Source organism: Prauserella flavalba, assembly GCF_003202235.1.
GTDB lineage: Bacteria > Actinomycetota > Actinomycetes > Mycobacteriales > Pseudonocardiaceae > Prauserella_A > Prauserella_A flavalba.
Genome location: NZ_MASU01000017.1, coordinates 1 through 55,947, shown reverse-complemented (window position 1 = coordinate 55,947; position 55,947 = coordinate 1). Strand labels below are relative to the sequence as shown.

Genomic DNA, 55,947 nt, shown 5'->3' with positions numbered 1-55,947 from the left:
CGACGAGGACGACGCCGCGGCGAGCGAGGACCGGCAGTCCCGGCGAGGCGGCTGACTCGCCGCTCACCCGCTGCTGATAAATTCGCTGCACCCGGTCACCCCCTGCCTGGCGGGTGTGGGTCACCGGGTGCGTTCGAGGACGAGGTAAGGAACGTTGATGCCGCTCCCGCATTGGACCTCGGACAACGTCTTGCCACCCGGCCGTCACCCCGCCGATCTCTCCGACCTCTACGAGCGGTTCGTGTGGGACGCCCCGCACCGCAACGAGCGCGAGGTGCTCTTCAGCGCCCTCAGTGGCTACCTCGGGGTCGTGACCCGCCTGATTCCGTCGGGGCGGGCCTGGGTCGGCGGCACCATCACCGTGCGCAGCGAGCAGTTGCCGCAGGACGTCGACGTCGTGCTGATCCCCGACGACTGGGGCAGCCTCAAGCGGCTCGGCGGCCCGGCCCGTGCGGCACTGTACGGGCAGCTCACCCTGCGTGGCGTGATCGCCGAGCAGCCCGCGATGTACCTGGAGCAGGTGCAGCCGGTCGGCGGGCTGCTCGACGGCTTTCTCTGTCACCCCGGCGACGAGGAGGCGTGGGAGCAGACGTGGTCACGCGGACCCGTCGACGGCATCGTCAAGGGCTTCGCGGAGGTGACCTGGTGAGCGTCTTCCGTAGCGTCGCCGAGAACATCCCCGGCGGCACGTGGCTCGACGACCTGGCGAGGGCGTCGGCGATGGCCGCGTACGCCAAGTTCGAGCGCACGTCCCGCTCGCCGCTGCTGCGGGTGTCGCTGCTCGGCTCCTCCCAGCTCGACGCGTACACCTTCTCCGACATCAGCAAGGCGTTGCAGGACGCGACGGCCAAGATCGGCCACATCGTACGCAACCCGCAGGGCGAGATCACCTACGTGCAGCCTGCCGACCGCGAGAAGGCGCCGCTGATCCAGCGCGGGCAGGCGGGCAACGCGATGTTCTTCGGTTTCCCGGAGACGGCCGCGCCCGACGCGCTCATCAACGACGGCATCGAGACGCTGTCGGAGCGGGCGGTCAAGGAGCTGTGCGACTTCCTGCCGGCCAACGGCTCCGACGACGGCGCGCTCGACGCGGTGCTGCTGCAGCGCGACACCGTGCGCAACGCCGTGAGCGACATCGTCAACGCGGTGATGAAGACGTCGAGCCTCGGGCTGTCGCTCACGCCGACCAGCGGCGACGAGCTGATGCGGAGCATGACGACCGAGCAGGCGCGGGTGCTGCAGAGCAGCCTGCGGGAGTCGCGTGAGGACGTCGGCTACGAGACGGTGACCGGCAGGCTCGATGGCGTGCGGACCCGGCGGCGCATCTTCTATCTGGAGCGCGACACCGGCAGCACCATCCAGGGCGCCGTGGCGCCGGACCTGCTGGACGAGATCAAGCTCAACCTCGATCGTCCGGTGACGGCGCGACTGCGCGTGGTCAGGACGACGACGATCGACGGGCGGCGCGGCCGTCCGGTGTACGAACTGCTGGAGATCCACTCGGAGACGAGCCTCTTCGACTGAGGCGGCCCGTCATCCGCCGTCCGCGGGGAGGACGCGGAACGAGCGGAACCGCGGCGTCAACGGCGTCATCGCCCGGTAGTCGCGTTGGTCGAGCGTGAACACGCGATCGGTGTGGTACCGGTGGGCGAGCACGACGCCGACCGCGTCTGCCAGGTCGAGGCGCAGGTCCTCGTACTTGGCCCTGACCTCCTGTGCCACGGTGAGGTCACCGTGCTTGAGCTCGGCGAGCCGGTACTGGCCGTCGGCCATCCGAGCGGCGAGGGCCTCCACCACCTGCATGGCAGCCGGAAAGCCGATGTCGCGGTGCACCAGGTGATCGAGCTCCGTGATCACCAGCGGAGAGATCGCGAGCGTCTCGTTCTCCATCACCGCCAGCGCCTTGGCGTGCTCTGGCTGGGAGGCGTCGAACGCCGCGTACAACGCCGAGGTGTCGGCAACGATGATCATCGGCGGGTCGAACGATCCTTGATGTGTTCGTAGACGGCGTCGTCCAGCTCGTCAGGGGTCTTCGGCCGGCCGCTCGTGAACACGGGAAGTGAACGAGCCTGCTTGGGCCGGGACGACGAGTCGAGCAGCAGCGCGATACCGCGCCTGATCAGTTCCGCCTTGCTGACGCCGGTAGCCGCCGCCTCGGCGTCCAGGCGGACCTCGAGATCGTCGGGCAGATACACGGTCGTCTTCACCATGCCATATATAGTACCACCCACAACGCCGTGACCAGCGGTTTCGAACGGCCCGCAGACATGAATACGACCCCGTGCCACCAGTCCCGATCTGGTGGCGCGGGGCCGTACTCACTCCTACTCGCTTCGTGGCCGACCGGTGCGGACTCACCCCGAGCAAGGAGCCACCCGCGCCACTGGGGCCACGATCACCTCATCGGTCACGCGATGAGGTGTGCGACACGGTAACAGGCCGCGCCGAGGCAGCTACAACCACCCCGGCACGGCCGGTTACCAATCGCTTACCCGCGGATCAGCGAGTGACCGGAGTGAAGTCCCTGCTGCCGATGAAGGTCGGCCGGGGCTTGCTGGCCGCGAACGGCTCCTGCAGCGCGTTCTCGACGCTGTTGAACACCAGGAAGATGTTCGAGCGCGGGTACGGGGTGATGTTGTTGCCCGAGCCGTGCATGATGTTCGAGTCGAAGAACAGCGCGGAGCCCGCGGGGCCCGTGAACTGGTCGATGCCGTACTCGGCGGCGAGCTTGGTGATGTCGTGCTCGCTCGGGACGCCGATCTCCTGCTCCTTCAGCGACGCCTTGTAGTGGTCGTCCGGCGTGGCGCCGACGCACTGCACGAACGTGCGCTGCGAGCCGGGCATGACCATCAGGCCCCCGTTGAAGGGGTAGTTGTCGGTGAGCGCGATCGAGCAGCTCACCGCGCGCGGCTTCGGCATCCCGTCCTCGGCGTGCCACGTCTCGAAGTCGGAGTGCCAGTAGAAGCCCGAGCCCTTGAACCCCGGCATGTAGTTCACGCGGCTCTGGTGGATGTAGACCTCCGAGCCCAGGATCTGCCTGGCCCGGTCGAGGATGCGCGGGTCGCGCACCAGTTCACTGATCAGCTCGCTGATCTTGTGCACCTCGAAGATCGACCGAACCTCGCCGGACTTCTTCTCGGTGATCACGCGCTCGTCGGCCTTGAGTTCGGAGTCCGACGAGAGCCGTACGAGTTCCTGCCAGTAACCCTGCACCTCGGCGGGCGACAGCAGGCCCTCGATGATCGTGTAGCCCTTCGCCTCGTGTGAGGCGAGTCCGGCCGCATCGAACGGCCCGTCTCCCTCGGCGCCCCACACGGTGGGATCAGCCCGTTCGAGCAGCTGTGCCTCACCGACCACACGGGTTGGATAACTGTCCTCAATCCGGCTCTCTGCGAGAGTCAAATTACTCGCCTCCTACGAGTGCCACTCTTTTGTTTGTTTTTCTGTGCCCCCTCGGGGTTCGCGATGCGGCGTGCCGGGGCCGCTGGGGACCCCGGCACGCCTATCGCGAAGTCGCGGCAGTCAGTCAGTCCTCTTCGACCACGAGCGGGTACACGCCGTTTTCGTCGTGAACCTCGCGGCCGGTCACCGGCGGGTTGAAGACGCAGACGGTGCGCATCTCGGTCTTCGGCCGGACCTGGTGCTTGTCGTGGTCGTTCAGCAGGTAGAGCGAACCGGGCTTGAGCTGGTGGGTCTCGCCGGTCGCCTTGTTCGTGATCTCACCTTCGCCCTCGACGACGAAGACGGCCTCGATGTGGTTGGCGTACCAGAAGTCGTTGACGGTACCCGCGTACAACGTGGTCTCGTGCACCGAGAAGCCGGCCTTGTCCTTGGCGAGCAGGATGCGCTTGCTCCGCCAGTTCGGCGTCTTGATGTCGGCGTCGGTGTCGGTGACCTCGTCGAGTGTGCGGACGATCAAAACGTACTCCCTTTCTCCGGTTGGAAAACTGACTCAACGCGACAGTACTGACTTCACCGAGTCCGTGATGATCTCCAGGCCCTGCTCGATCTCGGCGTCGGTGGTGGTCAGCGCGGGCAGCAGCTTGACGACCTCGCCGTCGGGACCGGACGTCTCCATGAGCAGGCCGCGGTCGAAGGCCGCCGCGCAGACCTTGCCCGCCACCTCGCCGGTGGGGAACTCGAGGCCCCTGGCGAGGCCGCGGCCCTTCGCGACCAGGTTCGCCTCGGGGTGGCTCTCCACCAGCTCGGTGAACACGGCGCCGACCCGCTCACCCTTGGCCTTGGTGGACTTCTCCAGCTCGTCGTCGCGCCAGTAGGTGCGCAGCGCCTCCGTGGCGGTGACGAACGCGGGGTTGATGCCGCGGAAGGTGCCGTTGTGCTCACCGGGCGACCACACGTCGAGGTCGGGCCGGATGAGCGTGATCGCGAGCGGAAGGCCGTACCCGCCGATCGACTTCGAGAGGCAGATCATGTCCGGCTCGATCCCGGCCTCCTCGAAGCTGAAGAACGGGCCCGTGCGACCGCAGCCCATCTGCACGTCGTCGAGGATCAGCAGGATGTTGTGCCGCTTGCAGAGCTCGGAGAGGCCCTGCAGCCACTCGAGCCGCGCGGCGTTGATGCCGCCCTCGCCCTGAACGGTCTCGACGATCACGGCGGCGGGCTCGTTCAGACCGCTGCCGGAGTCCTCGAGCAGGCGCTCGAAGTAGAGGAAGTCCGGGTAGGCGCCGTCGAAGTACCGGTCGTACGGCATCGGCGTGGCGTGGACCAACGGGATGCCGGCGCCGCCGCGCTTCATCGAGTTACCGGTCACCGACAGCGCGCCAAGGGTCATCCCGTGGAAGGCGTTGGTGAAGTTGATGACCGATTCCTTGCCCGTGACCTTGCGCGCGAGCTTCAGCGCGGCCTCGACCGCGTTGGCGCCACCGGGACCCGGGAAGATGACCTTGTAGTCCATCGAGCGCGGCTGGAGGATGACCTCGTTCAGGGCCTCGAGGAAGTCGCGCTTGGCAACGGTGAACATGTCGAGCGCATGGGTCACGCCGTCGCGCGAAATGTAGTCGATCAGTGCTTTCTTCAGCACCGGGTTGTTGTGCCCGTAGTTGAGCGCGCCGGCGCCGGCGAAGAAGTCAAGGTACGCTTTGCCGTCCTCCGCGTAGAGCCAACTGCCTTGCGCTCGATCGAACACGGTCGGCCAGCCACGGCTGTAGCTGCGCACCTCGGATTCGAGCGTTTCGAAGATGCTCACCTTGCTTCGTCTCCTGCTTTATCGGGCGAAAACAATTGTTGGGTTTTCGCTTTCTAGCGCCCAGTCTCGTCGTGGGCTCGCACGAGCGGACCGATGCGGAACAGGTCCTCCGGCTCGTGCTCATCGGGAAAATCACTCGCCGCGAACAACTCGGACCGCTCGAGAGGGGCGTTCCACCGCTTGGCGAAGGAACTGAACAGCCGGATCGACGCTTCGTTGTCGGGCGTGATCGTGGTGTCCAGGTAGCGCACACCGTCGTCGACGAGGCGGTTGAACAGCGCGTCGAGCAGCTTTCCTGCCAGGCCGCGGCCGCGCTGGGAGTCGTCGACCGCGACTTGCCACACTAACGCGGTGTCCGGCGCATCGGGCCTGCGATAGCCGATGACAAACCCCACAGTATTTCCATCGACCCTGGCGACAACGGAAGTCTCAGCGAAATCGCGGCACCACAACAGGTACGTGTACGACGAGTTGAGGTCAAGCTTTTGTGAATCACGCGCTATTCGCCACAGGGCGGCACCATCAGCTCGCGATGGCTTTTCGATCACCACGTGGCCCGCCGATTGATTATCGCCGTTGGCACGGATTGAGTGCTTTCCGGACATATTCAAGCAACGTAACAGAGTGCGTTACGCCGTTCAGCCCGAGATCGGTGCGGACCCTCCGCCTACCTGCAACGACACAGAAACACATGTGACAATGCCGACAGAAACGTACCGATCATGGTGTCGCATGTGCTATAAGCGCAGCAAATCCGGCCGCTGAGCTGTCAGCGGCTCTCCTCTAGCACGGTAGTGGCACACGCCGTCGCACGCGAGGGGTCAGCCGAGCGCGACTCTGCGTCACCCTCTGTTCCGGCCCGCTTCGGTTCGAAGTCGGGGATTCGCAAACCACCGGTTCGAAGATCGACCGGTTCCGATCCCCAGCGAAAGGTCCCTTCCGTGAATCGACGCCTGCGCGGCCTCGGTGTGCCGCTGGCCGCCGCGGTACTCGCCACCGCCGCCGTCACCACGATCACGACGCTCAGACCCGTCGAGACGGGCACCACCTCGCCCGCGAGCCCCGGCGAACACGGCCAAGCGGTCGTCGCCGCCCACCGCGGCTCCCCCGGCCTCGCCCCCGAGGAGACGCTCGCCTCCTACCAGCGGGCGCTGGCGGAGGGCACGGACGTCCTCGAGGGCGACGTGCAGCTCACGGCCGACGGCGAGCTCGTGCTGGTGCACGACGACACGCTGGCACGCACCACGGACGTGGAGACCGTGTTCCCCGAACGGGCGCAGGGCCTCGTCGGTGACTTCACGCTCGCCGAGATCAAGCGGCTCGACGCGGGTTCGTGGTTCGACCCGCGGTTCGCGGGCCAGCGCGTGCCGACCGTGCGGGAGCTGCTGAACCTCAATCGTGGCCGGGCCGGGCTGACGCTGGAGCTGAAGGCGCCGCAGAACAGCCCTGGTGTCGGTGCGAAGCTCGCCGAGGAGTTGCGGGCGGCCGGACTCGCCGACGGTGCGGTCCTGCGCTCCGGCGCCTACCGCGTCAAGGTCCACTCGCGCAACGAGACCGCACTGCGAGAGTTCCACGCGGTCGCGCCCAAGGTGCAGCTGGCGGTGCTGACCGGTGGCGAGATGCTCGACGACGCCGCGCTCGACGCGCTCGCGGGCTGGACGGTGGGCGTGTTCGCCCACCCGCGCGTGACCACCGCGGCCGATATCGACAGGGCACACGCGCGCGGGCTCAAGGTGTTCAGCGACCCCGTGGACAGTCCCGCGCAGATCGAGATGGCCCTGCATCAGCGGTACGACTGGGTGATCACGAACTACCCGGAGACGGCGCTGCGGGTGCGCGCAGGCAAGGACGCGTTCCCCGGACCCGGCGCCGTCCTCGTCGACCACGTCTTCCCGAACCCGAGCGGTGACGATGTGCAGCCGGAAACCGGCGAGCACGTCACCCTGCGCAACACCACGGCCCGGCCGGTCGACGTGAGCGGGCACTACGTGCGCGACGCGGCGAGCAACCTGCTGCGCATCGGCGAGGGCGTCACGATCCAGCCCGGCAGCCTGCTGCGGGTCTACCCCGGCCCTGGCACCGACCGCCCCGACGCCGTCTACAACGGCCTTTCCGCCGGGTTCCTGAACAACACCGGCGGCGACACGGTGACGCTGTACTCGCCGCGCCACCGGGTGCTCGACACCCACTCGTACATCGTCCCGTGACCGGGTGGGGTGCGGCGAGTCCGCACCCCACCCCGCTGTCGTCACGCCAGGCTGAACGACATGGACACCGTCTCCATCCGTCCGGTTTCGGACGACGACCTGCCCGCCGCCGCCGACCTTCGCTGGCGCTGGGTGCTGGAGAACCGGGGAACGCCCACCACGACCTACGACGGTTTCGTCCGTCATTTCGTGGGCTGGGCGCGGGAGAACGCCGCCACCCATCGCTGCCTGGTCGCCGTGCGCGCGGGTGAGGTCGTGGGCATGGCGTGGCTGGCGGTCCTGCCCCGCGTGCCGACGCCGCGTGCCCTGGAACGCGCGTCCGGCGACCTGCAGTGCGCCTATGTCGCGCCGCACGAGCGTGACAACGGCGTGGGCGGCAGGCTCATCGACGGGGTACTCACGCTCGCGCGGGAACTCGGGCTCGAACGCGTGACCGTGCACTCGAGCGCCAGGGCCGTCGCCGCGTACTCGCGACACGGCTTCGCGGTGTCACCTCGCCTGCTCCAGGCCGACCTCTCGCGCGAATAGGTCCGCGCCGACGGCACGTGCGACGATGGACCCATGCCCAAGAAGCTGCGCCTCACCGGCGACGCCGAGGCCGACAAGCTGCTCAGCAGCGACCCCTTCGCGCTGCTCACCGGTCTTCTCCTCGATCAGCAGTTCCCGATGGAGCATGCGTTCATGGGGCCGAAGAAGATCGCGGACCGCATGGACGGGTTCAGCCTCACCAAGATCGCCGAGACCCCGGTCGAGGAGTTCGTCGAGCTGTGCGTGCAGCCGCCGGCCATCCACCGCTATGGCGGATCGATGGCCCGCCGGGTCCACGCACTGGCGCACCACGTCCTCGAGCACTACGACGGCAATGCGGACCGGATCTGGAAGTCCGGCAAACCGGACGGCAAGGAAGTGCTCCGGCGGGTCAAGGCGCTGCCGGGCTACGGCGACCAGAAGGCCAGGATCTTCGTGGCACTGCTCGGCAAGCAGCTGGGCGTGACTCCGGAAGGCTGGCGCGAGGCGGCGGGCGCCTACGGCGAGGAAGGCTCTCGCCGGTCGATCGCCGACGTCACAAGCGCGGAAACCCTCGCCGAGGTGCGCGACTTCAAGAAGGCGGCCAAGGCCGCCGCGAAGAGCGCCGGCTAGCGGCTGTCGCCCGAGCGGCGGAACCGCTTGAGGCGGGCCGTCGACCGGCATCACAGCGGATTCCGGATCAGGTGCGCCCGGGTGGGCGGTGTCAGCTCACGCCGACGCGGTCACGTGCGCCGCTTCGGGAGCACTCGCTAGCTCGCGAACCGCTTGCGGTACTCGGTCGGGCTCAGCCCCGTTCGTCTGCGCAGCTGAGCCCGCAGGTTGGCCGCACTGCCGAGCCCGCTGCGGAAGGCCACGACGTCGAGCCGCCGTTCGCCGCGTTCGATGAGCCTGCACGCGAGGTCAACGCGTTCGGCCGTCAGCCAGCCGAGCGGTGTCGTGCCCAGTTCGGCGCGGAACCGCCGGTGCAGCGTTGCCTGGCTCATCGCCGCCCGCGCGGCGAGGTCGGCGACCGTCAGCGGCTGGTCCAGCCGCGCCTGCGCCCACGCGAGCACCGGTGCGAGCGACGCGGCAGGCACCTCGGGCACCGGCCGTTCGATGAACTGCTGCTGACCGCCGTCCCGGTGCCCGGCGAACACCAGCCGCCTGCTCACCGCGTTGGCGACCTCGGCGCCGTGGTCGCGCCGGATGACGTGCAGTCCGAGGTCGAGCGCGGCGGCGCTGCCCGCCGCCGTGAGTACGTCGCCCTCGTCGACGAAGAGCACGTCCGGCTGCAGCCGCACCGACGGGAACCGGGCGGCGAACACCTTGGCCCATCGCCAGTGCGTGGTGGCCCTGCGCCCGTCGAGCACACCCGCCGCCGCGAGTGTGAACGCGCCGGTGCAGAAGCTCATCAGCCGTGCGCCCCGGCCAGCCGCGGCACGCACGGCGTCGAGCACGGCGGGCGCGGGCTTCACCTCCGGGTCGGGCCGGTTCGGCACCAGCACGGTGTCCGCGGACTCCACCGCGTCGAGCCCGGCGACCTCGGACAGCGTGAACATGCCCAGGTGCATGCGCACGGAAGGCCGCGCCGAACAGAGCCCGAACTCGTACCAGGCCCGGCCGAACTCGGGCCTGCGCAACCCGAACAGTTCGGTCGCCACGCCCAGCTCGAACGGGTTCGAGCCGTCGTCGACGATCGCGACGACCCGGTGCGGTGCGTGCGAGGAATCAAGCGGCATGTGCGATTCCTAGCACCCTCGGGTTGATCTCTGCCGACCAGGATGGAGCCATGGCCCACGAACCGATCGAGCTGGCCGACGCGCTGTCAACGTTCGACCAGCTCTGGAGCCCGCGCATCCTGACGCAGGTGAACGACTACGACGTCCGCATCGCCAAGGTGGCGGGTGAGCACGTGTGGCACGCCCACGACGACACCGACGAGTTCTTCCTCGTCCTCGACGGAGAGCTGACGATCGCGCTGCGCGAGCCGTCCGGCGAGCGATCCGTCGTGCTGCCCAAGGGCGCGGTGTTCGTCGTTCCCCGCGGCACCGAGCACAAGCCGTCCTCGAAGGACGGCGCCTCACTGCTGCTGTTCGAGCCGACCGGCACCCTTTCCGTCGGCGACCGCCACGACGAGGTGCCCGGTCACGTCGACGCCACGACCGGCCACGCGCTCGGCGACCGCTGACGCCGTTCAGCGCAGCACGATGCCGCGCACGAACGCGGCCTGCCCGACGTGCTGGAGGTCGTCGCCGATCACACTGACGAGCCGGACGCCCAGCGTGACTGGTGGATCCCAGTTCTCGTCGACGACGACCTCCAGGTCATCGTCGGAGATCCCCTCGACGTAGCCGATCGTCTGCTCGTACACGGCGTCGTGGTAGTCGACGAGCAGCTGCGGCGAGTCGACCCGCACCTTCGCGACGTCGGCGCTCGAGTGCCCGTAGCCGATGTCACCCGCCGGGAACGGCAGCCCGAACCGGTCGGCCCAGCCCTTGGCGGTCCAGACCTGATCGAGCCCTGCCACGCCGGCGACGTGGTCGTCCTGCACCCGCGTGAGGTGCCACACGAGCCACGCGATGGAGTTCGCGTGCTTGTCGACGCGGTGGGCCAGCTGGTCGGCGTTCAGTCCGTCTACAGCGGCATGCACCTCCTCCTGGATGCGGCCGAAGGCGTCCTTCAGTAGTTCCACACTTCCCATGTCTCAATTGTGTTTGATCGGCGCGCTGGCTGCCGCACACTTCAGGACATGCCAGGCTCCGTCTCCAGCTCGCGGTTCGCCGCACTCGCCCGCTCGTCGCCGTGGCGGTGGCGAACCCTGCGATTCACCGCGCGGTGGCGGCGGCCGGAGAGGACGGACCCCGCCGTCCGCGCGTGGATCCGGCGCCCCGACGGGCTCCGGGTCGAGCGCCTTGACGGGACGCTGCTCAGCGCGGAGGTCCTGAAGCGGCCGTGGGGCACGATGACGACCGTCACCGCCGATGGCATCCGCATCGAGCAGGAACAGTTCGGCCCGCTCGACCCTCGCGCGGAGCAGCCCCGGCTCGACGCCGACGGGCTCGTGGTCCGCAGACCCGCCGAAGGCCCGCTCCGCTACGACGATCCGATGTACGTCGACTACCACTGGGTAGCCATGCTGGACCCCGTCGAGCTCGCCGACGCCGAGCGCGGGTTCGGCGATCCCACGCCGGATTCGGTCGAGATCACCGACGTCAGCGAGGTCTCGCACCACGGCAGGCGGGCGTGGCAGGCGACCCTGAGGCCCACCCCTGCCTACGACCCACGCTGCTCGTGCTGCCCATTGCTCTTCTCACAGGCGTCCGAGGACTGGGAGGCCGAGGCCGGCGGACCCACAGTGCGCGACCGGCAGCCGGACCTGCGCTACGCCGACGCGCACCTGGTGCGGCTGGACGTGGCGACAGGCGTGTGCGTGTACACCGAGGAGCTCGGCGGGTCCCGAGCGGGCAGCGGCCACGATGTCGCGATCGAGGCCGTCGACAAATTCATGTCGGACGAGCTGCTTGCGGCCAGGAACTGACCGGAATCAGGCATAGCGTGGTCGTATCGACAACGATCAGGAGTGATGATCATGGACTTCAAGCTCGAACTCGTGAGTGTTCCGGTGTCTGATGTGGACAAGGCAAAGGCTTTCTATGTAGAGAAGGTCGGTTTCAACGCCGATCACGATCACACCGTGAACGACGACATCCGCTTCGTGCAGCTGACGCCGCCCGGCTCCGCCTGCTCGATCGCCATCGGCAAGGGACTCTCGAAGATGCGGCCGGGCTCGGTCGAAGGCCTGCAGGTGGTGGTCTCCGACATCGAGGCGGCACGCGCCGAACTCGCGGGCCGGGGTGTCGACGTCAGCGACGTGCAGGACTTCCCGTGGGGCCGGTTCGTGTTCTTTTCGGACCCGGACGGCAACTCCTGGGCCGTGCAGCAGATTCCCGCTCGTTCCTGAACCTCCTTCCTCCTTGTGATCGACTAACGCACCGCCGGCCGGGGGAACAGCTCGACGAAACGTCGCGCGATCTCGTCGTCGCCCTCGACCGTGGCCTCTCCGTGACGCTGCGCCTCGGTGAGTTTCCGGCCCCCGAACACCACCGAACGCAGTGTCGCGGCACCGGTCTCGATAACGGCGTCGGGCTCGTCGGCCGACCCGCGCCCCATCGTGAGGTCCCCCTCGGCGACCTCGGCGTGGAACACATCGCCACTGACCCGCAGCTCCACCCCCAACCTCAGCTCGGCCGCGGCCTGCACGTCGAACGTCGTCCTCAGCGCGAGCACGAGCGCGTCCGGACTCAGTTCGGCGTCCGACGTCATCGGCGTGCGACTGCCCCAGCTGGCCAGCGCGAACAGGGCGGGCTCGAGCCCCTGCCCGCGCTCGGTCAGCTCATAGGCCCACGCACTCACCGGCGGCCCCAGCCTGCGCCGCCGCACGATCCCGGACTCCTCCAGCTCCCGCAGCCGGGTCGAGAGCACGTTCTGGCTGGCGTTCGGCAGCCCCTCGCGCAGGTCGGTGAACCGCTTCGGGCCGTTCAGCAGCTCCCGGACCACGAGCATGGCCCATCGTTCCCCGACCAGGTTCAGCGCGCGGGCGAGGCCGCACGGGTCGTCGTAGGTGCGCTTGCCTGACATGCCTCCGAACTTACACTTCACAATCAGGACTGGCTAGTGCTAATTTAGGACCACGAGAACGAGGAGGCATCATGACCACACCGCGAACCACCGAGATCGAGTCCCTGCCCCAGGGCGATGTCGCCCTGCTGGAGAGCGCGGTCGCCCAGCGGCTGCTGTCTTCGACGGAGCTCGCCAGGCTCGGTTACACGGCGAGAGACGGCACGCCCCGGGTACTGCCGATGTTGTTCCACTGGAACGGCGCCGAGGTGGTGATGTCGACGTTCGCGGGCGCGCACAAGATCGCGGCCCTGCGCGAGCGGCCCTCCGTGGCGATCACCATCGACACGGCGACGGCTCCTCCGGAGATCCTGCTGATCAGGGGTCGGGCCGAGGTGACCGATGTGGACGGTGTCGTCGAGGAGTACGCCCTGGCTCACCGGCGCTACTACGGTGAGGAGCAAGCGGCCGCGACGCTGGCCGAGGTCGACCGGCCGGGCACGCGCATGGCCAGGATCGCCGTCCGGCCGGACTGGGTCGGGGTACTGGACTTCCAGACCCGCGTTCCCGGCGTGCTGGCAGGTGCGTCGTGAGCACCACGTTCGTGCTGTTGCCGGGCGCCGGCAGCGACTCGTGGTACTGGCATCTGGTCGCGCCACGGCTGCGCGCGGAAGGGTACGAGGTGCTGACCCCGGACCTGCCGTGGACCGACGACACCGCGGGATTGGCGGAGTACACCGACGTGGTGGTCGAGGCGATCGGCGGTCGGCGGAACGTCGTGATCGTGGCGCAGTCGATGTCGGGTTTCGTCGCCCCCATGGTGTGCGAGCGGGTACCTGTCGGCCTGCTGGTCCTGGTCGCGGCCATGACCCCGAAGCCGGGCGAGTCGCCGGGGGAATGGTGGGGCGCCACCGGCCAGGAACGTGCACAGCGGGAACAGGCCGATCGCGACGGCAGGACCGTCGACTTCGACCCTCGTGAGCTGTTCTTCCACGACGTGCCCGCCGACGTCACCGCGCAGGCCTTCGAGCGGGGCGAGCGGAGCCCTTCCGACACGCCGTTCGAGAAACCGTGGCCGCTGGCGGCGTGGCCGGATGTGCCGACGAGGTTCCTCCTGTGCCGCGACGACCGGTTGTTCCCCGCGGACTTCCAGCGGCGCGTCGTCCGGGAACGGCTGGGAATCGTGCCCGATGAGATGGACGGCGGCCATCTGCCCGCACTGGCCCGGCCGCAGGAACTGACAAGGAGGTTGCTGGACTACGTGCGCTCCGGCTGAGCTGCCTGCAGGTTCGCGACCATCGCGTCGACCGTGGCGGGGGCCAGCATCTCGTCGGCGACGAGCCCGGCGAGGCCGACGAAGGCTCCGTTCTCGCCGAGCTGGGACGGTTCGATGTCGAGGTTACGCAGGGCGCTCGCATGGGCGTTGGCCTCGACCGTACGGCGCAGGGCCTCGAGAAACGGCGGCAGCACCCCGATCGCGCCACCCACGCGCACGTAACGCGGGTTGACGATGGTGACCATCGTGGCCACCACCGTGCCGACGAGGCGGCCGGCCTCGGCGGCGGCGCGAACGGCGTCGCCGCGGCCCTCGCCGACCCGGCGAACGACATCGGCCAGGGTGCGGACGCCGGTGGGGCGCAGGTCGCGGGTCAAGGCCTGGCCGCTCGCGCTGGCCGCGACGCACCCGCGTCGACCGCAGCTGCACCGCTGCTCGCTGCCCTCGATCCGCATGTGCCCGATCTCGCCCGCGGAGCCGCTTTCACCGCGGTGGATGCGGCCGGAGATGACCACGCCCGCGCCGATCCCGGTGCCGACCTTGACTCCGATCAGGGCCGAGTCCGGGCGGCCCATGGCGTAGTAGTCGCCGAGCGCAAGGGCGTTGGCGTCGTTCTCGAGCAGCACGGGCACACCGAACGCGTCGGCGAACGGTTCGCGCAGGGGCTTGCCGTTCCAGTCGGGCATGGTGGGCGGCGCGACCGTGACGCCGCGCTCGTGGTCGATCTGGCCCGGCACGGAGAGCGCCATGGCGCACAGGGTGTCGGCCCTACCTGTCCGGTTCAGGAGGTCGCGGCCGGCGTCGAGCAGCACGGGCACCACGTCCCGTGGGCTGTGACGCACGGGCAGGCGGTGGTCGTCGCGGGCGAAGACGGTGCCACGCAGGTCGGTGACGGCGAGCGTCGCGTGGCTCTGTCCGAGGTCGGCGACGAGCGCGGTGCGGCCGGTGTCGTTGACCTCCAGCACCTCGGCACGCCTACCGCCGCTGGACTCGCGGTGCCCTGTCGCGCGGACGAGGCCGAGACGGCGTAGCACGTCGAGCCGCTCGACCATCGTCACGCGCGAGAGGCCGACCCGTTCCTGGAGTTCCTGCCGGGTCAGCGGTCCCTCTGCGCGCAGGACGCCGAGAACGTGTCCCGGCGAGGTGGGACTCGTCTGCGTCGACTTGGTCACGAGCACGTTGACAATATCCCTCAAAGAACTTACGTTAACCAACCTGACAAAAGTCCGTAACATCGCGGGAGGCACGCATGCCGGCGACCGGCCTCGACCGCCGCGCCTTCCTGCGCGCCGCGGGCCTCGGCGCGCTCGCGCTGTCCGCTTCCGCCTGCACCGGGTTCGCCACCACCGGCAACGGCGGCATGATCTTCCTGTCGACGCAGTTCCGGCCGGTCGACGAAGCGGAGGCGTTCCGCTCGCTGCTTGCCAGGACGGTCTCGGGCGTCAGCTACGTGACCATCGAGGACGGCCCTTTCGCGGGGCAGGTCCGCAGCCAGATCGATGCGGGTTCCACGCAGATCGGCCTGCTCGGCGGGCTGCACGGCGACCTCGCCCCGCTCGCGGACGGCTATCTGGAAGACGTCACCGACGTACTCGCCGCGCTCGGCGACCGAGGCTGGCCCGCCGAGTACCTGGAGCTGGCCAAGGCCGGCACCGACCGCAGCTGGTACATCCCGTGGGCCAACGCGAGCTACGTGCTCGCCGCGCACGCCGACGCGCTCCAGCACCTGCCCTCGGGCGTCGACGCGAACGCGCTGACCTACGACGACTTCCTCGACTGGGCCATCGCCGCGCGGCGCGCCAACGGCAACCGGCCCATGCTCGGCCTGCCCGCAGGACCGGAAGGACTGCTCCACCGGTTCACACAGGGCTACCTCCTGCCCTCGTTCACCGGCGGGCAGATCACCACGTTCCGGTCGCGCGAGGCCGCCACGGCGTGGGAGTACCTCCGCGAACTGTGGGCCAACTGCAGCCCGACGAGCACCACCTACGACTTCATGCAGGAACCGCTGGAGACCGGCGAGGTAGGCATGGCGTGGGATCACGTGGTGCGGCTGGTCGACGCGCCGGAGCGGGACCCGCGGAACTGGCGGATGCTGCCCTCGCCCCGCGGTCCGCACGGGCTCGGCTACATGGCCGTGGTCGCCGGGCTCGCGATCCCGAAGGACAGCACCGACCCCGATCTGGCCCGGCGCACGATCGACGAGCTGAGCAAGCCGCACACGCAGGTGGGCCTCTTGCGTTCCAACAGCTTCTTCCCCGCCGTGGCGGCCGAGATCCCGCAGGACCTGCCGCCCGCGATCAAGCTGGAGGCCGATGCCGTGAAGCGGCAGCAGGAGGCCGCCGACAGCATCCTGTCCCTTCCGCCCGTCGGACTGGGCACCAGGGAGGGCGAGGTGAGCAAGGTCTTCCAGGACACCTTCCGGTCCATCGTGCTCGACCGGGCCGACATCCGCACCACGCTGGACGGTCAGGCCAGCGTGCTGCAGGGCATCCTCGACGACCTGAAGGTGCCGTGCTGGGCTCCCGATCCCGCCGCAGAGCGCTGCGAGGTGATGTAGGTGCGCCTGCGCTCGCCGTGGTTGCTGCTGCTGCCGTCGATCGTGCTGATGCTGGCGCTGTTTGGCTGGCCGCTCGTGCAGGGCGTCCTCTCGGCGTTCACCGACGACGGCGGTTTCACGTTCGCACACTGGGAACGCCTCTTCGGCGACCCGTACTTCCTGCGGGCGCTGCGCAACACGTTGCTGCTCATCGTGATCGTGGTGCCGGTCCAGGTGGTGCTCGCTGTCGGCATGGCCTTGCTGATGCAGGCGAGGCCGAGGTTCGCGAGCGGGCACTTCTACCTGTGGTGTGTTCCGCTGGCCATCTCGGAGCTGGCCGCGGGTCTCGTGTGGCTGTCCATCTTCGACAACCGGGGCTACCTGAACTCGCTGCTGGTCTCGCTCGGGCTTTCCGAGAACGGCGTGCAGTGGCTGAACTACGAGAACACCACCACGATGCTGCTCACCGTCGTGATCGCGGAGCTGTGGCGGGCGACGTCGCTGGTGTTCGTGATCGTCGTCGCCGGCGTGCAGATGATCCCGCGTGAGTACGACGAGGCCGCGCAGGTCTTCGGCGCCACCTTCTGGCAACGGCTGCGGCACGTCACCCTGCCGCTGCTCGGCCCGAGCCTGCAGGTGGCGCTGATCCTGCGCACGATCCTCGCGTTGCAGGCGTTCGCGGTTGCGCAGGCGCTCACCGGCCGCGACTTCCCGCTGCTCGTCGGCGAGACCTACGAATGGTACGTGGTGCTGCAGAACCCCGCGGTCGCCAGCGCGGTCGCGCTCGTGGTGCTGGTGATCTCGCTGGGCACCGCGGTGCTGTACCTGCGCACCGTCCGCCAGCCCGAGGGGGTGCGATGAGCACGGAGACGCGCCCGGCCGAGACCACCGAGCGGACGCTGCCGCCGGTCGACACGGCACCTTTACGACGGCGGCGAAGGCAGGCGGCGTGGGTGCAGGCCGCCTGCGTCGCGGTGACGCTGTTCATGGCGTTGCCGATCGTGCTGATCGGGCTGTCGGCGATCTCCTCCCGCGCCGCGCTCGCCGAGTTCCCGAAGCCGTTCCTGCCCAGCGAGTACTCGTTCGACACGCTGCTGGCGTTCTTCGAGGCGACCGGCACCGTCCCGGCACTGGGCAACTCCGTGCTCGCCGGGATCTACACCGTGTTCTGGTCGCTCGTCGTGGGTGCGCCGGCGGGCTACGCGCTCGCCCGCCACGCCTTCCGCGGCAAGGATGCCTACCAGGTGTTCATCCTGCTGGTGCGGGCGCTGCCGATCGTGGTGCTGTCGGTGCCGCTCGCGACGATGTTCCTGCGTCTCGACGTCTACGACACGGTGTTCGCCGTGACGCTCGTCCACACCACGCTCGCGCTGCCGACCACGGTCCTGATCACGGCGAGCATCTTCGTGTCGGTGCCCACCGATCTCGAGGAGGCCGCGCAGGTCTTCGGCTGCACGCGCTGGCAGGCCGCCCGCAAGGTCGTGGTCCCCCTCGCGCTGCCGGGGCTCGCCGCGTCGTCGATCTTCACGTTCGTCCTGTCGTGGAACGAGATCCTCGGCGCGACCGTCGTGACGCTCGGCCATCGAACGTTGCCCGCGCAGGTGCTCACCGCGCTCGACGAGGCCTCGACCGCCTACCGCTTCGCGGGCGGCTTCGCCCTGATCCTGCCCGCACTGGTGTTCATCGCCGTGATGCGGCGCTATCTCGTGAACATGTGGGGAACGACGCTGCGATGAGGGAGACCGATCATGGCTGAGGTCGTCCTGCGGGACCTGGTCAAGACCTACTCGGGCGCGACGGTGCGCGCGACCGACGAGGTCTCGCTGGAGGTCGCCGACGGCGAGTTCATGGTGCTGCTTGGCCCTTCCGGCTGTGGCAAGACGACGCTGCTGCGCATGGTCGCCGGGCTGGAGCTGCCGGACTCGGGGCAGATCGTCATCGGCGGCAAGGACGTCACCTACCTGGAGCCGAGGCGGCGCAACCTCTCGATGGTGTTCCAGTCCTATGCGGTGTTCCCCAACAAGAACGTCGCCGAGAACATCGGTTTCGGCCTGCGCGTGCGCGGCACGCCCGCGGCCGACGTACGCCGCAAGGTGGAGTGGGCGGCGCAGCTGCTGCAGCTGGGCCCCTACCTCGACCGCTACCCGGCCAAGCTCTCCGGTGGGCAGCGCCAGCGTGTCGCGGTGGCCCGCGCGATCGTGATGGACGCCGACGTGCTGCTGATGGACGAGCCGCTGTCCAACCTGGACGCCCTGCTGCGGCTCTCCTTCCGCGCCGAGCTGAAGAAGCTCGTCGGCGAGCTCGGCACCACCACCCTCTACGTCACCCACGACCAGGTGGAGGCGCTCTCGCTCGGCGACCGCGTGGCCGTCATGCGCGAGGGCAGGATCGCCCAGTGCGACGCCCCGACCTCGGTCTACGACGATCCCGCGAACGAGTTCGTCGGCGGCTTCCTCGGCAGCCCGCCCATGAACTTCCTGACCGGCACCGTCGAGCGGGACGGTGACGGCTCCAGGCTCGACCTCGGCGGACAGTCCCTCGCCGTGCCGCATGCGCTGTCCACGTTCACGGGCCGGACCCTGCGGCTCGGCGTGCGGCCGGAGGCCATCGAGGTCGCGGGCGGCGACGGCGCATTGCAGGGCGAGCTTCAGGTGCTGGAGCCACTCGGCTCCTCGGCGCTGCTGACCACCGAGATCTGCGGCCAGCCGGTGAAGGTGCAGGCACCGCCGACGTTCCGCGCCGAACCCGGCGGGAACCTGAGCCTGCGCATCCCGCCCGAAGCGTGCCGTTGGTACGACCCCGAAACGAGTCTGCTCCTGGAGGTCCGGTGATCACCGCCGCGGGCGACCGCGCCGTCCATTTCCACCCCGCGAGCCTGGCCGCTCGGGCCGCGCTCGTGCTGCGCGACAACGACACCGGCCGCCTCGTCACCGCCTCCCCCAAGCTGTACCCGCACATGTGGAGCTGGGACGCGGCGTTCATTTCGATGGGCCTGGCCTACCTCGACGTGCGCCGCGCGGTCGCCGAGCTGGACACGCTGCTGGCCGCGCAGTGGCGCGACGGGATGATCCCGCACATCGTGTTCACCCAGGACACCGACTACTTCCCCGGCCCCGACCGCTGGGGCACCGACGCGGCCCCGCAGCGCCCGCACGGCGTGCGCACCTCAGGGATCTGCCAGCCGCCCGTGCACGCGATCGCCGTGCGGCGCATCGTCGAGATCGCGCGGAAGACGTCGCAGGACGACGCTGAGGTGGCCGAGGCGTTCGCGGAGCGCGCATGGTCGTCGCTCTACCGCTGGCATCGCTGGATCGTGCGGCACCGGATCCCGGACGCCAGCGGGCTCGTCGCGATCGTGCACGGCTGGGAGTCCGGAATGGACAATTCGCCGCGCTGGGACGAGCCGTACGCGGCGGTGCTGCCCGGTCCCGACCTGCCGCCCTACGTGCGGCTCGACCTGCTGCAGGTGGACGACGCCGGCGAGCGGCCGAGCGACGACGAGTACGACCGCTACCTGTGGCTGATCGAGCAGCTGCGGCGCGCCGACTACCACCCGGACCGCGTCGTGGATACCTCCGCCTTCCTCGTCGGCGACGTGTTCGTCACGGCCGTGTTCGCGTTGGCGTGCGACACGCTCGCCGGTCTCGGCGAGGAACTCGGCCGGAACGGGAAGGAGGTCGACGACCTGCGCGCGTGGGCTGCCCGGGCCAGGGCCGCCGTGGCGCTGAGCGCACACCCCGAGACCGGCATGGCCCGCGACCGCGACATCCGCGGGGGCCGCTGGCTGTCGGCCGAAACCATCGCGGGGTTCTCGCCGCTGCTGTGCGGCGGGCTGCCCGCCGACGTCGAGTCGCGCCTGATGTCCACACTGGACGGCCCCGCGTGGTCGGGCCATCCTGACCTGCTGGCCGCGGTGCCGCCGTCGGTGTCGCCGTCGTCGCCGGACTTCGACGCGAAGCGGTACTGGCGCGGTCCGCAGTGGCCGGTGGTCACGTGGCTCTTCGGCTGGGCGTTCGAGCAGCGGAACTGGCCGCGCCACGCGAGCGAGTTCCGGGCGCAGGGCGTGCACCTGGTCTCCGACGGCGCGTTCGGCGAGTACTACGAACCGTTCACGGGCAAGCCGCTCGGCAGCACCAACCAGTCCTGGACGGCGGCCGTGGTGCTCGACTGGCTCTGCGGGGTGTGACTACGTGGTCAGGTGCAGCACGAGTTGCACCTGCAGCTCTCCGCACGCCGCACCCAGCAGCGCACCGGTGAGGATGAGGATCCACTCGTCCTGCTGGAACGCCGGGCGCAGCAGGCCTTCGAACTCGTCGGCGTCGAGCTGTTTCATCTTGGACACCAGCGTGTTGCGGATGTCCATGGCGTCCTCGGCGTAGTCCTCGATGTAGTGCAGCGTCTCGGGCAGGCGCGCCATCACCTGGTCGGCGATCCGTGCCTTCATCTCCTGGTAGCGCCTGCTGCCGATGGCCATGACCACGAGCGGCTTGGCGAAGCTCGTCTGCTTCGCGAGTTCCGCGTCGACCTGACGCTGGATCAGCGTCACGACCTTGTCCGAGAACGGGCCGCGCAGCACGGCCTCGATCACGTTGTGCGGGGTGATGATCTCCCTGGCGATGAGCTCGGCGTAGGCCTCGGAAACCTCGGCGCGCCGTTTGATGAACAGGCCCTGCCATTCGAACAGCCCGAGGTAGCGGGTGGGCTCCTTCGGCCGGAAGATCATCTTGAGGGCGAGCCAGTCGGTGAACCAGCCGATGAACAGGCCGAACAGGGGCATGATCAGCGGGACCCGGAACGCGAGCCACACGACCATCTGCACGATGCCGATCTGCCCGCCGAAGAGCAGGCCGGAGCGCGCGATGAACCGGAACTCCTTGTGCCCTGCCTCCTGGAAGATGCGGTTGAGCAGCGCCTTGTCCTTGACGAGGCTCGTCACGACCATGTCCTTGAGGTCGAACACGGACTCGACGTCGTTCTTGATCGCGTCCATCACCGCGGCGACCATCTTCGGCGCCTCCGCCTGCACGCGCCTGACCACGAGCCTGCGCACGCGCTCGGGCAACGCCTCCCAGAGCCCCGGCTGGTACTCCGCCGCGATGTCGGTGACGATCTCCTCGGTGGCGGCGAGCAGCGGCCGCTCGATCTCCTTCGCGATGCGCTCGGGGTCGAGTCGCTCCACGACCTCGCGGGGGGTGACCAGCTGCTGGGTCATCGTGTCGCACGCGATGCTCGCCATCCGCGCGGCCCGTTTCGGGACGATGCCCTGCCAGCCGAGGAACGGCTTGCCGCGCAGCCGCAGGCCGGTGAAGTTCAGCGGCTGGAACATCATGCGGATCGCGACCAGCTTGGTCACGTAACCGATCAGCGCGGCGACCACCGGGATGGAGCAGTACACGGCCCAGTACCGCAGGAAGTCGTCCGCGATTCCCCGCAGGTACTCGTCCATCGCGCACCACCAACATCCTCACCGATGTGGGTGGCCATGATCACACGACGGCCACCGGATCGCACCCCGCACTCAGTTCGGCGCGCAGGCCTGCCAGAAGCTCACCCCGAGCGGCGAGATCCGCACGGTGCGCCGGACGAACCGGGCCCGCTTGACCATCCGCTCCGCCGCCCGCACCGTGTCATCGGTCAGCAGGATCTCGTACTGCGTGCTGAGCGCGGGCGCCTCCTCGTCGATGTCGGCGAGGCCGAGGCCGACGAGCCGGGTGACGTAGGCGGGCACGTGGTCGAGCAGGGACACCCCGGCCGCCTTGCCGACCGTCGAGGCGTTGCGCAGCACGACACGTCCCGCGGCGCCGAGGCCGCTGCGCTCGGCGACGTCCACCAGCGGGAACGGCGAGCCGTCGGCGAGCGCGGCGAGGATCCGGGCCTCGTCGGGCGTCAGCTGGCGCAGGATGATCGCGTAGAGGTAGTCGCGGGACCGGTCGCGGTCGAGACCGGTGGACCGGTTCAGCAGCTCGGACATGGCGACCCGCAACGGCTCGTCGGGGGACACGACGGTGACCGCGCGGCTCTTCACCTGGCCGTTGGCGACGTTTCTGCTGGTGGACGGCGCGTGGTTCAGCGTGGCGAGGTAGGGGTCGCCAGCGCTTTCGAGGCGTCGGCGCAGCTCCCCGAGTGCCTTCTGCTCGAGTGTCCGCAGGCTGCGTTCGGCACTGTCCGCACCGGGCAGCCGCCTGCCCAGCGAGTAACCCGTACGCGCAGCCCAGCCCGCGATCCTGCCGGCGCGTTGCACCAAGTCTTCCGAGTCCACGCAGGGGATGTTACTTGCCCGTACTACTTCGGACGGTCCTGATCGCCGTCGAGGAAACCCCAGTTCCGCAGGGCGCCCCTGATGAACTCGGCCCCAATGCTGTTGGCCTCGTCCGCGTTGCCCCTGATCCGGTCGGGGGTGCGGTCGGGCTGCTCGACCACGCGGTCGCGTTCGGCCTCGGGATGTTTCCAGTGCTCGCCGCACCCGTGGGGGCAGGGCAGCTCGATCGTGCGGAGCACGCCAGCAGTGGGCTGTGGCTGCTGCCAGGACAGGGTGCCGGTGCCGTGGCAGAGCGGGCAGTCCTCGCCCGCGCTACTTGGGGACCTGCCCGAGTCCTCCGCAGTTGCCACAAGGGTCCTTTCGGTTGGGTGCGAGCCCCGAGCCGTGGCATCGCGGGCAGTCGACCATGTCACCGAAGTTCATCGTGCACCTTCCCCCCGAGCCTCCGAAAGCGTAAACAGCATAGTTCGCGAAAAAGCAGCAACACCGAATCGCGCATTGCCGCCTAGTCCATTGAGCCGCAGCGATTCGGGCATTCGCCCGGAATGCGAACCGCAAATGGATCAGGCTCGGAGGGTTAACCCGTCCGCAGTGAAGGCCACCTTCACTGCGTTGAACGAACGCAGCGGCGCGGAGCGCCTCCGTTTGGGTGGTGGTGGGAGACGAGCGCGCGCAGGCATGGTGACCTTCACTGCATGGGGCGGGGACCTGGCTCAGGGGGTCAGCCAGGTCCTCGCAGCTTCGAGACCGGCCAGCGTGATCTGGTGACCGCCGTGGTGCCAGTTCTCGGTGACCTCCGCGGCGCGTTCCCGCAGCACCGCCACGAGCCGTTCACTCGACGCCAGCGGGGCCATCGGGTCCCGCCTTCCGTTCGAAAGGAACACTCGCGAGCCGGACAGATCATGGGCGGGAGGCTCGGGCACCGCGAGCATCGCCGCGAACAACGCCGCCTCGGTGAGCACGTCGGGCCGCAGCAGGATCACCGCTGCCGCGATGTTGGCGCCGTTGGAGAACCCGGCCGCGACCAGCCTGCGGTCGCCCAGCCCGTACGCCCGGCGAGCGGCGAGCACGAACTCGGCAAGCTGCTCGGCCCGGAAGCGCACGTCCTCGGTGTCGAAGACGCCCTCCGCGAGCCTGCGGAACCAGCGCGCCGCGCCGTGCTCGGACACCGGGCCTGCCGGGGCGAGCATCGGCGACGACGGGCTCAGCTCCTTGCCGAGCGCGAGGATGTCGTCCGGGTTGCCGCCCGTGCCGTGCAGCAGCAGGAGCACCGGCGCGTCGTCCTCGCCTTCGACGAACCTGTGGTCGAGCGACAGCGTGGTCATGCCCGTACCGGGTTGTTCTCGCTGGGCAGGTGGAGCTTCGGCAGGGTCGCCTCGATCTGCTCCCGGTTGGGCTCGAGCCACGGCGGCAGCTTCAGCGCGCGGCCCAGTTCCAGCAGCGGCTCGTCGATCGAGAAGCCCGGCTGGTCGGTGGCGATCTCCAGCAGCGTGCCGCCCGGCTCGCGGAAGTAGATCGACCGGAAGTACTGGCGGTCGAGGATGGACGTGACGTTCACCCCGCGATCCACCAGGGACTCCCGCCAGCCGACCTGCGTCTCCTCGTCCGGGGCCCGCCACGCGACGTGGTGCACGGTGCCGGCGGCGACCAGGCCCTTCGGCGCGTCCGGAGTCACCAGCACGTCCACCATCGCACCCGGCCCGCCCTCACCGGCACTGAACCGGAAGCGGTTGCTGTCCTGCTCGGAGAACGTCAGCCCGAGGTCCTCGGTGAGGGTGCCCGCCGTGGCGTCCTCGCGCGACACCGACATGGTCACGGAGTGCAGGCCGCGGATGGCGTGCTCACCCGGGACGAGCGCGGTGTCCCACGGGTCGCGGGGGTCGCCCTGCTGGTGGGCGACGAGCGCGAGCTGGAGGCCGTCGGGGTCACGGAAGGTGAGCACCTCCTCCTCGTCGCGGGCGGCGATCTCGCTCGTCTTGACGCCGGAGATCTCGAGGTGCTGCTTCCACCAGCCGAGCGAGTGCTCCGGCACGGAGAACGACGTGGTGGTGGCCTGGCCGGTGCCGATGCGGCCGCTTGGCGCGTCGCGCCAGGGGAAGAACGTGAGCAGCGTGCCCGGTTTTCCGGACTCGTCGCCGTAGTAGAGGTGGTAGGTACCCGGGTCGTCGAAGTTGACGGTGGTCTTCACCAGCCGCAACCCCAGCGTGCGCAGGTAGAAGTCGGCGTTGCGCTGCGGGTCTCCGCCGATCGCGGTGACGTGGTGCAGGCCGCTGGTCTTGAACGACATGGCTTCCCTCCTTGGGAGCGGGTGCTTCAAAGCTAACCCAATAACCTCTCGCTCGCAAGATATATTTCCAGAAGACATTTGCGGTACACTCGGGGCGTGCCGACCGAACCCGACGACGACGAGATCGTGACCTGGTGGGGCCTGGTCATCGAGGGATACCTGGCGACGCAGGACCGGCTGATGGGCGAGATCGCCGAGCGGTTCGGCCTCGCCCCTGCCTCGTTCGACATCATCCTCAGGCTCGTCCGTTCCCCTGACCACCGCATGCCGATGACCCGGCTCGCCAAGGAGGCAGCGCTCTCCAGCGGCGGGTTCACCAAGGTCGCCGACCGCCTTGCCGCCGCCGACCTCATCTGCCGGGTACCCAGTGCGGACGACCGCCGCGTCACCTACGCGTGCCTGACCGAGCACGGGCTGGAGGTCGCCGAGCAGGCACGCAAGGCATGTGCCGACATCCTGCGCAGGACCGTGCTCGAACCACTCGGCCCGCAGGCGTCGGAGTCACTCGCCGAAGCCATGCGAACGCTGCGCGAGGTCAACGGCGCCGGCTGAAAAACCGCGCTGGAACAACCGTTGTCACCAGCGGAAACGGCGGCGGAGCATGGCGGCGAGGAGGTCATCATGCTCACCACATCGCAGATCACGGCACTGCTGCCGGTGACCGACGTCGAGCGCGCGGGCCGGTTCTACGCCGAGTCGCTGGGGCTGAAGCGCACCGGCACCGGGCCCGATGGGTCCGTCTACTTCGCCGCGGGCGCCGGCGACGTGCTCGCCCTGCGGCCCATGCCCGAGGGCACGCAGAGCGAGCACACCGCGCTCAGTTTCGAGGTCACCGACCTGCCCGCCGAGATCAAGGAGCTCGAGGGTCACGGCGTCCGGTTCGACGACTTCGACAGCAACGACCTGAGGACCGTGGACCACATCGCGACGATGGGCGACGAGCGCGCCGCGTGGTTCCACGACTCCGAGGGCAACGTGCTGTGCCTGCACGAGGTGCTCACGAGCTGACGCCCACCCGCTCGTCGCGCTCCAGCCGGACGTTCGGCAGCGCCCGGTCGAGCCCCCTCGGCAGCCACCATGCCCGCTCGCCGAACAGGCGCATCACGGCGGGCACGATCAGGCAACGGATCACGAACGCGTCGAGCAGCACCGCCACGGCGAGGCCGAGCCCGAACTGCTGGAGCATGCGGTCCGGGCTGAGCACGAACGCGCCGAACACCACGATCATGATCGCCGCCGCCGCGGTGATGACCCCTCCGGTGCCCGCGAGCCCCTCGCGCACGGCGTGTGCCGCGTCGCGCGTGCGCCGCCATTCCTCGTGCATGCGGGCGACGAGGAACACCTCGTAGTCCATCGAGAGCCCGAACACGATCGCGAAGATCATCACCGGTACGAAAGCCTCGATGGGACCTTCCTGCGCGCCGAACAGGCCCTGTCCGAACACGAGCGTGACCACGCCGAGGCTCGCGCCGATGCTGAGCAGGTTCAGCACGGCCGCCTTGAGCGGGATCAGCAGCGAGCGGAACACCGCCGCCAGCAGCAGGGCCGACAGGCCCACCACCACGAGGATGAACAGCGGCAGGCGTTCGCTCACCTCGCTCGCGAAGTCGTCGGCCGCCGCCACCGACCCGCCGACGAGGTACGTCGCGCCGGTCCGCTCGGCCACGTCCGGCAGCACCTCGGTGCGCAGCCGCTCGACGAGTTCGTGGGTTGCCGCGTCCTGGGGTGCGCTGTCGGGGAACACGAGCATCGTGGACACGCCGCCGGACAGCGGCTGCGGCGGGGTCGCGCTCGCCACACCCGGCGTGGCCTCGACCGCCTGACGCAGGGAGCCACTGTCCCCTTCGGACACGACGATGAGCGGCCCGTTGACGCCGGGGCCGAAGCCCTCGGCGAGCAGGTCGTACGCCTGACGGGTCGTGGAGCCCTCAGCCTCCGTGCCCGCGTCGGCGAAGCCGAGCCGCATGTCCAGCGCGGGCAGCGACAGCGCGCCGAGCAGCGCGACCGGCACCACCAGCGACGCGACGGGCCGCCGCTGCACGGCGCCGGCGAGCGCCCGCCACCGCTGCCCGTGGACGCGGCGGCTCGCGCGGGACCTGATCCTGCGCTCGATGCGCCGCCCGAACACGGTGAGCAGCGCGGGCAGCAGGGTGACCGACGCGGCCATCGTGACCAGCACGGTCAGCGCGACGGCGAACGCGACTCCCCGCAGGGAGCCGAGCCCCAGCGCCAGGAGGCCGAGCAGCGCGATGATCACCGTGCAGCCCGCGAACAGCACGGAGCGGCCCGCCGTGTCGAGCGCGACGCGGGCGGCCTGCTCACGGTCCCTGCCCGCGAGCAGCTCACTCCGGTAGCGCGAGAAGATCAGCAGCGCGTAGTCGATCCCGACCCCGATGCCGACGAGCATCATCAGCGGCGGCGCGTAGGACGGCATGTCGACGAGCCACGACACGAGCGCGATCGCGCCGATGGTGCTGCCCACCGCGAGCACCGCGGTGACGATGGGGACGGCAGCGGCGAGCAGCGAGCCGAACATGAAGACCAGGATCACCAGCGCGGCGAGGATCCCGGCGCCCTCGGCGGCACCGCCTCCGCCCTCCTCGGCCTCCCGCACCGGGTCGCCGCCGAGCGCGACCCGCAGCCCGTCCTGTTGAGCGCTCTGCCCGGTGTCGATGAGCGTGCGGACGTTCTCGGCCGGGGTATCCGGGTCTAGCGCGACGGTGGCGTAGGCGATGGTGCCGTCTGGCGACACGGCCCCCGGCGTGGTGAACGGGCTCTGCACGCCCGCGACGTCGGGCAGGCGGGAGACCTCGGCGAGCAGTGCCTCGACGCGGTCGCGCTGCGCGGCGACGCCCTGGTCGTGGGCGAGCACGACCTGCACGGTCTCGCCACGCTGCGCGGGCGCGTGCTCCTCGAAGGTCTCGATCACCCGCTGCGACTCGGTTCCGGGCAGCGAGTGATCGTCGTGGTAGTCGGCGCCGACGACCTGTGAGGTGGCGGTGATCGCGGCGAGCACGGCGAGCCACAGGCCCAGTGCGAGCCAGTGCCGCCGCTGCGCCCAGGCGGCGAGCCGGGCGAGCCTGCCCGGTGGAGACGTTGGTGTGTTCATGCGGCGCAGCGTCCGCCCCCGGTGTGCACCCGCGCGTCCGGCACGGGTGCCGAACCGGCGTACCACGTGGGTCGTCCCCTGCGGGGAATCCCGTACTACCGGGGTTGGTTCAGCCAGCCCGGAGTGATCATCGCCGACTCGTAGGCGAACACCACGAGCTGCGCCCGGTCACGCACGGCGAGCTTGGTCATGATGCGGCTGACGTGGGTCTTCGCGGTCGCGGGAGAGAGCACGAGGCGCTCGGCGATCTCGTCGTTGGACAGCCCCGCGGCGACCAGCGCCATGACCTCGCGCTCGCGCTCGGTCAGCGAGTTGAGCCTCGGGCTCGGCTCGGGCCGCGAGACGCGCCCGGCGAACTCCGCGATGAGCCTGCGGGTCACCGAGGGCGCCAGCAGCGCGTCGCCCCGCGCGACCACGCGCACGGCCTGCAACAGCTCGACGGGCTCGGTGTCCTTGACGAGGAAGCCGCTCGCACCGGCCCGCAGCGCACCGTAGACGTACTCGTCAACGTCGTAGGTGGTGAGGATGACGACCCTGACCCCGGCGAGCCGCTCGTCCCCGGCGATGCGGCGGGTGGCCTCGAGTCCGTCGGTGCCGGGCATCTGGACGTCCATGAGCACCACGTCCGGCCGGTGCTCGCGGGTGAGCCGCACGGCCTGCTCGCCGTCGGCGGCCTCGGCGACGACGGAGATGTCGTCCTCACCGTCGAGAATGGACCGGAAGCCCGCACGGACGAGCGTCTGGTCGTCGGCGAGCAGGACGCGGATCATGCGCTGGCTCCCTGCGGAAGCCGTGCGCTCACGCGGAATCCACCGCCTGCCTGGCCGCCCGCGGTGAGGTCGCCGCCGAGCGCGCGCACGCGCTCGCTCATGCCCCGCATGCCATGCCCTGGTTCGGCGCGGCCGCCCCTGCCGTCGTCTGTGACCTCGACGCGCAGGTCGCGCGAGGTGTAGCTGATCCGGACGGTGGCGGTGCTCGCGCCGGAATGCCTGCGCACGTTGGTGAGCGCCTCCTGCACGAGGCGGTAGGCGGTGAGGTCCAGCTCGGGCGGCAACGGCTTGCGCTCGCCGTCGACCTCGGTGACCACGGTCAGCCCGGTTGCCCTCGCCTGCTCGACCAGCTGGTCCAAAGTGGCCAGCCCGGGTGCGGGGGCGGCGGCATCCCGCAGCACGCCGAGCGTCGAGCGCAGCTCCCGCAGGGTGTCCCTGCTGGACCGCTTGATCACGTCCAGCGCGGCGCGGGACTGCTCGGCGTCCTGCCGGTGCAGTGCCGCGCCCGCCTGCACGTTGATGAGCGAGAGGTTGTGGCCGAGCACGTCGTGCAGCTCGCGGGCGATGCGCAGCCGTTCCTCGGTGGCGGCCCGTTGCTCGGCCTCCCGTAGGTAGGCGAGGTGGGTCCGGCGGGCGCGGCCGAGCGCGATGCTCGCGACGAGCCAGCCGGTGAGCATGGCGAGCCCGGCGTTGCCGACGTGCTGCACGGGGCTGAGGTACTCGCCGTACGCGGTGGCGGCGAGCGCGGCGAGGCCGAGCCCCACCGCCACGAGCACGCGCCCGCACGCCGCGAGCGTGTAGAGGGCGACGACGAACGTGACCACGATCGGACCGTCGGGGCCGACGAACGGGTAGTAGAGGCCCGAGGCCAGCAGCGTCGTCACGGCCACCGCCACCGGGTACCGGCGGCGCACCGCCAGCGCCCCGCAGGCGGCGAGCAGCAGCACCCACGACCAGAGGGTGAGCCGTCCAGGGGAGTCGTCGACCGCCGTGTGCACGAGCGTGCCGCCGACGACGATCGCCGCGATCCCGAGTGTGACGCCCGCGTCCCGCGCGCGCGGGAACAGTCCGATCGACATGAGCAGACCATGGCAGAACCGGTTTCCGGCCGCATCAGGGGAAGACCCTGCCGCTGCCCCTAGGGGACGCCGGCCGCGTGATCTTCGTCGCAGGGCCGCGCTAGGCTGCGCCCCGGTGACGTCACCTTCCGGGCCGCAGGCACTCGCGACGCTGCCGGCGCTCGACGGCCCTCGCTTCCAGAACGACCCGGCCCGGCTCTACCGCAAGATGCGCGAGGCGCTCGCCGCGGTCGACCAGGTGGAGCTCGGCACGCAGATGGAGCAGATCGCCGACCGCCTGATCGACTCGTTCGCGGGCAGCGACGGCGAGCACGGCTGCCCGTACCCCGCTCAGGAGATCGCCGCGACGATCGTCGAGTCCGCGATCGAGGTGCTGCTCGACCGGTTGCCGGTGCGGTTCACCCCCGCCTACCCGAGGGTCCGCTAGGTCCGGAAAACGGTTCGACGGCGCGTCGGGGCCCTGCCACAGTTGCGGACCATGTCGAACGACGTGACCGCCGAGGACGTGCGGCTCATGCAGGGGCTGGCGCAGCGGGTCACCGCCGGCCGCCCGGAACTGGTGAACGCCGACGCGTCGTTCGGCGAGCTGGCCTGGAACTGGGGCAAGGGGCACGCGAGCGCGGGCGCGAGCCGGCGCCGCCGGCTGTGGTTCTCCGGCGGGGACCTGGTGGCGTGGGGCTGGGCGCAGCTGCCGCACCGGGTGCGGCGCAACGACGGGTCCGTGAAGGACGTCACCGGCGCCTACCTGGCGTACCAGGTCGACCCCGGCCACGCCGGGCTGGTCGACGAGGTGATCGGCTGGTACGACGCCACGGCGGGCGACGTCGAGCGCACGGTGCTGCCGAGCGCCGCCGACGAGTTCGGCCTGGCGCGGTGGGCTGCGCACGGCTACGAGACCGACCCTGGCTCGCTCGGCGACACCGGGTCGTGGACCCAGCTCAACGAGCGGGACCTCACCGACGTGGAACAGCCCGTGCTGCCTGCCGGTTTCCGGTTCCGCACCGCCGACGAGGCCGGGCCCGACGCCGCGGTACAGGCGCACCTGGCCGCCTGGGCTCCCACGGCGTACTCGGCCGAGGCCTACGAGGGCGTCCGGCGGGCGCCAGGGTATCGCGGCGACCTGCACGTCCTGGTCGAGGCGCCGGACGGGACGATGGCGTCCTCGGCGATCATGTGGCTCGACGAGGTCAACCAGACCGCCGAGTTCGAACCGGTCGGCACGCATCCGGGCTACCGGCGACGGGGGCTGGGCAGGGCGATGCTCCTGCACGGAATGCAACTGGCACGGGCGGCGGGGGCCACTCACATGACGGTCGCCTGCCTTGGCGCGCCGGGGCGTCCCGCGGCGCGCGAGCTGTACTACAGCGTCGGGTTCCGGAAGTTCACGCGGGACGCGCCGCTCATCAAGGCCGCGGGCTGAGGGAGCGGCTGAGCCACTGGGCGCCCGCCGCGAGCGCGAACGCGCCTCCCGCCGCCGCGATCGCCCAGCCGGGACCGAGCAGAGTGTGCTCCCGTGCGTACGTATCCCGTGTGGCGAGCAGCAGCGCGAACATCGCGGAGCCGCCGACCACCACGAGCGCCGTCGCGCGCCGACCGCTCACTCCCCCGCCGGGCCCGGCGGCCCGGTCCAGCGCGCTCGCCACGCCGACGGCCCCGAGCGCGACGACGAGGAGAGCGGTGATCCCACCTGGCGGACCACCCAAGAGCAGCGCGATGATCACCACGGTCCGGCCGACCGCAGCGGTGACGATCCCCAGCGCCGCCGCGCCCAGCACGTGGAGAAAAGGCCGCTTCGGGTGCTGGTCGAGGGGTTTTGCCGGCGCCTGCCGCCAGAGCAGCACCAGCCCGGTCACGGTCACCGCCGCCAGCAGCACGATCGCGACGGTCAGGACGACGGTCTCGAACAGCGGGAGGTAACCGACCGCGCGGCCGCCCTCGTACAGGCACGTGGCGCTCGGCGGGAAGTAGCGCCGCTCGACACCGGTAGCTCCGGGACAGGAGTCGTCGAGGTCGAACCACGACGGCATCGCCGCCTCGACGAGCACCGACCACACCAGGCAACCGAGGAGACCGGCACCGGTCAGCACGCGAGCCAGCTTCACGTGACGATCTTGCCTCAGGCGTCGTAGTCGACCGTCACCGTGTCGGTGACCGGGCGGGACTGGCACGTGAGCACGAACCCCTCCGCCACCTCGTCGCCCTCCAGCGCGAAGTTGCGGCGCATGTGGACCTCCCCCTCCAGCACCTTCGCGCGGCACGTGCCGCACACGCCGCCCTTGCACGCGAACGGCAGGTCGGGGCGCACGCGCTGCGCGCCGTCGAGCACGGCCGTGGACTTCGGCACCAGCGCGGTGGTGAGGCGGCCGTCGAGCTTCACGGTCACCTCGCTCGTCTCGCCGACGAGCGCGGGTTCGGCGTGCCGCACCGGATCGGGCGGCACCTCGTCGACGAAGAACAGCTCCTGGTGCACGCGCGCCGAGCCGACGCCGTGCCGTTCGAGCACGTCCTGCGCGTCGGTGACCATGCCGAACGGCCCGCATAGCCACCAGTGGCCCACCCGGTCCGGCTCCGGCACGAGCCGCAACAGCTCGGTGAGCTTCTCCGCGTCGAGCCGCCCGCTGAACAGCTCCACCTCGCGCGGCTCCCTGGAGAGCACGTGCACGAGCTCGAACCGCGCCGGGTAGCGGTCCTTCAGGTCGGCCAGCTCGTCGGCGAACATCACGGTGTCGGTGCGCCGGTTGCCGTAGAAGAGGGTCACCGTCGTGGCGGGGTTGCGCAGCACGGACGCGACGATCGACAGCACCGGCGTGATGCCGGAGCCCGCGGCGACGAGCACGTGGCGGGCGGGCACCGCGACGTCCGGGGTGAAGTTCCCGGTGGGGGTGCCCACGTCGAGCACGTCGCCGGGCCGGACGTCGCGCACGAGCCACGTCGAGAACAGGCCGTCGGGCACCTCGCGCACACCGACCCTCGGCGGCGCGCCCGCGGGTGCGCAGATCGAGTACGACCGGCGCTCCTCCCGGCCGTCGATCGTGCGGCGGAGTGTGAGGGACTGGCCGGGCAGGAAGTCGTACGCGTGCGCCAGTTCCGGCGGGACGTCGAAGGTGACCGCGGCCGCGTCGTCGCAGAGCCGCGTGACGTCGCTGACCGTGAGCGGATGGAAGGTCGTACGGGACCTCGGCCTCGCCGGAGCGCTCATCCTCCGACCCTAGGCGCCGTCGTGGCCAGGGACAACGGGACGCCAGCGCAACGGAAGGTGTGTGATGCCGTTGATGAAGTTCGACGTCAGCCTCCTCGGCTCGCCGTCGAGCTCCACCATCGGCAGCCGCGAGAGGAACTCCCGGAAGAAGATCCGCAGTTGCAACCGCCCGAAGTGGGCGCCGAGGCAGAGGTGCGGGCCGTCGCCGAACGCCAGGTGGTCGTTGGGCTCGCGGGTGATGTCGAACGTGTGCGGGTCGGCGAACACGCGCTCGTCGAAGTGGGCCGAGCAGTGGTACACCACCACCTTGTCGCCCGCCCGGATGTGCGCGCCGCCCAGTTCGACGTCGCGCGTGGCCGTGCGCCGGAAGCTCAGCACGGGCGGATGCCAGCGCAGGATCTCCTCGACCGCCGACGGCAGCAGCGCCGGGTCGGCCCGCAACCGCTCGTACTGCCCGGGGTGGTCCGTCAGTGCGAGCACCCCGCCGGGCAGCGCGCTGCGCACGGTGTCGTTGCCGGCGATCACCACGAGGAAGAAGAACATCTGCAGTTCGGCGTCGTCGAGTGCCCTGCCGTCGACCGAGGCCCGCACGAGCGCGCTCATCAGGTCGTCGCTCGGCCGCTCGCGCTTGGCCTCGGCCAGCCGCAGCGCATACCCGAACATGTCCCGCAGCTGAGCGGGCGAGCGCGGGTTCACCGGCTTGCCGTCGGGGCCCCGCACGATCTCGGCGTGCTCGGGGTCCTGGTAGCCGATCACGCGGTTGGTCCAGCGCAGCAGCAGTCCCCGGTCCCCGGCGGGCACGCCGAGGAGATCGGCGAGGTTGGCGAGCGGGAAGTCGTCGGTGACGTCGGCCGGCAGGTCGCAGCGGCCGTGCGGGGCGACGGCGTCGAGCAGGGCGCGGGCGCGTCCGGTGATGCGCTCGGCCGAGCGCTCCAGCCTGCGCCGCGTGAACACCCCGGAGACGAGGCGGCGCAGTCGCTGATGCTCAGGCGGGTCCATGTTGAGGATCATGCGGCGGATGAAGGCGAGATCGTCGCGCTCGGGGTCGCGGATCTGCGTGGCGCCGAGCCACGAGGAGAACACCTCGGGCGTGCGCAGGACGTGCCGGACGTCGGCGTGCCGCGTCACCGCCCAGTAGCCGGGTCCCTCGGGCCAGCCGAGCACCTCGGTTTCTTCCTGCCAGCTCACGGGCGCGGTGTCCCGCAGCACGCGAAACCGTTCGTGCGGCAGGCCGCGCGCGAAGACGGTGGGATCGAAGACGTCGGGCACACTCATCGGCTCTCCCTTGACACCGACTGCTCGGCAAACCCAGTATTAACCGTCCATTCGGTCAGTTGGCAAGGGTGTGGCTGGTGCAGGGCAACGCTGCTTTCGACATGTTCGCCGTCGACGAGGCGTCCAGGGCGCTCGGCATCGAGCTCAAGGAGGCGGGTGACGGGAACGCCGTCGCCACGATGCGGATCACGCCGACGATGGTCAACGGCCACGACATCGCCCACGGCGGCTACGTCTTCCTGCTCGCCGACACCGCGTTCGCGTGCGCGTGCAACAGCCACGGTCCCGTGACCGTCGCGGCGGGCGCGGAGATCTCGTTCGTCGCCTCGGCCCGGCTCGGCGACCACCTCGTCGCCACCGCGCAGGAGCGCACCCGGTTCGGGCGCAACGGCATCTACGACGTCACCGTGCACCGCGAGGGTCCCGAGGGCCGCACCGTCATCGCCGAGTTCCGCGGCCGCAGCAGAGTCATCGACAAGGAAGTCACATGACACAGGACCCCGCAGAGCGGCTCGGCGTCGACGAGCTCCGCGACCTCCAGCTGCAGCGTCTGCAGTGGACGCTGCGGCACGCCTACGACAACGTGCCGTTCTACCGCCGCAGGTTCGACGAGACCGGCGTCCATCCCGACGACTGCCGCGAGCTCGCCGACCTCGCGAAGTTCCCTTTCACCACCAAGGCCGACCTGCGCGACCACTATCCGTTCGGCCTGTTCGCCGTCCCGAAGTCGCAGGTGCGCCGCATCCACGCCTCCAGCGGCACCACGGGCCAGCCCACCGTGGTCGGCTACACCGAGACCGACCTCGACAACTGGGCGACACTCATGGCGCGCTCGATCCGCGCGGCGGGCGGGCGGCCCGGCGACACCGTGCACGTGGCCTACGGCTACGGCCTGTTCACCGGCGGCCTCGGTGCCCACTACGGCGCCGAGAAGCTGGGCTGCACGGTGGTTCCCGCGTCGGGCGGCATGACGGCACGGCAGGTGCGGATCATCGCCGACTTCGAGCCGCGCGTGATCATGGTGACGCCGTCGTACCTGCTCACACTGCTGGACGAGTTCGAGCGGCAGGGCATCGACCCGGCCTCGACGGCGCTGCGGGTGGGCATTCTCGGCGCCGAGCCGTGGACCGAGCGGATGCGGGCCGAGCTCGAGAGCCGCATGAACATCGACGCCGTGGACATCTACGGCCTCTCCGAGGTGATGGGCCCCGGTGTCGCGCAGGAGTGCGTGGAGACCAAGGACGGGCTGCACGTCTGGGAGGACCACTTCCTGCCGGAGGTCGTGGATCCGCTCGAGGACACCGTGCTGCCCGACGGCGAGCTCGGCGAGCTGACTTTCACGTCGCTCACCAAGGAGGCCCTGCCGATCATCCGGTACCGCACGCGGGACCTCACCCGGCTGCTGCCCGGTACCGCGCGGCCCGCGCACCGGCGGATGGAGAAGGTCACCGGTCGCTCCGACGACATGATCATCCTGCGCGGAGTGAACGTGTTCCCGACGCAGCTCGAGGAGGTCGTGCTGCGTGTCGAGGGTCTCTCCCCGCACTTCCAGCTCGTGCTGTCCAAACGCGACCGTCTCGACCACATGACCGTGCACGTCGAGGCCGAGCCCGAAGCGCCGGCCGAGCGCAGGAAGGCCGCCGCGGACGAGATCGTGGCGCTGGTCAAGGACAACGTCGGCGTGAGCGTCGACGTCGCCGTGGTGGATCCCGGCACACTGGAGCGCTCGGTTGGCAAGATGCGCCGGGTGATCGACCGCCGCGAGCCCTGAGGACCCGCTCTCCGGCCACGCGCCCGCTCACTGATCGGGTGGTATCGCCCGACACGCGTGAAAACGGGCCTCTCCGAGGCCGTGGCACCACTCGCCGCCGAGGGGTCCGCTCGCCTGCCTGCGTGGGGTCACCAACACAGTGGACACCGGCGGGAACTGGCGGTTAGCGAACGGAGACGCCGGGTAGCAAGAGATCCGAGGCTCCGGCGAGTCTCGCGGAAGGAAAACGGGACCTGGCCTTCGGTGCCAGGCAAAGCGATGAAGACCAGGTCCCATCCCTGTGCGAACACAGAGAAAGGATCATCTCATGCGCACGGTTCGACGGACCATGGTCGCCACTGCCCTGGCGTTCCCCCTCGCGTTCGGTGCAGCCGGCTTGGCCTCCGCCGACGAGTACGGCTCGGAGACGACCGTGGTCGGCCCCGACGGTGTCGCGACCGAGCAGGTGGCAGCCGGATCGGGCAGCGAGGAACAGGGCGTCTCGTACGTCACCCAGAGCCAGTACGCCGGCGCCGACGGCGCTGCCTCCGACCTGACCTACGCCGGTGCGGACGGCGACGACGCCGCGTACTACACCGAGAGCGCGGCGGCCGGCGCCGATGGCGCGTCGTCGAGCAGCACGTGGGCGAGCACGGACGACGCGGACGACGCGGAGGCCGAGCCCTCCGACGTGTACGACGACGACTGGCTCGCGGGCGATGACGACGAGGACGAGGACGTAGCGGCCTCGACCGGCGGCTGACCGCAGGTCCACGCCGATCTGGTGGTGCCCCGGGTAGCCCGCGCCCCGGGGCACCACCCTGTCCAGTGACGGCGGGTGTCGGTACCCTCATCGACAGTGACCGCGTCGGTAAGGTAAGACTTGCCTTACAGGCGTTCGACCTGCCGAGCCGAGGAGTTCAGTGACCGCCGCTTCGTCCGTGGCCGAGTCCGTCGGCGAATCCGTCTTCGACTGTGTCGGCAACACCCCCGTCGTCGCCCTGCGCCGCCTCTTCCCCGAGCCCGGCGCCGAGGTGGTCGCCAAGCTGGAGCTGCTGAACCCGAGCGGCAGCATGAAGGACCGCTCGGCGCGCTACATCGTGGAGAGCGGGCTGCGGGACGGCTCGATCCGGGCGGGCACCAGGCTCATCGAAAGCAGCTCCGGCAACTTCGGGATCGCCCTCGCCGTGGCAGCCAGGGTGCACGGCCTGCGGTTCACCTGCGTCGTGGACCCGAAGACCACCACGGCCAACCTCGCGCTGCTGCACCGGCTCGGCGCCGACGTCGAGCTGGTGTCCGAGGTGGACGACGCAGGTGGTTACCTGCAGAGCCGCCTCCGCCGGGTGCGGGAGCTCCTCGCGCGCGCCCCCGACGCCGTGTGGGTCAACCAGTACGCCAACGACCGCAACTGGCAGGCGTTCTACCACGGCACCGGCGCCGAACTGGCCGAGCAGCTGGTACGCCCTCCCGACTACCTCTTCGCCGCGGTGAGCACCACCGGCAGCATCCTCGGCTGCTCGCGCAGGCTCCGCGAGCGCTTCCCCGGTCTGCGGGTGGTGGCGGTCGACGCCGTCGGCTCGGTGATCTTCGGCGGCGCTCCCGGCCGCCGGGAGATCCCCGGCATCGGCTCCAGCCGCGTGCCCGAGCTGTGCAGCCCCGGGGAAATCGACCAGGTGGTGCACATCGACGACGTGGACGCCGCGCACGGCTGCCGGGAACTGCTCGCCACGGAGGGGATCTTCGCGGGCGGCTCCACGGGCTCCGTCGTCGCCGCGATCCGCCGCACGCTGCCGTCGCTGCCGAGGCCGTGCCGGGTGGTGGCGATCTTCCCCGACCGAGGGGACCGTTATCTCGACCTCGTCTACGACGACGAATGGCTGGCCGCAGCCGAATCCCGCCGCGACAACGACTGAGGAGCACCCACATGTCCGAACCCCGCATCCGCTACCTCACGCGCGGCGACGTCGCCGCCGTCGGTGGCGACCACTCCGACCTGTACGTCGACGCGCTGGGTTCGGCGCTCGTCGCGCACGCGCAGGGCCGGACGGTGCAGCCGCTCAAGCCGTACCTGCGCGTCGGCAAGGGCCACATCGCCGACCGGATCATCGCGATGCCCGCACACGTCGGCGCCTCGGGCGAGGCGGGCATGTCCGGTCTCAAGTGGATCGGCAGCAAGCACGACAACCCGGAGTCGGGGCTCGAGCGGGCGAGCGCGGTGATCGTGCTCAATGACCCGGCGACCAACTATCCGGTGGCGATTCTCGAGGGCGGGCTGATCAGCGCGTGGCGCACGGCGGCGGTGACGTGCCTGGCGGCGCGGCACCTGGCGCGGCCGGGCTTCACGGACGTGTCGCTGATCGGCTGCGGCGTCATCGGCACCACGCAGGTGACCGCGCTGCTGCAGCAGTTTCCCTCCCTCACCACGATTCACGCCTACGACGTGCGCGAGGACGCCGCCCGCGCGCTGGCCGAGTGCGTGGGCGAGCGCGCGTCGGTGCGGGTGGCGGCGAGCGCGGAGGACGCCGTGCGTGCGGGTGACGTCGTGGTGCCGTGCACCGTCACCGACCAGCCATACATCGCGTTCTCGTGGCTCAAGCCAGGCACGTTCCTCGCGAACGTGTCCATCATGGACGTGCACAAGGACGTCTTCCTCGGCGCCGACAAGGTGGTCGTGGACGACTGGGAGCAGAGCAACCGGGAGAAGAAGATCATCAACCAGCTGGTGCTGGAGGGCTCGTTCTCCCGGGAGCGGCTGCACGCGGAGCTGGGCGAGATCATCGGCGGCGCCCGGCCCGGCCGCGAGACGGACGACGAGATCATCCTGCTGAACCCGATGGGGATGGCGGTGGAGGACATCGCGTGCGCGGCCGAGGTCTACCGTCGCGCCGAATCCCAGGACATCGGCACATGCCTGCCCCTCTACTGAGCGACCCCGACAGCCCCCAAGGCCACCTTTGTTGCGTTGAACGCAACAAAGGTGGCCTTGGGGGACTACTCGAGCAGGTGATGGGGGACCTGGTCGACGCGCTCGTGCGCGAGGGGGTCGGCGGGTTCGGCGAGGGGGTGCTCGACGGTGAGTGGTACCGGGTCGGCGAGCTGCGCGTGCGGGTTCGGGACGGCGGCGCGCTGCAGCCCGTGCGTTACGCGGGCGGGCCGGTGCTGCACGGCTCCGCCGAGGTCACGCCCGGCGAGCTGATCAGCATCGTCGCCCACGGCGAGCCCTTCGCCGAGCAGGTCGCCCGCGACCTGCGCACGGCCGTCGAACACGGCGAGGTGACGGCGACGCCGCACCACGGCGTCATCGACGGCCCGCTCGGGATGCTCGCCGGGGAACGGTTCGCGGCGAGCCGCAACCGCCCGTTCCACCCCACCGCGCGCGCCGCCGCGGGCTGGTCGGCGAGCGACCTCGCCCGCTACGGCACCGCACGCAGCGAACCGCTCCCGCTCGACTGGGTCGCCGTGCGCGCCGACCGCCTCCGGTTCGGCTCCGGCGACAGGGACCTCGCCGACCTGCTCCTTGGCGAGGCCGCGCCGGAACCGCCCGAGGGGTTCCACCTGCTGCCGGTGCACCCCTGGCAGTTCGAGCACGTGCTGCCGAGGGAGTTCGCCGCCGAGCTGGCCCGCGGCGACATCCGTCCGGTCGCACGCGGGCTCGGCGGGTTCCGGCCGACGTCGTCGCTGCGCACCCTCGTTACCGCAGAGCGAGCCAGGCACGTGAAGCTGCCGCTGGGCATCGCCACGCTCGGCGCGGCCCGGCTGCTGCCGCCGCGCTACCTCGACAACGGCGAGCGCGCGGAACGCACCCTGCGCACGATCCTCGCGTGCGACCCGGACCTCGCGGCGCTGGTGACCGTGTGTGACGAGCGCACCTGGTGCGGCTGGGCCGGTGACGACGAGTTCGCCGACCGGCCCGGCCACCTCGCCGCGCAGGTGCGCACCTACCCGGCCGACGTCACCGACGCCGTGCCTATGGGCGCGTTCGCCGCCCCGGCTCTCTACGCGAGCGGCTGGGAGTGCGATCCGGTGCCGTTCTTCACGGCCATCGCGGAGGCGTTCTGCGCCGTGGCGCTGGGCTTTCTCCGCTACGGCGTGCTGCCCGAGCTGCACGGCCAGAACGTCGCCGTGACACTGGAAGACGGGTGGCCCGCCCGGTTCGTGCTCCGCGACCACGACACGCTGCGCGTCCATCCACAGTGGATGCGCGCGGCCGGGGTGGAGGAGCCGGGCTACCGCGTCAAGCCGGGCGCGCGGCAGTCGCTCGTGCTCGACGAACCGGAGGCGCTCGTCGGCTACTTGCAGACGCTGGGCCTGCAGGTCAACCTCTACGGCATCGCCGACGCACTGTCCCGGCACTACGGCATCACGGAGAAGCTCCTGTGGAAACGGCTCCGCGCGGCACTGGCCACCAGCCTCGACCGGACGAACCCACCCCCGGAGGTGGAGCGGCTGCTCCTGCACTCGCCGACGTGGCCGCACCGGCAGGTGCTGCGGCCGCTGCTCCGCCAGGGCCCGTCGGCGGGGGTGAGCATGCCGGCGAACACGGGAAGGGTGCCGAACCCGCTGCTGTCGTAGCCGCCGAGCACGCCGCGCGGACCCGGCTGCTCAACGCCTACCTGCGGGAAACCGGCGTCCACGACGTCGCACCCGGCGAGCTGTCGGTGCGGCTGCCCGCGACGGGCCGGACGCTGCGCACCGAGGTGCTGCACCGCTCGCCGTGCGGACACCACCGCTACGCCGAGCACACCACGCCGGGACATGCCGGGTTCGTCGCGGCTCTGCTGGCCGAGCTGGAGGCCACCACGGGGCACGCGGGTGCGGCCGAGCTGGCCGCGCAGATCGGCAACAGCGTCGGCCGCACGGCCCGCTACCTCGACCGCGGCAGACGCGAGCCGGGCGGCGGCGCGCATGCGCTGACCCGCCACGCCGAACAGAACGTCCTGCTCGGTCACCCGTTCCATCCGACGCCGAAGAGCGCCGAGGGCTTCACCGACGCCGACCTCGGCCGGTACGCGCCGGAGCTGGGTGCGGAGTTCGTGCCGCACTACCTCGCCGTGGCGAGGGAGCTGGTGGTGGACGTGCGCGTGGCGCCAGGCGACTGGGTGCCCGCCCAGGTCGCCGCCCACGTCCCGCCGGGGTACGAGGCGCTGCCGGTGCATCCGTGGCAGTCCGGGCACCTGCGTGGGCTGCCGGAGTTCGCAGCGCTGGTCGACCAGGGCGGGCTCGTGCCGCTGGGCCCCCTCGGCAGGCCGGTCTACCCGACCTCGTCGGTGCGCACCGTGTGCGACCCGGAGTTCCCGGTGTCGTGGAAGCTGCCCTTGCACGTCCGCATCACCAACTTCGTCCGCAACAACCCGCTCGAGCACCTGCGCAGGGCGGCCGACGCGAGCCTGCTCGCCGCACGCCTGCCCGCACGGGCCGGGTTCGGCGTGGTGCTGGAGAGCGGCTACCGCACGCTCGACCCGCGCGTGGTGAGCGACGAGCTGGCCGCGGACCTCGCCGTGCTGTTCCGGCAGAACCCGTTCGCCCGCAACGGGCAGGCGCCCCAGGTGCTCGCCGGACTGCTGGAGGATCCGCCGCGACTCGGGGGCCCCGCCGAGGAGTGGTTGCGCCGCTACCTCGACGTGTCGCTGCTGCCGCTGCTGTCGGTGTTCGCCTCCGACGGCGTGAGCTTCGAGGCCCACGTGCAGAACTCCCTGCTGTGTCTTGAGGACGGTTGGCCGGCGGGCTTCTGGGTGCGCGATCTGGAGGGCGTGTCGGCGAGCCGCACGAGGGCCCGGCTCGAGCTCGTCACGCCCGGCAGCCCGGTGCTCTACGACGAGGCCGAGGCGTGGCTGCGGCTGCGCTACCACGCCGTGACCAACCAGCTCGGCCACGTGGTGCACGTGCTCGGCCTGCACACCGGCGCCGGGGAGGAGCGCCTGTGGCAGGTCGCGCGCGAGCACCTCGCGGGCAGGCCGGAGGCCGGGGAACTGCTCGCCTGCCGCACACTGCCCGCCAAGGCCAACCTGCTCAGCCGCTTCACCGGCCGCGGTGAACGGCCGTACTACGTCGACGTCCCCAACCCGCTGCGGGAGCTGCCATGACCCACGACCTCGTCCAGCGCGCGCTCACGGCTCCGACGATGCGGCCGGTGCTGCGCAGGCTGCTGCGGCAGCTGCTGGAGTCCCTGCTCTACGAGGGGGCCGTGCGTACCAAGGACGACAGCACGATCGCCGGCGCCGCCGGGGTCGCCTACACGTTCACGGCGCGGCGGCGGTTCACCTTCGACCGCGTGACGGTGGACGAGGTCCTGCGCGACGCCGAGGAGCCGGAGTCGGTGACCCGGTTCCTCGGCGAGATCGCCGACCGCCTCGACGCCGATCCCGCGTGCCTGGCCCGGTTCGCCCGCGAGCTGGAACACACGCTGCTCAACGACGCACTGGCCCAGTACTGCCGCGAGGGCTCGCTCTCCGGGTCCGGTTTCGACACGCTGGAGGCCGGCGTCACCGACGGGCACCGCTACCATCCGGCGTACAAGTCCCGTATCGGTTTCGGTGTCGCCGACAACCTCGCCTACGGCCCCGAGTTCGCCCGCCCGTTCCGTCCACTGTGGCTCGCGGCGCGGCGCGAGATCACCGAGGTGACCACGTCGGCGACGATCGAGGAACACGCCTTCCTGCGCGGCCAGCTCGGCAAGGCCGTCACGGCACCGGCGCCGGAATACACGCTTGTGCCCGTGCACCCGTGGCAATGGCGCGAGCAGGTCGCGAGGGCGTTCTCCGGACAGCTGCGCTCGGGCGAGCTGGTGGTACTCGGCGGCGACCCGCATGAGTTCCTTCCCCAGCAGTCGATCCGCACACTGTCCTGTGTGAATGATCCGAGAAGGCCGTACCTCAAGCTCGCGATGTCGCTGGTGAACACCTCCACCAGCCGGGTGCTCGCCCCGCACACCGTGCACAACGCGCCGCTGGTTTCCGACTGGCTGCGGGGCATCGCCGAATCGGATCCCTTCCTGAGCGGGGAACTGCGCACCGTGCTGCTCGGCGAGGTGATGGGCACGGCCGTGACCCCGGAGCCCGCCGCGGAGTTCCTGCGCGAGGACGGCTACGGCACACTCGCGTGCATCTGGCGGGAGAGCCTGCACCCATTCCTCGATCCCGGCGAGCAGGCGGCACCCTTCACCGCGCTCACGGCCCGCGAACGCGACGGGACACCCTTTCTCGACCCCTGGGTGCGCGAGCACGGCCTGCGGTGCTGGGTGCGCAGGCTCGCGGAGGCGGCCGTGGTGCCGCTCGTGCATCTGCTGTGCCGCCACGGGATCGCGCTGGAATCGCACGCGCAGAACATGGTGCTGCTGCATCGCGACGGCCTGCCGACGCGCGTCGCGCTGCGCGACTTCCACGACGGCATCCGGTTCTCCCGCGAGCACCTGGCCGACCCTCCGCTGTGCCCGCCGCTGCGCGGAACGCCGCCGTACCACCGGAACCGCAACTCCTTCGTCGAGACCGGCGACCCCGAGCTCGTCGCCGACTTCCTGCTCGACGCGTTCTTCTTCGTCAACATCGGCGAGCTGGCGATCTTCCTCGCCGACGCCTACGGACTGTCCGAACGCGACTTCTGGGCGACGATCGGCGAGGTGGTGCGCGAGCACCACGAGCGTTTCGGCGACCCGCTGTTCGACGTGTTCAAGCCCGAGGTCACCGTCGAGAAGCTCACGACACGCCGCCTGCTGCCGGACACGGAGCTGCGGCTGCACCGCGTGCCCAACCCGCTGGCGCGCGCATGACCGCGCCGGAGCCGGTGTGCCGGTACGTCTACGACCTCGGCGCGCTCGCCGAGCACGTCGGCAAGGTCGTCGCCGCACTGCCGGAGCGCTGCCGCATGTTCTACGCGATGAAGGCCAACAGCGCGGAGCCGGTCCTTGCCACGCTCGCTCCGCTCGCCGCCGGATTCGAGGTCGCCTCGGGCGGCGAGCTCGCCAAGGCGAGGGCCGTGGCGCCGGACGGTGAGGTGCTCTTCGGCGGTCCCGCCAAGACGCCGGGCGAGATCGAGCAGGCGCTCACGGCCGGGGTCACGCGGCTGCACGTGGAGAGCGTGCTGGAACTGCACCGGATCTCCGAGGCCGCGACGCGGCTCGGGCGCACGGCCGCGGTACTGCTGCGGGTGAACCTCGCGGGCCCGTTCCCGAAGGCCACGCTCGCGATGGCGGGCCGCCCCACACAGTTCGGCATCGACGAGGCACGGCTACCCGAAGCGGTACGGGCCGCCGTCGAGCTGCCCGGCGTCGCGTTCGCGGGGTTCCACCTGCACTCGCTGTCCAACAACCTCTCCCCCGAGGCGCATCTGGCGATGCTCGACCTCTACCGGCGAAAGATCACGAGCTGGGAGGAGGCGTTCGGGGTGCGCTGCGAGGTCGTCAACGTCGGCGGCGGGATCGGCGTGAACTACGCGGACCTGACGGCGCAGTTCGACTGGACCCGGTTCACCGACGGCCTGGCCAGGCTGGTGGGCACCTTCCCCGCGCACTGGCGGGAGATCGACTTCGAGTGCGGGCGGTTCCTCGTCGCCGCGTGCGGCAGCTACCTGACCGAGGTGCTGGACGTCAAACGCAACCACGGTGTCCACTATGTACTGGTGCGCGGCGGGACCCATCACTTCCGGCTACCGGTGTCGTGGCAGCACAGCCACCCGTTCGGCGTCCGTCACGTCGAGGCGTGGCCCGCGACGCTGCCGAGGCCCGGCGTGCGCGGCGAACCGGTGACGGTGGTCGGCGAGCTGTGCACGCCGAAGGACGTGCTCGCCCGCGACGTGGTGGTGGACGAGGTGCGCGCGGGCGACGTGCTGGAGTTCCGCCACGCGGGCGCCTACGGCTGGGAGATCTCGCATCACGACTTCCTCAGCCACCCACATCCCGAGCACGTGTACCGGTGAGCCGGCGGCCGCGACCCGGCGTGCTGAGCACCGGAACGCCCGGCGTGGCACAGTCGGCACCGTGACACTGGAGGAGCTCCCCGAGTGGCTGCCGGGCTGGTGCGCCTGCAAGCTCGGCCACGAGCCGGTCGGCGTGCTGTTCGCGGTGCGGAGCAGCTCCGCCGTGTTCGGGCTGCGATTGGCCTGCGGACGCGCTGTCGTGGTGAAGGCCAGGGAGAACGACGGCAGGGCCTCGTCGTGTGTCGCCGCGCAGGCCGCGCTGGCCGAGCGCGGGTTTCCGTGCGCGCGGCCGCTCACGCCCGTGACCGGGGTCGAGGGGCTCGCCGTGCACGCCGAGGAGTTCCGGCAGGGTGGCGAGCTGCTGCGCGGCGACTCGCCGGACGTCGCCGCGCGGTACGCGGCGGTGTTCGCGTCGCTGATGGCCGAGCTGGCCGACGTCACCGTCGCGCCGCCGTTGCCGAATCCGCGGTGGGCTCGGTGGGACCACACCGGCCCCGGCCTGTGGCCTGCGATCGGGTTCCTCGACGAACGGGACCAGAACGCGGTGCCCGGGTTCGTCGTCGGCACGGCCGGACGGGCGCGCAGGCGGTTGCTGGCGGCCGGCCTGCCGCGCGTGCTCGGGCACGCCGACCTCGAGGCGCAGAACCTCCGCTGGCGCGACGGCGAGGTGTGGGCGGTGCACGATTGGGACAGCCTGGCGTGGCAACCGGAAGCGGCACTCGCGGGTGCGGCGAGCGGAGCGTTCGCGAGCGCCTCGCCGCCGACGCTGGCGCCGGTCGAGAGCTCCGCCGCGTTCCTCGCGGCGTACCAGGATCTCCGGGGCCGCCGGTTCACCTTGGAGGAACGGGAGATCGCGTGGGCGGCGAGCCTGTGGCCCGCCGTGCACAACGCCCGCTGGGAGGCCCTGCACGGCGACCCGCCGGTGTGCGGTGACGCCGTTCGCGCACAGGCCGCCGAACGCCTGCGCCGGGCGAACGCCTAGGTGTCGTGACCCGGGAGGTTGTTGACGGCGCGCCTGCTTGAACGTGGGAGGACCTCCTGGCGGAGTGGATGTGTCTGGCATTCACCCGCAGGAGGTCCTCGATGGCTCACGCTAATGCCCGTACCAATGTGTTCGCTCGTCGCCTGATCGTTGAGCGTGTCGCTGCCGGGTGGCCGGCCGCGCACGTGGCCGAGCAGCTGGGGGTGTCGCGCGCGACGGTGTACAAGTGGGTGCGCCGTTACGCCGAGGGTGGCGACGCCGCGTTGGGTGATCGTTCGTCGCGGCCGCGGCGGATGCCCACTCGCACCCCGAAATGGGTCGAGCAGCGGGTGTTGGCCGCGCGGCGACGCCGCCGTCGCGGCGCGGTCGCGCTCGCCTCCGAGCTCGGTCTCAACCCGTCGACGGTCGGACGGATCCTGGCCCGCCACGCCGTGCCGCACCTGGCCGCGATCGACCCGATTACCGGCGAGCCGGTACGCGGTTCGCGGTGCAGCCCCCACCGCTATGAACACCGCACACCCGGGTCAATGATCCACGTGGACGTGAAGAAACTGGGCCGGATCCCGGCCGGTGGCGGGTGGCGACTGCACGGGCGCGAGGCGAAGGTATCGGTCGCGAACCGCCACAAGAAGACCAAGATCGGCTACGACTACGTCCACACCGCGATCGATGACCACACCCGCCTGGCCTACAGCGAGGTCCTCGCCGACGAGAAAGACCACACCTGTGCGGCCTTCCTGCACCGCGCGCTGGCCTGGTTCGCCGCCCACAACATCCGCGTGCGCCGCGTCCTGACCGACAACGCCCTGGTCTACCGGCGCGGCACCGACTGGGGCTGGGTCTGCACGGCCTGGAGCATCAAACGCCGCTTCACCAAACCCGGCTGCCCCTGGACCAACGGCAAAGCCGAACGCTTCAACCGCACCCTGCTCAACGAATGGGCCTACGCCCGACCCTGGACCAGCAACACGTCCCGCCGTCGCGGCCTTGACCGATTCCTCCACCACTACAACACTCAACGCGGCCACTCCGCCCTCGGCGGCCGACCACCCATCAGCAGGCTCGCCGCCTGACAACAACGTGTCAGGTCACGACACCTAGGTGACCACTAGATTGCGAGGATGACACGCGAAGCCCGGGTCAACGACTACGACACTTTCGCCGAGGCGTACTCGGCCGAGACCGGCGACAGCCTGGTGAACGCGTACTACGAGCGGCCCGCGATCCTGGCCCTCGCCGGAGACGTGGCGGGCCGCCGGATCCTGGACGCCGGCTGTGGCGCAGGTCCCCTGTCCGCGGCGCTGCGCGACCGCGGCGCGGTCGTCACCGGCATCGACGCGAGCGCCGGGATGCTGGAGCTGGCCAGGCGAACGCTGGGTGACGAGGTGGCCCTGCAAGTGGCCGACCTGAACGACCGCCTGCCCTTCGACGACGGTGCGTTCGATCCGGGAGCCCCGGCCCGACTACTTCGCGACCAGCAGCTATGCCTTCGACTGGGCGTTCGGCGGGCAGACCGTCCCGATGAGGTTCTGGCGCAGGCCGTTGCACGCGATGACCGATGCCTTCGCCACGGCCGGCTTCCGCCTTTCCGTCATCAGCGAGCCGTTGCCCGACCCGGACGCCCGGGAACTGTTCCCCGACGCGTTCCGTGACCTTGCGACCAAGCCGTGCTTCCTGTTCTTCGTCCTCGAGGTACCGCGGTAGGCCGATCCGCGAACGCGTACGGCGATCCCGAATAGGATCACCGGAATGGCAGGCGGACTCGCTCAGACGTACCGGCGCTTCGGCGAGGTGGACGCACGCAGGATCTCGCCGCTGTACGAGCGTGTCGCCGTCGCGCTGAGCGAGTCGCCCGAGGCACTGCGCGCCATCGAGACGGTGCCCGCGCGCAGACGGCACCCCACGCTGATCCTCGCCGCGTTGCACCACCTCGTCCTCTCGGGCCAGGCGCCGGAGCTCGCCGCGGCCTACGCCGCCGGGGACGGTGACGCCGCCGCCGGTGCGGCGATCGGCGCGCTGCTGCACGGGATCGGCTCGGTGGTGGACATCGCCACGCGACGGCGGGCGCGGGCCGACGAGACCGGACACCACGCCGTGCTGTATCCGGCCATCGCCGAGGCGGCGCGCAGGGCGGGTGCGAACGCGGTCGGGCTGATCGACGTGGGCTGTTCGGCCGGGTTCAACCTCGACGTCGATCGCGTCGACATCAGCTATGGCAACGGACAGTCGCTCGGCGACCCGTCGTCGGCCGTGCGGGTGCCGTGCTCGATCGTCGGTGGCCGGCGCGTTCCGGCGCTGCCGCTGCCCGAGGTCGTCGCCCGCGTCGGCGTGGACGTCGATCCGCTCGACGTGACCGACGCCGACGACGCCCGGTGGCTGCGTGCCTGTCTGGCACCGGATCAGCGGGAGCGGGCGGCGCGGCTCGAAGCGGAGCTGGAGCTGGCGGCGTCGGCGCCTCCGCTGCTGCTGCGCGGTGACGCCGTGGAGGTGCTGCCAGAGGCGTTCGCCAAGGTCCCCTCGGACGCACTGCCGGTCGTCACCACAACGTGGGCGCTGTCGAGCTTGTCGCTCCAGAGCCGCCTGCGGTTCCTGCACCGACTCGACGAAGCGGCGACCGGCCGCGCGGTGGCGTGGGTGTCGGCGGAGGGCGTCGGTGTCGCACCGTCGATACCGACGTTCGGCGATCGCCACGCGTCGGGCCACAGCATCATCGGTCTCGCCCTGTTCGACCAGTCGGCCCTGCGCGCCGAGGCCGTGGGCCGCTGCTGGTCGCGGGGCAGCATGCTGGCGTGGCTGGCCTAGCTGTCGGCCTCCACGGTGGTGCCACCGAGGACGTCCTGTACGAAGCCCACCACGGCCGTCCACACGCCGGGGATCAGCAGCACCGCCAGCACCGCGAACGCGGGGAACACGAAGCCGTTCTCGAAGCCCTTGCCGGTGCGGAAGCGCAGCCAGCTCGGCGGGCGCAGTTCGTACCATGTCTCGCCCGCGATCGGGAGCGGGAAGAGGAACGGGCAGCCCGACTCGGTCACCGCGTCGCCGAGACAGTGCGTGAAACAGCCCAGCGCCACCGCGATACCGAGCAGCCCGGTGACGGCGTCGAGTTCGGCGAGGGCGTTGGAGCTGTTCTCGTAGACCCACCACACCACCGCGCCGCCCGACACGGGCAGCAGCCAGTCGCCCAGCGCGTCCTCCGCGAGCAGCAGTCCGAACACGACCACGCCCGCGACCGCCCAAGGCCCACCCGCCTCGGTGCCCGCCGATGTGGCGAAGCCGAGCGCCACGGCGAACAGCACCGTGTGCGACAGATGGCGGTGGGTGCCCTTGCCTCGCTCGTCGCGCGGCCCCTTGGTGACCGCGTACAGCCCGGCCGATGCCTTGCGCAGCAACCACGACAGCCCTCCGGTGAGCGGGCCGAGCAGCTTCGACGCCCGCGCGCCGGGGTGGTCGAGATCGGGCAGCAGCGCGAAACCGGCCGTCGTCGCGGCGAACACCAGCGCCTGCGCGAGCGTGGTGACCCCGGCGAAGGGGGCGACGGCGAGTCCGGCGCACCAGCCGGTGAGCGCGTGGGTACGACCCATCATGGGCGGGCGATCCTCCAGTGGGGCGGGGACGGTTGGACCGTCGAACATCCTTTCGAACGCACCCGTCCCGTGTCCCGAGGACACGCCCTTGTCGCCCAACCCTACGAAAGTTGGGATTTTCGGCCCGATTCACCCGGATGTGAAACGTTTGTGAGCCTCACGCAGATGCTCGGAGCATCGCGCTGGCGGGAGGTCGAGGCAGTTGAGCGGAAGACGTTCGTTGAAGCGGGCCGGCATCACGGGACTGATCGTGGCCGTGAGCACGTTGGGATTCAGCGTCCCGCAGGCGCTGGCACAACCACCGGCACCGCCGCCACCCGGCGACGAGGAGGTCCTCGACCAGGAGGACCTGACCCTCCTCGAACAGGCCGAGGACGCCGGGCGCTCCCAGGTCACCCTGCTGGTCGCGGCGCAGCGAGGGCGCGCCGACGCCGCGGCGGGCGAGCTGGAGTCGATCGGCGGTGTGGTCGGCTCGGCGAACGAGGAACTCGACTACCTCAAGGTCACCGTGCCCATCGGACAGGCGGAGGTCGCACCGAAGCTCAAGTCGGTGGACGCGGTGGACGTCGACGGGCTCATCGCGCGTGACGAGCCCGCTCCCGTCGGCGCGACCGAGCCGACGCCGCAGCCTGCACCGGACGAGAACACGCCGAGGGTGAACCCCTACCTGCCCACCGGCGACACCAAGGCCGCGCAGTTCGGCAGGACGTTCCCGTTCTGGGACGGCCGGGGCACCACGGTCGCCGTGCTCGACTCCGGGGTGGACCTCGACCACCCGGCGCTCGCGCGGACGAGCACGGGCCAGCGCAAGATCGTCGACTGGTACACGGCCAACTCGCCGACGTCGGGCGACGGCACGTGGGTGCCGATGTCGAGCCAGACCTACTCGGGCACGTTCACCGCGAACGGCAGGCAGTGGACCGCGCCCGTGGGCACCTTCAGCTTCGGGGTGTTCTCCGAGATCGCGGGCGACCTGGGTACCGCCGCGAGCGAGACCGGCGGGGACATCAACCGCGACGGCGACCGCTCCGACAGCTACGGCGTGCTGCAGGACACCACGTCCAAGCAGGTGCGGGTCGACCTCGACGGCGACGGTGACTTCACCGACGAGAAGTCGATGATCGACTACAAGGTGCGGCAGGACGTCGGCTACTTCGGCGCCGACGACCCGGCAACGGGCGTCGTCGAGCGCGTCGCGTTCGTGGTGCAGACCGACAAGGCCGGCTACGTCAACATCGGTGTCGCCGGTGCGGCGCACGGCTCCCACGTCGCGGGCATCGCCGCGGGCAACGATCTCTTCGGCGGCCGCATGGACGGCGCCGCGCCGGGCGCGAAGCTGATGTCGGTGAAGGTGTGCCTCTCCACGCCGTCGTGCACGTCCAGCGGGCTCATCGACGGCGTGGTCTACGCCGCCGAGAACGGCGCCGATGTCGTGAACATCTCGATCGGCGGCCTGCCCGCGCTCAACGACGGCAACAACGCGCGGGCCGAGCTGTACAACCGCGTGATCGAGACCTACAACGTGCAGCTGTTCATCTCGGCGGGCAACAGCGGTGCGGGCGCGAACTCCGTCGGCGACCCCTCCGTGGCGACCGACACGGTGAGCGTCGGCTCCTACATCACCGACGACACGTGGCTGTCGAACTACGGCTCCGAATCGCCAGTCGCCGAGTCGCTGCACCCGTTCTCCTCGCGCGGTCCCCGCGAGGACGGCGGGTTCAAGCCCGACCTCATCGCACCCGGCGCGGCGATCTCCTCGATCCCGCGCTGGCAGGCGCCGGAGCCGGTGCCCGGCACGTACGAGCTGCCCGCCGGGTACGGCATGTTCAACGGAACGTCGATGGCGGCGCCCCAGGCGACCGGCGCGGCCGCGCTGCTGGTGAGCGCCTACAAGGCGCTGCACGGCGGCAAGCGGCCACCGGTGACCGCGCTTCGCTCCGCGCTGACATCCACCTCGCGGTTCGTGGACGGCGTCGACGCCAACGCGCAGGGTGCCGGGTTGATCGACACCCTGTGGGCGCTCACGGCGCTTCGCGGCCCCGGCGTGCACGACGTCACCACGTCGGTGCCGGTTTCGACCGTCCTCTCCGGACAGTTGCAGACCCCGAACACCGGTGTGGGCATCCACGACCGGGAGGGCGTGACCATCGGCAAGGCGTACACGCGGACGTACACGTTCACGCGTACGACCGGTCCCGCGAGCCCGGTGAGCTACCGCGTGAGCTGGGTCGGAAACGACGGCACGTTCTCCTCCGCCCGCTCGGTGCGGCTGCCGCTCGACCGGCCCGTGACGTTCGACGTCCGGGTGAACCCCCGCACCGCGGGCACGCACTCGGCGCTGCTGCGGCTGGACGACCTGCGCACCACGGGCATCGACGTGCAGACCATGAACACCGTGTTCGCGCCGCAGGACTTCACCGAGGCCGGCGGCTACGTGGTGGAGGCGTCCGGCACGATCCAGCGCAACCAGGCGAAGAGCGTGTTCGTCCGGGTACCGGAGGGCACGAGCAACCTGCAGGTCGGCATGACGGCGGGCGGCCCCGAGCCGGGAACCGGACAGGTGCGGTTCCTGCGCTACGACCCGACCGGCGTCCCCGTCGACCCGACGTCGTCGACGAACTGTTACAACCCCGACGCCGGTGCGGGCTGCCCGACGGGCTCGCCGACGAGCCGCGCCGTGACCGACCCGATGCCGGGCGTGTGGGAGATCGTGGTCGAGGCCAGGCGCACCTCCGATTCGGCCGAGGTGCCCTGGTCGCTGACGATCGCCGCGCAGGGCACGACGATCAGCCCGAACCCCGACGTCATCGCACAGGCACAGCTCGGCACGCCGATCGAGCGGGAGTACACCGTGACGAGCACGCTCGGCGAGTTCACCGGGCGGCTCACCGGCGGCCCGCTCGACAGCGCACGGGTGGCCAGGCCGTCCGTCGCCGAGGGTGAGCTGCAGAGCTACGACATCGAGGTGACCCCGGGTTCGACGGCACTGACCGCGACGATCGGCAACACCGCCGACGGCGGCGCCGACCTCGACCTGTACGTCTACAACTGCACGAGCGGGACGTGCTCGCTGGCGAACTACAGCGCCGACGGCGACTCCGAGGAGTCGGTGACCATCCGCAACCCCGCCGCGGGGACGTGGCGCGTCGAGGTCGACGGCTACGCGGTGCCCTCGGGCTCCACGGAGTACGACTACCTCGACCTGTTCGCGAACCCGGCGTTCGGCACGATCGCTGTGACCGACGCCGACGCGCCGAGGCCGACCGGAACCACGTGGACGGTTCCCGGCACGGTCACGGCAACCGGGCAGCCCGCCGACGGCCGGGTCCTGCGCGGTCTCGTCACCGTCCGCACCCCGGACGACCTGCGGATCGGCAGCGGCATCGTGCTCGTCGAGTCCGTCACCGGGTGACCTGAGCGTTCGGATCGGGTAGACCCTTGTCATGGGGTCGAAGCTCGACGAGTACCGGCGGAAACGGCGTGCGGGGCGCACGCCGGAACCGCTGCCGGACGGCGACGTGGTGCCTCGTGGTGACGACGACACGTTCGTCATCCACGAGCACCACGCCAGCCGCCTGCACTGGGACGTCCGGCTCGAACGCGACGGTGTGCTGGTCTCGTGGGCGGTCCCGAAGGGGCTGCCCACGGAGCCGGGCACACTGCGGCTGGCCGTGCACACCGAGGACCATCCTCTCGAATACGCCACGTTCTCCGGGGAGATCCCGAAGGGCGAGTACGGCGGCGGGCAGATGTTCATCTGGGACAGCGGCCACTACGAGACGCTGAAGTGGTCCGACCGCGAGGTGTCGATCGTCCTGCACGGCAGCCGCGTCGAGGGCAAGTACGTGTTCTTCGCGAGCGGCGAGGACTGGCAGGTGATCCGCAAGGACCCGCCGCGGGACCCGGACTGGGAGCCGCTGCCGGAACTGGTCGCGCCCATGCTCGCGACCACCGGCACGCTGCCGCCCGCCGAGGAGGACGACGACTGGGCGTACGAGTTCAAGTGGGACGGCGTGCGCGCGCTCGCGCGCGTGGAGGGCGGCAGGGCGACGCTGTTCTCCCGGCGCGGCGGCGACATCACCGCGACCTACCCCGAGCTGCGCGGGCTCGGCGAACAGCTCGGCAGCACGCAGGTGTGGCTCGACGGCGAGATCGTGGCGCTGCGCGACGGGCGGCCGAGCTTCAAGGCGCTACAGGCACGCATGCACGCCAACGAGCAGCGGGCGCGGCATCTTGCGAAACAGCAACCCGTGACCTACCTCGTGTTCGACCTGCTGCACTTGGAGGGCCGCTCGTGCGTACGCCTGCCGTACGCACAACGCAGGCAGCTGCTGGAGGAGCTGGAGCTCGGCGGACCGCACTGGCAGCTGTCGCCGAGCTTCTCCGGTGAGGGCGCCGCCGTGGTGGAGGCCGCCGACGAGCAACGGCTCGAGGGCGTGATCGCCAAGCGCGCCGCCTCGCCGTACACGCCGGGCCAGCGCAGCACCGACTGGCTCAAGATCACCGACCTGCGTGCGCTCGACGCGGTGATCGGCGGCTGGCGCCCGGGCGAGGGAAAGCGCTCGGACACGTTCGGCTCGCTCATGCTCGGGCTGCCGGAGGACGGCGGGCTGCGCTACATCGGACAGGTCGGCACCGGCTTCACCGAGGACATGCTGCGCGACCTGCTGAAGCGGCTGCGCAAGCTCGAACGCAAGTCGTCGCCGTTCGCGGACGAGGTCCCGAGGGAACGCGCGAAGGGCGCCCGCTGGGTGCGGCCCGCTCTGGTCGGCGAAGTCGTGTTCAAGGACTGGACCGAGGACGGCAGGCTGCGCGCGCCCGCCTGGCGCGGGTTGCGGCCGGACCTCGACCCGAAGGAGCTCGGCTCATGACACCCCTTGTGTCAACCTCAAGATCAAAGTCAGGCTGCGGTCGGCTGTTTCATCCGGTGTTGGGCGCCGCCGTGCAGGGCCGGGTCGTAGGGCGTGTGGTTTTGCCAGCAGCGCCAGAGGACACGGATCCAGGCTCGGGCCAGGATGCGGGTGGCGTGGGGGTGGTCCTTGCCGGAGGCGCGTGCTCGGTTGTAGATGTCGGCGGCCCAGGGGCTGGAGTGGCGGCTGTTGTCGGCGAAGGTGGTGATGGCCAGGCGCAGGCGTTTGTTGCAGGCCCAGCGGAAGGACACGCCGCGTTGTTTGCCGGAGACTTTGGTGACGGGCGTGATCCCGGCCAGTGCGGCGATGGCGTCGGGGTGGTCGAACGCGGCGCGGGAATCGCCCCATTCGGCCAGGATCTGGGCGGCGTTGATGGTGCCCGCACGGGGAAAGGATCGGAAGACCTTGCCGTCGGGGTGGGTGTCCATCTTCTCGGCAATGGAGCGGTCCAGGGCCTTGATCGCGGTATTGAGCGCGGTAAGCATGCCGACCTGGGCGAGCACGGCGTCCTGGACTCCTGTGGACACCACGGGATCGAGCGTGCCGGCCGGGGCAGAGCGCAGCCGGGCCAGCAGGACGGCGGCGGGTTTCCTGCCCGAATAGCCTTGTTTGGCGCAGAACGCGGCCAGCTGCTTCTCGGTCAACGAGGCCGCCGAGACGGCGGTGGGATAGCGGGTCAGGAACGCCAGGGCGATCGCGGACTCGATGTTGGCGAAGATGGCCTTGGCGCCTGGCCAGTGCGCGTCCAGCAATGCGGCGAGCTGGTTGGTCGCCGCTATACGGGCCTCGACAAGATCACTACGGGTACGCACAACGGTGCGCAGTGCCTTGGTGTGACTGGACAACGGTGCGGCGGGGCGCAGCCGGTGGATCCGCACTCGCAGGTAGTCGGCGATCACGTGTGCGTCGCCGGGGTCGGATTTGGCGCCGGAGAGGACTTCGGCCTCGCGCCAGGTCTTGATCGCGTTCGGTTTGACCGGCAGCACCGGGTGACCGGCCTCCAGCAGCGCGTCCACCAGGCGCCCGTCCGGGCGCTCGATCGCCACCGGGATCTGCTCGGCCGGGCCGAGGCTGCCCAGCCTGGCGGCCAGCCGGCCGAAACCGGCGGCGGTGTGATCGATGGTGAACGCGGCGATCTTCTTGCCGGTGTGGTCGAGCACGCACACGGCATGCTCAGCCCCCGCCCAGTCGATCCCCACGAAGAACAGTGGCCCATCCTGCTGCGACAACCGGGTCGCCTTCCTGCGTGTAGTCCAGGGCAGGAGCCAGACGGAGGCAAGGGAACCGACAGCAGAGTGGTCACTAACCGGCGCTCGATCGCGCGTCCCTTTGTCATCGCTTCACGGTTCCGGGGAAGCCGGGGGCGGCAGTGTCATGAAGGCCCACAAAGGGCGACCAGCCCAAGCCGTCACCCCGACTTCCGCCTAGTTCCTACCACAAGCCCCATCCAGGGGCCCGCACGGAAGAGGGTGCACTAGTGA

The 55,947-nt window shown here is 70.5% G+C and carries 58 protein-coding genes (1 of these 58 only partly in view); 35 read left to right on the top strand and 23 right to left on the bottom strand.

All coding sequences use genetic code 11. From position 1 onward, the window contains the following. From BA062_RS33805 to BA062_RS33795, 3 genes are all read left to right on the top strand, one after another. On the top strand, positions 1–55 hold the final stretch of the coding sequence (locus tag BA062_RS33805; RefSeq protein WP_110343208.1) for a hypothetical protein. Its footprint begins 290 nt before the window's first position; 55 of the gene's 345 nt are visible here — the last part of the coding sequence; its start codon lies beyond the left edge, outside the window; the stop codon is at positions 53–55. A gap of 102 nt (positions 56–157) precedes the next feature. Further along, on the top strand, positions 158–649 hold the full coding sequence (locus BA062_RS33800; RefSeq protein WP_110343207.1) for a DUF6932 family protein: 492 nt from the start codon (positions 158–160) through the stop codon (positions 647–649). Continuing rightward, positions 646–1,524, top strand: a complete 879-nt coding sequence (locus tag BA062_RS33795; RefSeq protein WP_391358475.1) for a hypothetical protein — start codon at positions 646–648, stop codon at positions 1,522–1,524. The genes BA062_RS33800 and BA062_RS33795 overlap by 4 nt, the downstream gene beginning before the upstream one ends. Before the next feature lie 9 nt (positions 1,525–1,533). Here BA062_RS33795 and BA062_RS33790 read toward each other — a convergent pair whose 3' ends face one another. From BA062_RS33790 to ectA, 6 genes are all read right to left on the bottom strand, one after another. Next, complete coding sequence (locus tag BA062_RS33790) at positions 1,534–1,971, bottom strand: type II toxin-antitoxin system VapC family toxin (protein ID WP_110343206.1); 438 nt, start codon at positions 1,969–1,971, stop codon at positions 1,534–1,536. Further along, on the bottom strand, positions 1,968–2,210 hold the full coding sequence (locus BA062_RS33785) for a ribbon-helix-helix domain-containing protein (RefSeq protein WP_110343205.1): 243 nt from the start codon (positions 2,208–2,210) through the stop codon (positions 1,968–1,970). The genes BA062_RS33790 and BA062_RS33785 overlap by 4 nt, the downstream gene beginning before the upstream one ends. A 289-nt stretch (positions 2,211–2,499) precedes the next feature. After that, positions 2,500–3,402 (bottom strand): ectoine hydroxylase, encoded by a 903-nt coding sequence (gene thpD / locus BA062_RS33780; RefSeq protein WP_110343204.1) that lies wholly within the window; start codon positions 3,400–3,402, stop codon positions 2,500–2,502. A gap of 124 nt (positions 3,403–3,526) precedes the next feature. After that, positions 3,527–3,919: an ectoine synthase gene (locus tag BA062_RS33775; protein ID WP_110343203.1), complete on the bottom strand. Its 393-nt coding sequence runs from the start codon at positions 3,917–3,919 to the stop codon at positions 3,527–3,529. 33 nt (positions 3,920–3,952) lie between these two features. Beyond that, positions 3,953–5,206, bottom strand: coding sequence for a diaminobutyrate--2-oxoglutarate transaminase (gene ectB, locus BA062_RS33770; protein WP_110343202.1), 1,254 nt, complete (start codon positions 5,204–5,206; stop codon positions 3,953–3,955). 53 nt (positions 5,207–5,259) lie between these two features. After that, positions 5,260–5,811 (bottom strand): diaminobutyrate acetyltransferase, encoded by a 552-nt coding sequence (ectA, locus tag BA062_RS33765; protein ID WP_110343201.1) that lies wholly within the window; start codon positions 5,809–5,811, stop codon positions 5,260–5,262. Between the two features lie 336 nt (positions 5,812–6,147). On the opposite strand from ectA, the gene BA062_RS33760 reads away from it, so the two are divergent. From BA062_RS33760 to BA062_RS33750, 3 genes are read left to right on the top strand one after another with little or no spacing between them, the layout of a single operon-like run. Then, positions 6,148–7,413, top strand: a complete 1,266-nt coding sequence (locus BA062_RS33760; RefSeq protein ID WP_146240122.1) for a glycerophosphodiester phosphodiesterase family protein — start codon at positions 6,148–6,150, stop codon at positions 7,411–7,413. A 60-nt stretch (positions 7,414–7,473) separates the two neighbouring features. Then, entirely contained in the window at positions 7,474–7,941 is a 468-nt protein-coding gene (locus BA062_RS33755) for a GNAT family N-acetyltransferase (protein ID WP_110343199.1), read from the top strand. A gap of 33 nt (positions 7,942–7,974) precedes the next feature. Further along, positions 7,975–8,553 (top strand): HhH-GPD-type base excision DNA repair protein, encoded by a 579-nt coding sequence (locus tag BA062_RS33750; RefSeq protein WP_110343198.1) that lies wholly within the window; start codon positions 7,975–7,977, stop codon positions 8,551–8,553. A 137-nt stretch (positions 8,554–8,690) separates the two neighbouring features. Here BA062_RS33750 and BA062_RS33745 read toward each other — a convergent pair whose 3' ends face one another. After that, the gene (locus BA062_RS33745) at positions 8,691–9,659 is read right to left on the bottom strand and encodes a helix-turn-helix domain-containing protein (RefSeq protein WP_110343197.1); all 969 of its coding nucleotides are present in this window, start codon (positions 9,657–9,659) and stop codon (positions 8,691–8,693) included. A 50-nt stretch (positions 9,660–9,709) separates the two neighbouring features. Between BA062_RS33745 and BA062_RS33740 the strand changes: the two genes are divergently transcribed. Beyond that, entirely contained in the window at positions 9,710–10,108 is a 399-nt protein-coding gene (locus BA062_RS33740) for a cupin domain-containing protein (RefSeq protein ID WP_110343196.1), read from the top strand. Between the two features lie 6 nt (positions 10,109–10,114). Here the strand turns inward: BA062_RS33740 and BA062_RS33735 are convergent, their stop codons facing one another. Beyond that, positions 10,115–10,621: a mycothiol transferase gene (locus tag BA062_RS33735; RefSeq protein WP_110343195.1), complete on the bottom strand. Its 507-nt coding sequence runs from the start codon at positions 10,619–10,621 to the stop codon at positions 10,115–10,117. A 48-nt stretch (positions 10,622–10,669) separates the two neighbouring features. Here BA062_RS33735 and BA062_RS33730 point away from each other — a divergent pair, with 48 nt between their 5' ends. Both BA062_RS33730 and BA062_RS33725 read left to right on the top strand, forming a co-directional pair. Then, complete coding sequence (locus BA062_RS33730; protein WP_110343194.1) at positions 10,670–11,458, top strand: hypothetical protein; 789 nt, start codon at positions 10,670–10,672, stop codon at positions 11,456–11,458. A 51-nt stretch (positions 11,459–11,509) separates the two neighbouring features. After that, complete coding sequence (locus BA062_RS33725) at positions 11,510–11,881, top strand: glyoxalase superfamily protein (protein WP_110343317.1); 372 nt, start codon at positions 11,510–11,512, stop codon at positions 11,879–11,881. 23 nt (positions 11,882–11,904) lie between these two features. Here the strand turns inward: BA062_RS33725 and BA062_RS33720 are convergent, their stop codons facing one another. Continuing rightward, positions 11,905–12,558 (bottom strand): winged helix-turn-helix transcriptional regulator, encoded by a 654-nt coding sequence (locus BA062_RS33720; RefSeq protein ID WP_110343193.1) that lies wholly within the window; start codon positions 12,556–12,558, stop codon positions 11,905–11,907. A 71-nt stretch (positions 12,559–12,629) separates the two neighbouring features. Between BA062_RS33720 and BA062_RS33715 the strand changes: the two genes are divergently transcribed. Then, on the top strand, positions 12,630–13,130 hold the full coding sequence (locus BA062_RS33715; protein WP_110343192.1) for a pyridoxamine 5'-phosphate oxidase family protein: 501 nt from the start codon (positions 12,630–12,632) through the stop codon (positions 13,128–13,130). Continuing rightward, positions 13,127–13,813, top strand: a complete 687-nt coding sequence (locus BA062_RS33710; RefSeq protein ID WP_110343191.1) for an alpha/beta fold hydrolase — start codon at positions 13,127–13,129, stop codon at positions 13,811–13,813. The genes BA062_RS33715 and BA062_RS33710 overlap by 4 nt, the downstream gene beginning before the upstream one ends. Here the strand turns inward: BA062_RS33710 and BA062_RS33705 are convergent. Further along, positions 13,795–15,009, bottom strand: coding sequence for an ROK family transcriptional regulator (locus BA062_RS33705; protein ID WP_245960137.1), 1,215 nt, complete (start codon positions 15,007–15,009; stop codon positions 13,795–13,797). The two genes, BA062_RS33710 and BA062_RS33705, sit on opposite strands and share 19 nt — an antisense overlap. Positions 15,010–15,062: 53 nt before the next feature. Here BA062_RS33705 and BA062_RS33700 point away from each other — a divergent pair, with 53 nt between their 5' ends. From BA062_RS33700 to ggh, 5 genes are read left to right on the top strand one after another with little or no spacing between them, the layout of a single operon-like run. After that, positions 15,063–16,373, top strand: a complete 1,311-nt coding sequence (locus tag BA062_RS33700; RefSeq protein WP_110343190.1) for an ABC transporter substrate-binding protein — start codon at positions 15,063–15,065, stop codon at positions 16,371–16,373. Then, the gene (locus BA062_RS33695; RefSeq protein ID WP_245960136.1) at positions 16,374–17,213 is read left to right on the top strand and encodes a carbohydrate ABC transporter permease; all 840 of its coding nucleotides are present in this window, start codon (positions 16,374–16,376) and stop codon (positions 17,211–17,213) included. It begins immediately after the preceding gene. After that, positions 17,210–18,088, top strand: coding sequence for a carbohydrate ABC transporter permease (locus BA062_RS33690; protein ID WP_110343189.1), 879 nt, complete (start codon positions 17,210–17,212; stop codon positions 18,086–18,088). Before BA062_RS33695 ends, BA062_RS33690 begins: the two co-directional genes overlap by 4 nt. Before the next feature lie 12 nt (positions 18,089–18,100). Further along, positions 18,101–19,183 carry an ABC transporter ATP-binding protein gene (locus BA062_RS33685; protein ID WP_110343188.1) on the top strand — a complete coding sequence of 361 codons (1,083 nt, stop codon included), beginning with the start codon at positions 18,101–18,103 and terminating at the stop codon, positions 19,181–19,183. Further along, entirely contained in the window at positions 19,180–20,538 is a 1,359-nt protein-coding gene (gene ggh, locus BA062_RS33680; RefSeq protein ID WP_245960135.1) for a glucosylglycerate hydrolase, read from the top strand. Before BA062_RS33685 ends, ggh begins: the two co-directional genes overlap by 4 nt. Here ggh and BA062_RS33675 read toward each other — a convergent pair whose 3' ends face one another. From BA062_RS33675 to BA062_RS33655, 5 genes are all read right to left on the bottom strand, one after another. Further along, positions 20,539–21,798, bottom strand: a complete 1,260-nt coding sequence (locus BA062_RS33675; RefSeq protein ID WP_110343187.1) for a DUF445 family protein — start codon at positions 21,796–21,798, stop codon at positions 20,539–20,541. A 72-nt stretch (positions 21,799–21,870) separates the two neighbouring features. Next, complete coding sequence (locus BA062_RS33670; protein WP_210407074.1) at positions 21,871–22,611, bottom strand: Abi-alpha family protein; 741 nt, start codon at positions 22,609–22,611, stop codon at positions 21,871–21,873. Positions 22,612–22,634: 23 nt separating this feature from the next. After that, positions 22,635–22,850: a hypothetical protein gene (locus BA062_RS33665; RefSeq protein ID WP_391358514.1), complete on the bottom strand. Its 216-nt coding sequence runs from the start codon at positions 22,848–22,850 to the stop codon at positions 22,635–22,637. Between the two features lie 474 nt (positions 22,851–23,324). Further along, positions 23,325–23,936 (bottom strand): alpha/beta hydrolase, encoded by a 612-nt coding sequence (locus BA062_RS33660; protein WP_110343184.1) that lies wholly within the window; start codon positions 23,934–23,936, stop codon positions 23,325–23,327. Then, the gene (locus BA062_RS33655; protein WP_110343183.1) at positions 23,933–24,898 is read right to left on the bottom strand and encodes a ring-cleaving dioxygenase; all 966 of its coding nucleotides are present in this window, start codon (positions 24,896–24,898) and stop codon (positions 23,933–23,935) included. The genes BA062_RS33660 and BA062_RS33655 overlap by 4 nt, the downstream gene beginning before the upstream one ends. Positions 24,899–24,994: 96 nt before the next feature. Here BA062_RS33655 and BA062_RS33650 point away from each other — a divergent pair, with 96 nt between their 5' ends. Continuing rightward, the gene (locus tag BA062_RS33650) at positions 24,995–25,450 is read left to right on the top strand and encodes a MarR family winged helix-turn-helix transcriptional regulator (protein WP_110343182.1); all 456 of its coding nucleotides are present in this window, start codon (positions 24,995–24,997) and stop codon (positions 25,448–25,450) included. Positions 25,451–25,519: 69 nt separating this feature from the next. Further along, on the top strand, positions 25,520–25,906 hold the full coding sequence (locus BA062_RS33645; protein WP_110343181.1) for a VOC family protein: 387 nt from the start codon (positions 25,520–25,522) through the stop codon (positions 25,904–25,906). Here the strand turns inward: BA062_RS33645 and BA062_RS33640 are convergent. From BA062_RS33640 to BA062_RS33630, 3 genes are all read right to left on the bottom strand, one after another. Further along, positions 25,896–28,007: an MMPL family transporter gene (locus tag BA062_RS33640; protein ID WP_110343180.1), complete on the bottom strand. Its 2,112-nt coding sequence runs from the start codon at positions 28,005–28,007 to the stop codon at positions 25,896–25,898. The genes BA062_RS33645 and BA062_RS33640 overlap by 11 nt on opposite strands. A gap of 95 nt (positions 28,008–28,102) precedes the next feature. After that, positions 28,103–28,777, bottom strand: coding sequence for a response regulator (locus BA062_RS33635; protein ID WP_110343179.1), 675 nt, complete (start codon positions 28,775–28,777; stop codon positions 28,103–28,105). Further along, a complete protein-coding gene (locus BA062_RS33630; protein WP_110343178.1) occupies positions 28,774–29,856 on the bottom strand; it encodes a sensor histidine kinase in 1,083 nt (360 codons plus the stop codon). The genes BA062_RS33635 and BA062_RS33630 overlap by 4 nt, the downstream gene beginning before the upstream one ends. Positions 29,857–29,971: 115 nt before the next feature. Between BA062_RS33630 and BA062_RS41105 the strand changes: the two genes are divergently transcribed. Together BA062_RS41105 and BA062_RS33620 are read left to right on the top strand one after the other, a co-directional pair. Next, positions 29,972–30,283, top strand: coding sequence for a hypothetical protein (locus BA062_RS41105; protein WP_110343177.1), 312 nt, complete (start codon positions 29,972–29,974; stop codon positions 30,281–30,283). Between the two features lie 51 nt (positions 30,284–30,334). After that, positions 30,335–31,276, top strand: coding sequence for a GNAT family N-acetyltransferase (locus tag BA062_RS33620; RefSeq protein ID WP_110343176.1), 942 nt, complete (start codon positions 30,335–30,337; stop codon positions 31,274–31,276). Here the strand turns inward: BA062_RS33620 and BA062_RS33615 are convergent. From BA062_RS33615 to BA062_RS33605, 3 genes are read right to left on the bottom strand one after another with little or no spacing between them, the layout of a single operon-like run. Continuing rightward, the gene (locus tag BA062_RS33615) at positions 31,260–31,958 is read right to left on the bottom strand and encodes a hypothetical protein (RefSeq protein WP_110343175.1); all 699 of its coding nucleotides are present in this window, start codon (positions 31,956–31,958) and stop codon (positions 31,260–31,262) included. The two genes, BA062_RS33620 and BA062_RS33615, sit on opposite strands and share 17 nt — an antisense overlap. Before the next feature lie 14 nt (positions 31,959–31,972). Continuing rightward, complete coding sequence (paaE, locus tag BA062_RS33610) at positions 31,973–33,055, bottom strand: 1,2-phenylacetyl-CoA epoxidase subunit PaaE (RefSeq protein WP_110343174.1); 1,083 nt, start codon at positions 33,053–33,055, stop codon at positions 31,973–31,975. Between the two features lie 9 nt (positions 33,056–33,064). Further along, positions 33,065–34,330 (bottom strand): cytochrome P450, encoded by a 1,266-nt coding sequence (locus tag BA062_RS33605; RefSeq protein ID WP_110343173.1) that lies wholly within the window; start codon positions 34,328–34,330, stop codon positions 33,065–33,067. A 101-nt stretch (positions 34,331–34,431) separates the two neighbouring features. Here BA062_RS33605 and paaI point away from each other — a divergent pair, with 101 nt between their 5' ends. The 13 genes from paaI (at position 34,432) to BA062_RS33540 (ending at position 48,774) form a co-directional block, all read left to right on the top strand. Next, entirely contained in the window at positions 34,432–34,821 is a 390-nt protein-coding gene (paaI, locus tag BA062_RS33600) for a hydroxyphenylacetyl-CoA thioesterase PaaI (RefSeq protein ID WP_110343313.1), read from the top strand. Then, complete coding sequence (gene paaK / locus BA062_RS33595) at positions 34,818–36,101, top strand: phenylacetate--CoA ligase PaaK (protein WP_110343172.1); 1,284 nt, start codon at positions 34,818–34,820, stop codon at positions 36,099–36,101. The genes paaI and paaK overlap by 4 nt, the downstream gene beginning before the upstream one ends. A 307-nt stretch (positions 36,102–36,408) precedes the next feature. Next, positions 36,409–36,843, top strand: a complete 435-nt coding sequence (locus BA062_RS33590) for a hypothetical protein (protein ID WP_110343171.1) — start codon at positions 36,409–36,411, stop codon at positions 36,841–36,843. 160 nt (positions 36,844–37,003) lie between these two features. Then, positions 37,004–37,993: a 2,3-diaminopropionate biosynthesis protein SbnA gene (gene sbnA, locus BA062_RS33585; RefSeq protein WP_110343170.1), complete on the top strand. Its 990-nt coding sequence runs from the start codon at positions 37,004–37,006 to the stop codon at positions 37,991–37,993. An 11-nt stretch (positions 37,994–38,004) separates the two neighbouring features. Then, entirely contained in the window at positions 38,005–39,006 is a 1,002-nt protein-coding gene (sbnB, locus tag BA062_RS33580; RefSeq protein ID WP_110343169.1) for a 2,3-diaminopropionate biosynthesis protein SbnB, read from the top strand. Between the two features lie 80 nt (positions 39,007–39,086). After that, positions 39,087–40,652, top strand: coding sequence for an IucA/IucC family protein (locus BA062_RS33575; RefSeq protein ID WP_245960134.1), 1,566 nt, complete (start codon positions 39,087–39,089; stop codon positions 40,650–40,652). Beyond that, positions 40,547–42,163, top strand: a complete 1,617-nt coding sequence (locus BA062_RS33570) for an IucA/IucC family protein (protein WP_110343167.1) — start codon at positions 40,547–40,549, stop codon at positions 42,161–42,163. Before BA062_RS33575 ends, BA062_RS33570 begins: the two co-directional genes overlap by 106 nt. Beyond that, on the top strand, positions 42,160–43,845 hold the full coding sequence (locus BA062_RS33565) for an IucA/IucC family protein (protein WP_110343166.1): 1,686 nt from the start codon (positions 42,160–42,162) through the stop codon (positions 43,843–43,845). Before BA062_RS33570 ends, BA062_RS33565 begins: the two co-directional genes overlap by 4 nt. Further along, the gene (locus BA062_RS33560) at positions 43,842–44,990 is read left to right on the top strand and encodes a type III PLP-dependent enzyme (RefSeq protein WP_110343165.1); all 1,149 of its coding nucleotides are present in this window, start codon (positions 43,842–43,844) and stop codon (positions 44,988–44,990) included. Before BA062_RS33565 ends, BA062_RS33560 begins: the two co-directional genes overlap by 4 nt. 61 nt (positions 44,991–45,051) lie before the next feature. Further along, positions 45,052–45,972 carry an aminoglycoside phosphotransferase/kinase family protein gene (locus tag BA062_RS33555; RefSeq protein ID WP_110343164.1) on the top strand — a complete coding sequence of 307 codons (921 nt, stop codon included), beginning with the start codon at positions 45,052–45,054 and terminating at the stop codon, positions 45,970–45,972. 101 nt (positions 45,973–46,073) lie between these two features. Next, on the top strand, positions 46,074–47,045 hold the full coding sequence (locus BA062_RS33550) for an IS481 family transposase (protein WP_110340084.1): 972 nt from the start codon (positions 46,074–46,076) through the stop codon (positions 47,043–47,045). 48 nt (positions 47,046–47,093) lie between these two features. Then, a complete protein-coding gene (locus tag BA062_RS33545) occupies positions 47,094–47,624 on the top strand; it encodes a class I SAM-dependent DNA methyltransferase (RefSeq protein ID WP_425452987.1) in 531 nt (176 codons plus the stop codon). 97 nt (positions 47,625–47,721) lie between these two features. Further along, complete coding sequence (locus BA062_RS33540) at positions 47,722–48,774, top strand: DUF2332 domain-containing protein (RefSeq protein ID WP_110343163.1); 1,053 nt, start codon at positions 47,722–47,724, stop codon at positions 48,772–48,774. Here BA062_RS33540 and BA062_RS33535 read toward each other — a convergent pair. Beyond that, on the bottom strand, positions 48,771–49,556 hold the full coding sequence (locus BA062_RS33535) for a metal-dependent hydrolase (protein WP_110343162.1): 786 nt from the start codon (positions 49,554–49,556) through the stop codon (positions 48,771–48,773). The two genes, BA062_RS33540 and BA062_RS33535, sit on opposite strands and share 4 nt — an antisense overlap. 247 nt (positions 49,557–49,803) lie before the next feature. Between BA062_RS33535 and BA062_RS33530 the strand changes: the two genes are divergently transcribed. Then, positions 49,804–52,968: a S8 family serine peptidase gene (locus tag BA062_RS33530; protein ID WP_425452993.1), complete on the top strand. Its 3,165-nt coding sequence runs from the start codon at positions 49,804–49,806 to the stop codon at positions 52,966–52,968. A gap of 31 nt (positions 52,969–52,999) precedes the next feature. Further along, on the top strand, positions 53,000–54,427 hold the full coding sequence (ligD, locus tag BA062_RS33525) for a non-homologous end-joining DNA ligase (RefSeq protein ID WP_110343160.1): 1,428 nt from the start codon (positions 53,000–53,002) through the stop codon (positions 54,425–54,427). A 29-nt stretch (positions 54,428–54,456) separates the two neighbouring features. Here ligD and BA062_RS33520 read toward each other — a convergent pair whose 3' ends face one another. Continuing rightward, positions 54,457–55,695 carry an IS110 family RNA-guided transposase gene (locus BA062_RS33520; protein ID WP_110341530.1) on the bottom strand — a complete coding sequence of 413 codons (1,239 nt, stop codon included), beginning with the start codon at positions 55,693–55,695 and terminating at the stop codon, positions 54,457–54,459. Positions 55,696–55,947 lie beyond the last annotated feature (252 nt).

Excerpts from the sequence above, each read along its gene's own strand:
- BA062_RS33800 (WP_110343207.1), top strand. The coding sequence starts at position 158 with ATGCCGCTCCCGCATTGGACCTCGGACAACGTCTTGCCACCCGGCCGT.
- BA062_RS33790 (WP_110343206.1), bottom strand. The coding sequence starts at position 1,971 with ATGATCATCGTTGCCGACACCTCGGCGTTGTACGCGGCGTTCGACGCC.
- BA062_RS33785 (WP_110343205.1), bottom strand. The coding sequence starts at position 2,210 with ATGGTGAAGACGACCGTGTATCTGCCCGACGATCTCGAGGTCCGCCTG.
- ectA (WP_110343201.1), bottom strand. The coding sequence starts at position 5,811 with ATGTCCGGAAAGCACTCAATCCGTGCCAACGGCGATAATCAATCGGCG.
- BA062_RS33755 (WP_110343199.1), top strand. The coding sequence starts at position 7,474 with ATGGACACCGTCTCCATCCGTCCGGTTTCGGACGACGACCTGCCCGCC.
- BA062_RS33750 (WP_110343198.1), top strand. The coding sequence starts at position 7,975 with ATGCCCAAGAAGCTGCGCCTCACCGGCGACGCCGAGGCCGACAAGCTG.
- BA062_RS33745 (WP_110343197.1), bottom strand. The coding sequence starts at position 9,659 with ATGCCGCTTGATTCCTCGCACGCACCGCACCGGGTCGTCGCGATCGTC.
- BA062_RS33740 (WP_110343196.1), top strand. The coding sequence starts at position 9,710 with ATGGCCCACGAACCGATCGAGCTGGCCGACGCGCTGTCAACGTTCGAC.
- BA062_RS33735 (WP_110343195.1), bottom strand. The coding sequence starts at position 10,621 with ATGGGAAGTGTGGAACTACTGAAGGACGCCTTCGGCCGCATCCAGGAG.
- BA062_RS33730 (WP_110343194.1), top strand. The coding sequence starts at position 10,670 with ATGCCAGGCTCCGTCTCCAGCTCGCGGTTCGCCGCACTCGCCCGCTCG.
- BA062_RS33725 (WP_110343317.1), top strand. The coding sequence starts at position 11,510 with ATGGACTTCAAGCTCGAACTCGTGAGTGTTCCGGTGTCTGATGTGGAC.
- BA062_RS33720 (WP_110343193.1), bottom strand. The coding sequence starts at position 12,558 with ATGTCAGGCAAGCGCACCTACGACGACCCGTGCGGCCTCGCCCGCGCG.
- BA062_RS33715 (WP_110343192.1), top strand. The coding sequence starts at position 12,630 with ATGACCACACCGCGAACCACCGAGATCGAGTCCCTGCCCCAGGGCGAT.
- BA062_RS33700 (WP_110343190.1), top strand. The coding sequence starts at position 15,063 with ATGCCGGCGACCGGCCTCGACCGCCGCGCCTTCCTGCGCGCCGCGGGC.
- BA062_RS33690 (WP_110343189.1), top strand. The coding sequence starts at position 17,210 with ATGAGCACGGAGACGCGCCCGGCCGAGACCACCGAGCGGACGCTGCCG.
- BA062_RS33685 (WP_110343188.1), top strand. The coding sequence starts at position 18,101 with ATGGCTGAGGTCGTCCTGCGGGACCTGGTCAAGACCTACTCGGGCGCG.
- BA062_RS33675 (WP_110343187.1), bottom strand. The coding sequence starts at position 21,798 with ATGGACGAGTACCTGCGGGGAATCGCGGACGACTTCCTGCGGTACTGG.
- BA062_RS33660 (WP_110343184.1), bottom strand. The coding sequence starts at position 23,936 with ATGACCACGCTGTCGCTCGACCACAGGTTCGTCGAAGGCGAGGACGAC.
- BA062_RS33655 (WP_110343183.1), bottom strand. The coding sequence starts at position 24,898 with ATGTCGTTCAAGACCAGCGGCCTGCACCACGTCACCGCGATCGGCGGA.
- BA062_RS33645 (WP_110343181.1), top strand. The coding sequence starts at position 25,520 with ATGCTCACCACATCGCAGATCACGGCACTGCTGCCGGTGACCGACGTC.
- BA062_RS33640 (WP_110343180.1), bottom strand. The coding sequence starts at position 28,007 with ATGAACACACCAACGTCTCCACCGGGCAGGCTCGCCCGGCTCGCCGCC.
- BA062_RS33635 (WP_110343179.1), bottom strand. The coding sequence starts at position 28,777 with ATGATCCGCGTCCTGCTCGCCGACGACCAGACGCTCGTCCGTGCGGGC.
- BA062_RS33630 (WP_110343178.1), bottom strand. The coding sequence starts at position 29,856 with ATGTCGATCGGACTGTTCCCGCGCGCGCGGGACGCGGGCGTCACACTC.
- BA062_RS33620 (WP_110343176.1), top strand. The coding sequence starts at position 30,335 with ATGTCGAACGACGTGACCGCCGAGGACGTGCGGCTCATGCAGGGGCTG.
- paaE (WP_110343174.1), bottom strand. The coding sequence starts at position 33,055 with ATGAGCGCTCCGGCGAGGCCGAGGTCCCGTACGACCTTCCATCCGCTC.
- BA062_RS33605 (WP_110343173.1), bottom strand. The coding sequence starts at position 34,330 with ATGAGTGTGCCCGACGTCTTCGATCCCACCGTCTTCGCGCGCGGCCTG.
- paaI (WP_110343313.1), top strand. The coding sequence starts at position 34,432 with ATGTTCGCCGTCGACGAGGCGTCCAGGGCGCTCGGCATCGAGCTCAAG.
- paaK (WP_110343172.1), top strand. The coding sequence starts at position 34,818 with ATGACACAGGACCCCGCAGAGCGGCTCGGCGTCGACGAGCTCCGCGAC.
- BA062_RS33590 (WP_110343171.1), top strand. The coding sequence starts at position 36,409 with ATGCGCACGGTTCGACGGACCATGGTCGCCACTGCCCTGGCGTTCCCC.
- sbnB (WP_110343169.1), top strand. The coding sequence starts at position 38,005 with ATGTCCGAACCCCGCATCCGCTACCTCACGCGCGGCGACGTCGCCGCC.
- BA062_RS33575 (WP_245960134.1), top strand. The coding sequence starts at position 39,087 with ATGGGGGACCTGGTCGACGCGCTCGTGCGCGAGGGGGTCGGCGGGTTC.
- BA062_RS33565 (WP_110343166.1), top strand. The coding sequence starts at position 42,160 with ATGACCCACGACCTCGTCCAGCGCGCGCTCACGGCTCCGACGATGCGG.
- BA062_RS33560 (WP_110343165.1), top strand. The coding sequence starts at position 43,842 with ATGACCGCGCCGGAGCCGGTGTGCCGGTACGTCTACGACCTCGGCGCG.
- BA062_RS33550 (WP_110340084.1), top strand. The coding sequence starts at position 46,074 with ATGGCTCACGCTAATGCCCGTACCAATGTGTTCGCTCGTCGCCTGATC.
- BA062_RS33545 (WP_425452987.1), top strand. The coding sequence starts at position 47,094 with ATGACACGCGAAGCCCGGGTCAACGACTACGACACTTTCGCCGAGGCG.
- BA062_RS33540 (WP_110343163.1), top strand. The coding sequence starts at position 47,722 with ATGGCAGGCGGACTCGCTCAGACGTACCGGCGCTTCGGCGAGGTGGAC.
- BA062_RS33535 (WP_110343162.1), bottom strand. The coding sequence starts at position 49,556 with ATGATGGGTCGTACCCACGCGCTCACCGGCTGGTGCGCCGGACTCGCC.
- ligD (WP_110343160.1), top strand. The coding sequence starts at position 53,000 with ATGGGGTCGAAGCTCGACGAGTACCGGCGGAAACGGCGTGCGGGGCGC.